Genomic DNA, 55942 nt, shown 5'->3' with positions numbered 1-55942 from the left:
GCGCCATCGGCAAGCGCCTGGGCGATCTCCCTTGGCGACAGGTCGCCCGTCAGATGAAGCAGACCGTCCTCGGCGAGCGAGACGATCAGGTTCTCGATGTCGCTCTGAAACGAGGTCGCGAATTCGATCATGATGTCCCGGCACTTCATGAAGGCCACTGCGTTCAGTTCGACTGTGTGCGGAGACACCTGCACGATACGGCGCGTGGTCCCGTAACGGATGTCCATGATCTCGCTGATGATGTCGACCGCGCTGCCGCCTCCCTGCCTCACCCGCTCTCCCGCCTCGAGGGCTGTGCGAATGTCCTGGGTGCTGCTGTGGCGGATCGATGCGCGAAACGCCTCTTCCTTATTCTTGAAGTGATAATAGAGCGCCCGGCGGGTAAATCCGCACACCTCGGCGAGATCGACCATTGTTAACTTGCTGTAGCCGTAATGAAAAAATGCATGCTTTACTCGCAACATCAATTCGTCGCTTGGAATCATCATTCGCTCACCAGCGCAAAAGGGCGCCCTGCTCGTACGAGATAGTGAATATAAACAGCATCGTGCCTTGGTCGTCGCATTTCTGTCAATCGACGATTTCAGCGTATGTGTTACGAATAGAGTGTCATAATGTTGCACTTCTCAAGCAATTAAGGGGTCGCTTACTGCTCTACCCCCTTTCGAATATGAACTCGAAAACCGAACGAGCCTGAAACTAGGCGATTGCGGTCTGATTGGGAACTTCAAATTACCACTGCCAAGCTGTTCGCACCATGGTTGCATCGTCTGGCGCATGGTGTTGAAAAACTTCGAGCGGATCTGCCGTTGCGTAAGATTGTGGTCAACCCGCGGAGGCGGGCACGCTTCGGCCGCTGAATCGTGCTACATGCGCCGCTCCATCGCCCGCGTAACCAACCCCGGACGACCTCATGACACTCTCAGCACAAGCGAAGGCCGTTTCAGCGGCGGTGCAGCCCTCCGACCTCGCCATTTCCGTGCGCGGCCTCGTGAAGCGCTTCGGTGAGGTCAAGGCCCTGAACGGGATCGACCTCGACGTGCCGCGCGGCATGATCTTCGCGATCCTCGGACCGAACGGCGCGGGCAAGACGACGCTCATGCGCACGCTCGCAACGCTCACGGTGCCCGACGAAGGCACCGCGACCGTCATGGGCAACGATCTTCTCGCCGCGCCCGACAAGGTGCGCGCCGCCATTGCCGTCACAGGCCAGTTCGCTTCGCTCGACGAGGACCTGACCGGGCGCGAGAACCTTCTGCTGCTCGCCCGCCTCTGGGGCTTCCGCGGCGCGGCGGCGAAGGCGCGGGCCGACCACCTTCTTGCAGCCTTCGACCTTGCCGAGGCCGCCAAGAAGCAGGTGAAATCCTATTCCGGCGGCATGCGGCGCCGGCTCGACATTGCAGCCTCGCTCGTCGTGACGCCCGGCGTGCTCTTCCTCGACGAGCCGACCACGGGGCTCGACCCGAGCGCCCGCCAAAGCGTGTGGCGGATGATCCGCGCGCTGGCGGACGCCGGCGTCACGGTCCTTCTCACGACCCAATATCTCGATGAGGCCGACCAGCTCGCGGCGCGCATCGCCGTGATCGATCACGGCCGCAAGATTGCGGAAGGCACGAGCCGCGAACTCAAAGCCGCGATCGGCTCCGGCGTCCTGCATCTCATCCTCGCCGACGCCGCGCGTCTCGCCGATGCCGAGGAGCTCCTGGAGCAGCATCTCGGCGGCCTGCCACAACGCAGCCCTGAGGGCGCGGAGCTGTCGATCAACACCGCAAGCGCCGCGCAGGCGCACGCCGCGCTGGCCCTGCTGATGGAGAACGGCATCGAGCTCGCAAGCTTCTCCATGGGGAGCCCGAGCCTCGAAGAGGTCTTCTTCGCGCTCACGGGGAAGATCATCGCAACCGACGCCGGAGAGAAGGCATGAGCGATATTGCGTCCATCGCCAGCGGAGCGGCCCATTTCGAGCCGGCAGAGAAGCCGCCCACGCCATCCGCCCTGTCGAACGCGCTCGTCTTCGGCTGGCGCGCCGTCCTGAAGTTCCGGCATGTGCCCGAGCAGCTGTTCGACCTGATCATGACGCCGATCATGTTCACGCTGCTCTTCACCTTCGTGTTCGGCGGCGCGCTCGCGGGCTCGCCGGGCGAGTACCTGCAATTCTTCCTGCCGGGCATTCTCGTGCAGACCGTGGTGTTCAACGCGGTCTATTCGGGCATGGGGCTCTCGACCGATCTCGGCAAGGGCCTCTTCGACCGCTTCCGCTCGCTGCCCATCTGGTCGCTCGCTCCGTTCGCCGGGCTCGTGGTGGGCGACGTCATCCGCCACGTCATCGCCGGGGCCATCATCCTCTCCATCGGCCTCATCCTCGGCTATCGGCCCGAGGCTGGCGTCCCCGGCGTTCTCGGCGCCTTCGCGCTGCTGGTCGCGGTCGGCTTCGGCATGGGCTGGATCTTCATCGTGCTCGGTCTCATCATCAGCACGCCGATGACGGTGATGACCATCGGCTTCACCTTCCTGTTCCCGCTCGTCTTCGCGTCCAACATCATGGTCGATCCCGCGACCATGCCGGGATGGCTGCGCGCCTTCGTCGAGGTGAACCCCGTCTCGCTCATGGCAACCGCCATCCGCGGCCTGATGAACGGCACCGCGACGGCGAGCGAGGTCGCGCTCGCGCTCATCGCGCCCGCGGTGCTCACCCTCGTGCTCGCGCCGGTCACGCTCTGGCTCTACCGGCGGAAATAGCCGGCCGCGCTCAAGGCGTGTCCCGGCACGAGCCCGGTCGCTCGATGGAGGATGGGGCCGCCCCGAAGAGAGGGACGGCCATTAGGCGGACGGCGGCAGGCGCGCGATGACCTTGATCTCAAAATCGAAGCCGGCCAGCCAGTTCACGCCCACGGCGGTCCAGTTCGGATAAGGCGGGTCACCGATCACGTTCGATCGAATGGCGGAAATTGCCTCCCACTGCGTCGCCGGATCGGTGTGGAAGGTGGTCACATCGACGACGTCGTCGAACGTGCAGCCGGCGGCCTTCAGCACGGCTGCGAGATTATCGAAGGCAAGCTGGACCTGCTTTTCGAACACCGGCTCGGGCAACCCGTCTTCGCGGCTGCCGACCTGGCCGGAGACGAAGAGAAAGTCGCCCGAGCGGATCGCCGCCGAATAGCGGTTGATCTCGTACAGCGCCTGGCGGCCGGCCGGAAAGACCGCATCGCGTTTGGCCATCGTTTCACTCCATTCAAAATTCGGCAGGCGAGACCCTCCGTCCGTTGCGGCACGGCCTCCCGGGAACAGTGGGAGACGTGCGCTCGGCTTCGGGATTTCAGGTCCCCTGCGCTCCGATGTTCGGGCGGTCGTTGATATACGCCCCGTATGTTTGTATATCCGAACATACGCCACGTATGTCAATACGCATACGCCGCGTATGTAATCTGGGGGATGACGGTGGTCGCGAAACGACGTGCGCAGATGGTGGAGGAAACCCGCGCCAAGCTTATTCAAGCTGCTCGGAAGGCGTTCGCTGCCAAAGGCTATGCGGGCGCGTCCATGGATGATCTGACCGCCGAAGCCGGCCTGACGCGCGGCGCGCTCTACCACAATTTCGGCGACAAGAAGGGCCTGCTGCAGGCGGTCATCGACCAGATCGACGGGGAAATGGTGGCGCGGCTGCGCGCTGAACAAGATCGGGCGAAGACCCGATGGCTCGGATTTCTCGCGGAGAGCATCGCCTATATCGAGATGGCCCTCGAGCCGGAGATCCAGCGCATCATGCTGCTGGATGGGCCGGCCGTGCTCGGCGATCCATCTCGATGGCCCAACCAGAATGCCTGCCTTCGCACGACGACGCAGACGATCCAGGCGCTCATCGATGAGGGAACGGTCCGGCCGGTGGACGCGGAAGCGGCCGCCCGGCTGCTCAATGGCGCCGCACTCAACGCCTCGCTCTGGATTGCGGCCGCCGATGATCCTCACGCCGTTCTTGCAAAGGCTGTCGAGGCTTTCCGGCATCTCACGGTCGGCCTGCTGCAGACCGATCTCGGGTGATGAGTGGTGGAGGCGATACGGGCAATCGGGTTCGTCGCCATCACTGCTATAGAGGACGCGAATGCCGGACATGTCCCGGCCGCGCAGGAGCAGATCATGGCCGAGCGATTTGAGCGGCACCGCCAACCCTGGACACATGAGGAGCTCGAGAAGCTGAAGCTGCTCGCCAAGAAGGGCATGTCACTGAAGGCGATTTCGAAAGCGATGACGCGCAGCGAAGAATCCATCAAAGACCGCGCCAAACTCGATGGCATCGGGATCGCCAAGCTCCGTTAGATCATGCTCACGGCACGCCCTTGAGCGCCAGAATGAGCGATGGCGCGCACGATCAGGAGGGCACTTACGAGCGGTCATCCTGACAGACGGCGTCCTGCGTCGCCCGGAGAAGGAAGGTTGAATCCTCCGGACCGCCGATCAGCCTGTCATTCAGGTCAGGGCCGGTCACATCATCGAAGATCTTCAGCTTGCCCGGGTTTGAGAGGCGTAGGTTGCCACCCTCCAACGTGACCAGAAGTTCGGAGGCACCGTCAGTGTCGGGCTGGCACCTCAATCCTGTACCGTTCGGTTCGCAGCGGCCCCCTGCGCGCCATTTCTGCTGCTGGCCACTGACCCAGAGATTCATGCCAAAGTCGATCTTTCCAGGATCGTAGCGGGACGCCTCGATGCGGATCCAGAGACGTTGAACCTGCTGGCTGCGATGGCTCTGCAAATGCGCAGTGTCATAGGTTCGGCTGAAGCAACCCAACGGCATCTCAGCGGCCACGGCTAGACTGGCAAATGATGCCGCCGCCGATACCAGAAGGGCGCTCGCGAACGCGGCCATAAGCTCGCTCCTGGCGTTGTAGCGCCGCTGGTCTGTCGGCATCCATGCAATCATGCTCAATGCAATTGCGCCAGTCCGGGCCGGCAGGCCACCGGGCGGTGCCTGGTCCGCCTTAGCTATGCTGGCGCTGAGAATGACCAGAGGGCGAGGCCCGCTTTCGCGATAAACACCGAACGTCTGAAACGGAGGCAAAACTAAAGACGCCGCCCGAAGGCGGCTTCTTTATAGATCACTGATTTGCCTGAGAGAAACTGGAGCGGGCGAAGGGATTCGAACCCTCGACCCCAACCTTGGCAAGGTTGTGCTCTACCCCTGAGCTACACCCGCATCCATCTGTCCGGCGCGGTGTCCCGCGCGGCAGGTGGGTGTCTATGCCAAAAGCCGGATGCGAATGCAACAGGCTTTTGTCCGGCATCGACAATCGGCGTGCAAACCCGGCCAATATAAAGGCTCTGCGCCCCCTCACGCCCTGTGGATGGGGTCGATCCACTTCACTTCGGTGGGCTTCTCCACCGGCTCGATGTCGAGATTGACCACCACCGGATCCTGGCCGGAGCGCATCAGCACGCATTCCAGCACCTCGTCCGCCGAGGCGTTGATCTCCTGGTGGGGCACATAAGGGGGAATGAAGATGAAATCGCCGGGCCCCGCCTCGGCGGTGAATTCCAAATGCTCGCCCCAGCGCATGCGGGCCTTGCCCTTCACCACATAGATCACGCTCTCCAGGTCGCCGTGATGGTGCGCCCCGGTCTTGGCGTCGGGATGGATGTGCACCGTTCCCGCCCAGATCTTCTCCGCCCCGGCGCGCGCCTTGTTGATGGCGGTGGCGCGGTTCATGCCGGGGGTCTGGGCGGTGTTGGGGTCGAGCTGGTCGCCGGGGATCACCTTCACGCCATGGTCGCGCCAGTCTAGGGTGTGGTCGTGGGCATGATCTTCGGCATGTTCGTGCGGATGGTCATGGTCGTGGCTCATGGGACGTATCTCCGCATGCGGGGCTTGCCACCCGCTTCTCACCCCAAGGTTAGGCCGGGAATGCGCAGAAGGGAATCGCTTCGCCCTTCCCTTCCAACCGCTGGCGCACTAGAACGGCGGCAACCCTCCCGCCTTCCTTTTCCGGAGCCGCCCGCCCCATGGCTGCCTATCAGTATGCCTTCCACATGCACGGCCTCACCAAGACCTATGCCGGTGGCAAGAAGGTGCTGGATAACGTGCACCTCTCCTTCTACCCCGACGCCAAGATCGGCGTGCTCGGCAATAACGGCGCCGGCAAGTCCACCCTGCTGCGCATCATGGCGGGCATGGACAAGGACTTCTCCGGCGAGGCGCGCCCCGCCGAGGGCGTGCGCGTGGGCTATCTCGCCCAGGAGCCGCAGCTCGACCCGAAGAAGAGTGTCCGCGAGAACGTGATGGACGGCGTCGCCAAGCAGAAGGCGATCCTCGACCGTTACAACGAACTCGCCATGAACTATTCCGAGGAGACGGCCGACGAGATGACCGAGCTCCAGGACCAGATCGAGGCGCAGGGCCTGTGGGACCTGGACAGCAAGGTCGATCAGGCCATGGACGCGCTGCGCTGCCCGTCCGACGATTCCGAGGTCGCCAAGCTCTCGGGCGGCGAGCGCCGCCGCGTGGCGCTCTGCCGGCTGCTGCTGGAGCAGCCCGAGCTGCTGCTGCTGGACGAGCCCACCAACCATCTCGATGCCGAGACCACGGCGTGGCTCGAAGGCCATCTGCGCACCTATCCCGGCGCGATCCTGATCGTCACCCATGACCGCTACTTCCTGGACAACGTCACCGGCTGGATCCTGGAGCTCGACCGCGGCAACGGCATTCCCTACGAGGGCAACTACTCGTCCTGGCTCGGCCAGAAGCAGAAGCGCCTCCAGCAGGAGGGCCGCGAGGACGAAGCCCGCCAGCGCGCGCTGGCCCGCGAGCAGGAATGGATGGGCACCTCGCCCCGCGCCCGCCAGGCCAAGAGCAAGGCGCGCATCCAGCGCTACGAGGACCTGCTGCAGAAGGCCTCCGAGCGCATGCCCTCGGCGACCCAGATCGTCATCCCCGTGGCCGAGCGCCTGGGGCAGAACGTCATCGCCTTCGAGGGCCTCAACAAGGCGTTCGGCGACCGGCTGCTGATCGACGACCTCTCCTTCAAGCTGCCGCCCGGCGGCATCGTCGGCGTCATCGGCCCGAACGGCGCGGGCAAGACCACCTTGTTCCGCATGATCACGGGGCAGGAGAAGCCCGACGCCGGCACCATCACCATCGGCGAGTCGGTGAAGCTCGGCTATGTGGACCAGAACCGCGACGCGCTGGACGACAAGAAGACCGTCTGGGAGGAAATCTCCGGCGGCAATGAAGTGATCTATGTGGGGAAGAAGGAAATTCCCTCGCGCGCCTATTGCGCCGCCTTCAACTTCAAGGGCGGCGACCAGCAGAAGAAGGTGGGCTCGCTCTCCGGCGGCGAGCGCAACCGCGTCCACCTCGCGCGCACGCTCCAGCGCGGCGGCAACGTGCTGCTGCTGGACGAGCCCACCAACGACCTCGACGTGGACACCCTGCGCGCCCTGGAAGAGGCGCTGGAGGATTATGCCGGCTGCGCCGTCATCATATCCCATGATCGCTTCTTCCTGGACCGCATCGCCACCCACATGCTGGCCTTCGAGGGCGACAGCCATGTGGAATGGTTCGAGGGCAACTTCCAGGATTATGAGGAAGACAAGAAGCGCCGGCTGGGCATCGATTCGGTGATCCCGAAGCGCATCCAGTACAAGAAGTTCGGCCGCTGATACGGGCGGCGCCCGAAAGGGCGCCTGCCCTTATGGCGGCGCAGAGCGCGCCCTGACATGTCGTTTCACTGGCTGGCGGACATCGTGAGACGCCGGAGTGTCGGCCCCGCCATATTCAGGGCCTCTTGCAGCCTAAGTTTCGAAACGAAGTAAAATAATTTACCGGAACATATCTTCGGATATCTTGTTCTCTCCTGGACTGTTCGGCTTACGGGATCCTCTCTCGAGCTGACTCACCAGGAGGATTACTTCCATGCTGAAGAAGCTTATCGTCGTCGCAGCCATTGTCGCTGTTCCCGGATTCGCCCTGGCCCAGAATGCGCCGGGCGCGCAGAGCGGTGCGGCGGCCGGCGCCACCACGGGCGTGGTCGGCGGGGCGCTGGTGGGTGGCCCTGTGGGTGCGGTTGTCGGCGGGGTGAGCGGTGCCGTGGTCGGCGCCATCATTGGCGACCAGACCCCGCGCTTCCAGACCTATGTGGTGGAACAGCGCCGCCCGTCCTACACCTACGCTGAGCCCGTCGTGGTCGGCGCGACCCTGCCGCGGCAGGGCGTCACCTACTATGAAGTGCCCGCCGAGTACGGCAAGACCGACTATCGCTACACCGTCGTGAACAACCGCACGGTTCTGGTCGACCCTGACACCGGCCGCATCATGCAGGTGATCCAGTAATTCGTCCGCGGATCATTCGGTTCTTTACGCGGCTGAGTTTTCAAGAAGCGCCCGCCCCGGAAACGGGGCGGGCGCTTTGCCGTTGTGGGCGGCTCCACTGACATGCAAGCTTCATCGGCGAAAGAGACCATGCCAGAACGGGTGGCAGCCCATAGTGCCTGCTTCCGGCAGGAGACCGCCTCATGCTCGAGACCACCGAAACCTCCGTCCCCATCGTCAGCCTCCCCGATGCGGAAGGCGCCGAGGTCAACGTCCTGGACGGCCGCACCCGCATCATGGTGCGCCCGGATCAGGTGAACGGGGCCTATGCCATCCTCGAACAGGTGATCCCGCCCGGCAAAGGCCCGCCGCTGCACGTCCACCGCCACGAGACCGAGGTGTTCTACATCGTCGAGGGCACGTTCGAGTTCCGGGTGGCGGGGGACACGCTGGTGGTCGGCCCCGGCGCCAATGTGCTCGGCCCGCGCGACATTCCCCACACCTTCCGCAACGTGGGCGAGACCCCCGGCCGGCTGGTGCTCACCATCATTCCCGGCCGCTTCGGCAATTATTTCATCGAGGTGGACGCGGTGAAGGACCACGACCGGGAGACCATCAAGGCGCTCACGGGCAAGTATGACGTGGAGATCCTGGAATAGCGCGCCGGTGCCCGGAACGCCTCCCCGCTTGCAGCAACACCACTGGCGGGGTTACATATTTCCGCCTTGCTGGCTTGGCACAGCAGGCAAGACGGTAGTTGCAGGCCCTCAGTGCCGCTTCGGCGCACGGGGCACAGGCAATGGGGGGTGTGGGCGGTCTTCACCCCGGACACGATATTTGCGGGAGATTTACGCGGCTTGCGCGCGAGTCTTCCGACCATGGTTTTTGCGCCCAAGCCTGGGGCAAGTTTGGTCAGGCAGAGAATTTCAGCGTCCGCTGCCGCGTGGAGCGGGCGCCTTCGACCAGAGGGCGGGACCGGAGGCGATAAGGCCGTCGGTCTCGTGATCCGATCGAAAAGTGGGGATCATGACCTATACGGCTTGGATCGACGACGAGCCTTCCTACGAGCACCCGATTGCCCCTCCGGCCAGGTCCTACCTGCGCTTGGCGGTTGCGGCCGTGGTCGGCCTCGCGGGCGTCGCGGCGGCCGCTGGGGTGCTGGCCTGGGCTTTCAGCGGCCCGGTGAGCGCCCCCGCCTTCGATGAAAAGACGATGGCGCAGCGGGCGGCCCAGCTCGCCGCGGACGCTGCCAGCGATGCCGAGATCGCAGCGGACGTCGAGCCCGTGCGCGCCACGACGGCGCTCTCCATCCTGCCGAGCTGGCTCTACGACCCTTCCCCGCTGGCCGGCCCCGCCCGGACAAAGGTCGCCTCCGCCCCTGTCCCTCTCCCCGAGGAACCGGAACGGAAGATCGAGATCCTGCGCAGCGTGCCGCTGCCGCTCGCCAATCCGCTGAGCGCCGCCGCGCGCCTGCAGCCGTCCGAGGAAAGCAGCACGCCCCTCGCGTTGCAGGATCCGAGCACCACCATTCCCATGCCGCGGCGGAACCCGCTCGCGGCCGTCGGCGAACAGCAGCAGATGCAGCTTGCCGCGCTGCCGCCGGCAGACAGCCCCGCCGTCCTCGAGCCGGCGCCCACCAAGCCCGCCGAGCCGCAGATCGCTTTGCCCGCGCCGGGCGACAAGTTCGCGCTCTATGACATCAAGGGGCAGAAGGTCTACATGCCGTCCGGCGAGAAGCTGGAAGCGCATTCCGGCTATGGCGAGGGCTTCGACGACATCACCCACGTCTCCGTGCGCATGCTCGGGCCGACCCCGCCGAACACCTACACTCTCAAGATGCGGGAAAAGCTGTTCCATGGCGTCGAAGCCCTGCGCATGACGCCGGCCGGCGACGGCAAGATGTACGGCCGCGACGGCTTCCTCACCCATTCCTACCTGATGGGTGCGCGCGGGGATTCCAACGGCTGCATCTCCTTCAAGGACTATGACAAGTTCCTGGCGGCCTATAAGCGTGGCGAAGTCAACCGCATCGTCGTCGTGGCGAGCCTGCCCAATGCCCCAGGCCCCGACAACCCGCTGCTCGCCTGGCTCGCCGGCAACGCCTCCCGCTGAGGCGGTTCCGGCTGAGGCTCTTTCCGGCTCCTCGCTGAGGGCGCGGCGCCCCCCGGCCTCATGCGATCTTCCATCGACCGTCATCCCCGGGCTTGACCCAGGGTTCTCTCTTTCGTGCCTCCCTCCGCCAGCACCATCGTCATGGCCGGGCTTGTCCCGGCCATCCACGGGGCTCCGCTGGGTGCGCACTTAGGGGAAAGGCGTGGATGCCCGGGTCAAGCCCGGGCATGACGGGGTCATCGGGAGGACAGGTTTCAAGAAAATAATCCTAGGGACTATATTCCTTTCCGTATGAACCCCTGCTATGGTCCCCTCACCTTGCACCAAGGAGGGGCGCGTCCGGAGCGGCCTGACGGGTGGTGCAGGGCAGCGGGTGTCCGACCCGGTGGGGAGTAACGCACTCCGCCGGGCGAGAAAGGAGGCCGAAGGGGTCTGCGCACCGATCCGGCGCTGGTCCGGCCGGTGGTGATGGGGAGGACTGATCACCCACGCGGCGCAGCCGACACGCCATAAATCCCCGCGCGGGAGCGGACGGAGCACCGGCTCCGACGTCACCTGTACTCCCAAGGCATGCCTGCCGGCGTGCCGGCCGCTCCCGCATCCCTCCACCCCGCCGGAAACGGCGGGGATAGGGGCGCTGGAGCGCTTCGGCCCCTACCCCCGCGCCCATTTGTTGAATGCCACCATCAGCGCGCCGCAGAGCGCCAGAACCACCAGGAAGCCGTAGCTGTCCACATACGAGCCCACATGATGGTGCAGCTCGGAAAAGATGACCGGCCCCACCACCACCCCGGTGAAGGTGAAGAACATGGAGGCGCCGGTCACCGCGCTCACCGCGCCATGGGGTGCCTGGCGCGCGACTTCGGAGAGATAGACCCCGTTCCAGCCCACCGCCGTGAGCCCCAGCACCATGAGGATGCCGGAGGTGAGGGGCAGCGGCCAGTGGGGCGAGGCGAACATCAGGGCCCCCGCCGCGGCCCCCATGGCGAGGGCGAGGCTCAGCAGCACGACGAGGCCGTCGCCCAGCATGTCGGCCGCCTGGCCCCACAGGACGCGGCCCACCGCCCCGCCCACCTGGACGGCGGCCAGCAGCGCGCCCGCCTCCACCAGGGAGAAGCCGAGATCCTCCACCAGCATCACCACCAGGAAGGTGATGGCGCAGAGTTGCATGGCCGAGAAGAAGAAGGAGGAGAGCGCGAGCCAGCGCAGGGCCGGCGTCGCCATCACGAGGCGCAGCGCGGTCAGCGAGAACAGGCTGAGCCCGCCCTTGCGTCGGTGCGCGTCGAGCCGCGCGCGGCCCAACTGCGAGAGCCCCGCGAGCACCAGCGCCACACCGCTCACGCTGAGAAGCGCCGCATGCCAGTCGAGGGCGAGCGCGATCTGCGGGCCCACCAGCCCCGCCACCATGCCGCCCAGCGGCACGCCGGTCTGCTTGAAGGAGAAGATCAGGTTGCGCCGCGCCGCTGGGGCATGGCGCATGAGGAGGTCGGACGCGGCCGGGTTGATGAGGCCGTATGCGAAGCCGCAGACGAGGCTGCCGGCCAGCACGGTCCAGATATTGGCGAGGCTCGCCAGCCCGCAGCCTGCCGCCGCCAGGACCATGGCCGCCTGCCCGGTGCGGCACGGGCCGAACCGCATCACCAGCGCACCGGCCAGGATGGAGGCCACCATGCCGGCGAAATAGACCAGCGAGATCTGGTAGCCCACCGCGCTGGTGGGCATGCCGAGGTCGGGGGCGATGAGCGGGGCGAGCGCGGGAATGATGAGGATGGAGGTGGTGCCGATCACCTGCACGAACAGCGTCTCGGCCAGGAGCCCCGTGAGGCCGACGCGCGGCTCGTGGGGCACGCCCTCCGGCGTTCCTCCGCTCACGGGGCGGCCCCGGCCGGGGCGTAGGCTGCGAACGGGCCGCGCGAAAGGGAATGGTGCGGCAATGGGGTCGGGCCTTTGGGAAAGGGCGAAAGGAGCCGCACGGATAAAACACACGTGTCGACAATAGGCTTTTGCCCGCGCAAGGCGCCGGAGGCAAATGCCGGAAACGCCGGTCTGCCCTGCGTCTCAGGAAAAGCCCGGCGGCTCCGTGTCCCGGATCGCCGGCCGCGCCTCCAGCTTGCGCAGTCGGGCGGCAAGGCGCGGGTGCGCCGGCTCCCAGTCGTGGGGATAGCGGAAGGCGGTGTAGCGCAGGGCGACGCCCAGCATGATGTCGCCGAGCGAGATGGCATCACCCGCGATCCAGGGCGTGTCCGGCAGGCTGCGCTCGATGAAGTCCAGCACCTCGGCGAAGCGCGCCTCTTCCCGGGCGACGCGGGCGGGCATCTGGAGGTTCTCCGGGCGCCGCAGCTCCAGCACCCGCGCCACCGCTGCATCGATCAGTGCCTGCGCCCGCGCATGCCACAGCAGCGCATCCCACCGCGCCTTGCCCGCGCCGGGAATGAGCGCGCCGGAGGGATCGCCGAGCGTGTCGAGATATTCGATGATGAGAAGGGATTCCACCAGGAGGCTGCCATCGTCCAGCTCCAGCACCGGCACCTTTCCGGCGGGGTTGAGGCCGATGAGCCGGGGGGAAACCTGCCAGGGATCCTCCACCACCATCTCGAAGGGCACGCCCCGCTCCATCGCGAAGGCGCGCACCTTGCGCACGAAGGGGGAGGTGAGAGAACCGTAGAGCTTCATGGCACAGCCTCATGTGCCACCCGCGGGCGGCGTTGCAAGGGGATGATGTCGGCGGGCGGCAGGCCGGCGCGGTCCTATCGATAGGCGCGCTGGGCGATGGTCTCCGCCGTCTGGCCGAACATCACCTTCTTCTCGGCGTCGGTCGGCAGCTTGCCGAAATCCGGGTTGATCTCCTTCGCCATCTCATAGGCGCGGACCACGGCGGGGCGCTGCCCTACGGCCTCGAACCAGCGCTTGAGCTGCGGGAAATCCGAGAGATTCTGGCCATGCCGGTCGTACTGGACGATCCAGGGATAGATCGCCATGTCGGCGATGGAATAGTCGCCCGCGACGAACTCGCGGTTCTTCAGGCGGCGGTCCAGCACGCCATAGAGCCGGTTCACCTCGTTCACGAACCGATCGATGGCGTAAGGGAGCTTCTCGGGCGCATAGACCCGGAAATGCGTCGTCTGGCCGGCCGTGGGGCCGAGCCCGGCCATCTGCCAGAACAGCCAGGTGAGCACCTCGGCGCGGCCGTGAATGTCCCTGGGAATGAACTGGCCGGACTTCTCGGCGAGGTAGAGCAGCATGGCGCCGGATTCGAACATGGCGAGCGGCGGCCCGCCGCCATCGGGCGCGTCATCCACCAGCGCCGGAATCCGGTTGTTGGGCGAAATGGCGAGGAAGTCCTCGTGGAATTGCTCGCCGATCCGCGTGTTGACCGTCTTGATCCGGTGCGGGACCCCGCTTTCCTCCATGAAGATCGTCATCTTCAGCCCATTGGGCGTGGTCCAGTAATAAAGATCGATCATGGTGGGTTACCTCTTGAAGGGGCAAAGCGGAGCGCATCACCCAAGCACGCTCCGTTCAGCGCGACCAGAGCTCCTGCGTCTCCGCCCGCTCGCGCGCGACCCGCTGGGCCATGGTGGCGGCATCCTCATAGATGGCCTTCATGCCCACCCTCAGGAGCCCTTCCTGCACGGTAGGCTCGGTGAGCACCTCCTTGATGGCCTTGTCCCAGATGGCGACGATGTCCGCCGGCAGGCCGGGCGGGCCGGAAAAGCCGATCCAATAGAGCGTCTCGACGGCAGGGAAGCCGACTTCCTTGGTGGTGGGGATGTCGGGCTGGTTGGGCCAGCGCTCCGGCCCGGCGGTGGCGAGCACGCGCAGCTTGCCGGCCTGGAGCGCGGCGGAAAGCGCGGCGTAGGAGCCGACCCCCATCTTCACGTGCCCGCCGGCGGTCATGGTCACCGCCTCCGATGCGCCCTTCAATTGGAGCGGGCGGGTCTTGGTGACGTCCACGCCGATGGCCTTGAAGAACTGCCGGAACGCCATGTCCGGCGCCCCCGCTCCGCCGAGCGACGTCCACACGAAGCTGGAGGGGTCGGCCTTCGCGGCCGCGGCGGCGTCCGCCAGCGTCTTGAGGGGCGAATCCGCCGGCACCAGCAGCATCATGGGCGTGTAGGCGGCGACCGCTATGAAGGTGCGGTCGGTGACCTTGAAGGGAAGGTTCTTCACCGCCGTGTCGAGCATGGAGCTCTGGGGCGGGCCGTCGGCCAGGATGGTGTAGCCGTCGGGCTTGGCGGTCATCACCTCGTTCACCGCCGGCACGGTGTTGCCGCCCGGCTTGTCGATGACGCGCACCGGCACGCCCCATTTGGCCTCCAGCGCCGGGGCGAGCACGCGCATGCCGAGATCGGTGGACGCGCCGGCCGCGAACGGCACGATGATCTCGATGGCGCGGCTCGGGAATTTCTCCTGCGCCACGGCGAAGGGCGCCGGCAGCACAAAGGCCGCCAGCGCCATCAGCAGAGAGAGCCTGACCCTCATCTCCTCGTTCCCCCTTTTTATGATTGCCGATCCTCAGACTTCGTTGGTGCTGTCTTCCACCAACTCCGCCATGACCTTGGACTTGCTCTTGAAGTAGGTCGTCGCCGCCACCACCAGCACGGCGGCAAGGCACAGGCTGAACGAGATGGGGCGGTCCATCATGAAGAGCGGGTTGCCGCCATTGAGCGCCAAGGACTGGCGCAGCGATTGCTCGAACATGGGGCCGAGCAGGAAGCCCAGCACCAGGGGCGCCACCGGCATGTGGTAGCGCCGCATGATGTAGCCCACCACGCCGAAGATGATGGCCACCCACACGTCGAACAGGGTGTTGCGCGGGGCATAGGCGCCCACCACGCACACGCCGAGCACGATGGGCCCGAGGATGGAATAGGGGATCTGGCTGATCTTCGCCCACATGCCCACCAGCGGCAGGTTCAGCACCAGCAGCATCATGTTGGCCAGCAGCATGGAGCCGATCACCGTCCACACCAGCATGGCCTGCTGCTCGAACAGCATGGGGCCGGGGGTGAGGCCGTTGATCATCAGCGTGCCGAGCATGATGGCCAGCGCGGGACTGGTGGGGATGCCCAGCGCCAGGAGCGGGATGAAGCCGGCCATGGCGGTGGCGTTGTTGGCCGCCTCGGGCGAGGCCACGCCCTCGATGGCGCCGTTGCCGAAGCGCTCCGGCGTGCGCGAGATACGCTTCTCCACGTCATAGGCGAGATAGGCGGTGAGTGCCGGCAGCATGCCGGGCAGGAGGCCCATGACGAAGCCGAGGCCGGTGCCGCGCATGGCGGCGGCCATGCCCGCTCTCAGCTCCTTGCCGCGCGGGATCATGGACCACCACGAGCCGAGCTTGCCGGAATAGACCTTCTGCGTGTCCATGGCCGCCGAGTGCAGCACCTCGGCGATGCCGAACAGGCCCACCAGGACAGGCACGATGTCGAAGCCCTTGGTGAATTCCAGCGAGCCGAAGGTGAGGCGCTGCGCCCCCGTCAAAGGGTCCGCGCCCACGGCGGCGATGGCCATGCCGAAGGCGGCGATGCCGAGGCCGAGGATGAGCGAATTGCCCGCAAACGAGATCAGCGCCGTCATGGAGAACAGGACGAGGCCGAAATATTCCGGCGGCCCGAACTTCAGCGCGAGATCGGCAATGGCGGGGCCGATGAGGGAGATGGCAATGGTGCCGAGGATGCCGGCGAGGAACGACCCGATTGCGGCGATGGCCAGCGCCTGCCCGGCGCGGCCCTGCTTGGTCATGGGGAAGCCGTCCTGCGCGGTGACGATGGACGACACCTCACCGGGAATGTTCATGAGGATGGCGGTGGTGGAGCCGCCATACATGGCGCCGTAATAGATGCCGGCCATGATGATGATGGCGCCGTCCGGCGGCAGATAGACCGCGACCGGCAGGAGGATGGCCATGGCGGAGGCCGGGCCGAGGCCGGGCAGCACCCCCACCAGCGTGCCCAGCAGGCACCCGATGAGGGCGAAGCCAATATTCATGAACGTCAGGGCGTTGAGGAGCCCTGCCAGGAGGCTCGGTTCCATCAGGCGCGCCCTTCTCCAGCGGGCGACTGCCCGGCGGTCTCGTCCGCATGCACCAGCTCGGTGATGGGCCGGTAGAGTCCCTCCACCACGCCCGCAACGTCGAGCGGCTTGTCGGGGGCGTTCGCGTCCACCACCTCGTAGCCGATGAGCGGGGTGTGCTTGTCGAGGCCCACGGAGCGCATCCATTTGACGCCCGGCCGGCGCGCCTCTACCTGAAGCTTTGCGGCGGCGGCCTCCTCAGCGCTTAGCCCCTCGAAGGAGACGAGGCGCAGCGCCTGGGCGTCATCGAGCACCGGGGAGCGCACATCGCCGGAGAGCGGCGCGAACAGGTCGCGGCTCCAGTCGATGATATAGGGCCGCCATTCGAAGAAGCCCCAGTCGTTCTTGTATTCGGGGGTCTCGAACGCCTCTTGGGATTCCAGGATCCAGAAAGCCACGTAGTTGCGTCCCGCGCCGGAGCTTTTGAAGAAGCGCTGCACGGAGAGGAAATAGGGCTTGTCCAGCATCTGCTTGAGCTTGGGCCCGCCGTACCACTCGTTCCAACTCTGCTCGAGATCCTCCCGGTTGAAGTTGCAGCGCACAATATAAGCGAGCGTCATCTCTTCCTCCGGCCGGATTTTGACAATTGTAGTCCGCGCATGGACGTCCCGGTCGGCAAGGCTCAATGCAACGAGCGGGCCAAAGTTCGCCAGCACAGGCACAATGGCTTTATTGTGCGGAGAGCGGAAGCGGTGTCGTCTTGGTAAACATCGAAAGTGTATTCTGCGCGGACAGGACTGTCCTCCGACGGATACTGTCCCAAGGGAATCAACGCCCCGCGCGGACACCTGCCGGATGGCATGCCGCTTGCGGGAGCGGACCGACACTGCGCCGCACGAACGGCGCGGGAGGTGGGAGCACGCGAGGATGGGACGCATCTGGGGATACATCTTCATCGCCTTTGGCGCGGTGTGGTGCTGGGACGGCTGGCGCCTGGAGACGACGCAGCGCGCCGATTCCATGTTCGACGAGCTGGGGCCCGACCGCTATCTGGTGGTGCTGGGCGTCATCATGCTGGCGGTCGGGGTCGCGCTGGCGCTCAAGCCGCCGCCCAGCCCGCTCAAGCTCGACATACCCGAGGGCGGCTCCAAGTGGTGGCCGCCGCGCCCGCCGGTGACGTTCACCCTCGCCATGATCGCCTATACGATCGCGATCCCGCCTCTGGGCTATGCCATCGCGACCTTCCTGTTCTTCCTTCTCATCTTCTATCTCGCCGGCAAGCGCTCGCTGGTCTCGAACTTCGCCTATGGCACGGCCTCGGCGGTGATCTTCTATTTCCTCTTCGATAAGTTCGCGGACATGCCGCTTCCGGTCGGTCCCTTGGGTTTCTGACACAACAAGAAAGGATGCGCAGATGGCGCAGGGAGACGGACGCCTTCACGGCAAGGTGGCGCTGATCACCGGCGGGGCCGGCGGGCAAGGGCGGGCGGAGGCGATCCTGTTCGCCCAGGAGGGCGCCGCCGTTGTGCTCACTGACGTGGACGTAAAGGGCGGGGAAGAGGCGGCCGCCGCGGTGCGCGCCGCGGGCGGCAAGGCGATCTTCCTGCGCCATGACGTGTGCGACCCCAAGGCGTGGCAGGATTGCGCGGATGCGGCCGTGTCGCAGTTCGGCGGGCTTCATGTCCTCATCAACAATGCCGGCACCATCAGCCGCCACGGCATCAAGACCATTCCCCTTTCGTCCTGGAACAAGACCCTGGAGGTCAATCTCACCGGCGTGATGCTGGGCATGCAGGTCTGCGCCCCCGCGATGCGGGATGCGGGCGGCGGCTCCATCATCAATGTCTCATCCATCGCCGGCATGAGCGCGCATTACGACGCGGCCTATTGCGCCAGCAAATGGGCGGTGCGCGGCCTTACCAAGACCGCCGCCATCGATCTCGTGGATTGGGGCATCCGGGCCAACTCCATCCATCCCGGCCAGATCATCGAGACCAGCTTCTTCCGCGACGGCGCGCCGGGCCATACGGAATCCGCCCGCCGCTCCATCCCCATGCAGCGCCAGGGCACGCCGCAGGAATGCGCCTATCTCGCGCTGTTCCTGGCGTCCGATGAATCGAGCTTCATCACCGGGGCGGAGATCGCCATCGACGGCGGCTTCACCGCCGGCGCCGCAATCTGGATGCGCTCGCGCATGCGGGACGAACTGGCGAAGGCGGAAGCGCAGGGGTGAGGCCCTTTTTCTTCCAGCCGTCCCGTTGACGCCGTCATGCCCGGGCTCGACCCGGGCATCTTTTTGAGAACCGCGCGCACCAGGACTCCCGGGAAATCCCCGGATCAAGTCCGGGGATGGCAGGTGACGGAAGGCAAAAAAAAGCCCTCCCCGTCAGGGCTGGGGAGGGCTCAGGAGGAAGCCCGGAGAGAGGTCTGGAGGGTCCGGGCCTCGAAGGTTGAACGCGGTCGGCTGCGAAGACGTTTCAGGCACTCCGCGCCATGGACGACTTGAAGCGCACCGGCACCGGCTGGATCTCGCCCCGGCGCGCCATTTCAACCAGGGAGCGCTTCAGGATCTTGCCGCTCGCCGTGAGCGGGAAGGCATCGACCCTCAGGAAATATTCCGGCATGTCGAACTTCGACAGGCCCAGCGCATCGAGATGCGCCAGCAGCGCGTCCGGCTCGATGGTGCCGATGATGGCGAGGCAGGCGCGCTCGCCGAGGCGATCATCGGCCATGGGGAAGCAGGCGGCCTTTTCCACCTGCTCATGGCGCAGGGCCAGGGCCTCGATCTGTGCGGGATAGATGTTGTGCCCGCCCCGGATGATGAGATCCTTCAGCCGCCCCTCGATGCGCAGATTGCCCACCGCGTCCAGCACGCCGAGGTCGCCGGAGAGGAACCAGCCGGCCTTGTTGAACGAGCCTTCGGTGGCCTTCTGGTTGTCGAAATAGCCGAGCATCAGCGCCCCGCCGCGCCCGCCAATATGGCCGACTTCGCCGGGGGGCAGTTCGCGGTCCTCGTCCAGCGGATCGAACACCTTCACCTCATAGGCCCGCCCGCCTCGGCCGCAGGTGGAGATGATGGTGTCGTGGTCGTCGGTGGGATGGGTGTACTGGTGCGAGGAATTCTCCGTCATGCCGTAGATGTTCTGCGGCTTGATCCCCTGCTGCACGAAGGCGTCGGCAACCGAGGGCGGGATGGGCGAGCCCGCCATGTAGAACAGCTCCACCGCGCCGAGGCGGGGAAGCCCGCGGGCCTTCTGCTCGGCAAGAATGTCCATGGCGTGGGTGGGCACCCCCATGATGTAGGTGGCCCCGGTCTCGATGATCCAGTCGAGCCGCGACATGCCCTGGGGCGGCATGTCGGTGACCAGCCGGCAGCCCGCCAGCAGCCATTGCGCCACCGCCACCCAGGCGATGTGATGGGAGAGCGGCGACAAAGTGAGCAGCACCGTGTCCGGCCCGTGGCCCCAGTCCCGCACCAGGTCGCGGGCATTGGCGAGCAGCGAATTGTCCGAATGCATCACGCATTTCGGCACGCCCGAGGTGCCCGAGGTGAAGGCGAGATAGACCACCTTGTCCGGATCGGACGAGGGCGGCGCCATATAGGGGCCGGCGCCCGGGAAGGTCTCGGGCGAATAGACCACCTTCAGGGAAGGAAGGGTCGAGAGCATGGTCTCGAAATCCACCCGGTCCCGATCCGCGCCCCAGCCCGGCTCGGTGACGAGGCAGCGGGAGGAGAGCCGCTCCAGCAGCCCCACCACCTCGCCGCACGTATAGGTGCGGTGGAGCGAGGGGTTGCAGGCGAAGCCTTCGCGGGAGCAGGCCAGAAACGTGATCACCGCCTCGATGCGGTTCGCCGCCCAGATGGAGACCCGGTCGCCGCCGGTGAGGCCGTAGGCCCGCAGCTCCGCCGCCATGCCGTCCACGCGGCGGCGCAGCTCCTCCCAGGTGAGCTTGCGCGTGCCGTCCTGGAGCGCGAAGGCGTTGGGACGCCCGGCCGCGTGGCGGGCGAGCAAATCGTAGAAGGTGTCCTTCTGCCAGACGCCCTCGGCATAATAGCGCTGGGCGGCGGCGGGGTGATGGAGGGTGAGGAAGGGGCGCACGCTCACCTCCCGAACTTGGAGGGGTCCGGCTTGCGCTTGCCCTTGAAGCTGTCGGAGAGCTCGTGGCTCTCTTCGCTCTCCAGGTAGGAACGCAGCAGGAGGTCATGGGCGACGCGGGCGAGGCCCGAGACGCCGCCGTGGCGGGCATTGAACGCCCCCTTGATGGAGGCCAGCGCAAAGGGTCCGCGGTCGGCGATCTCCAGCGCGTAGGCCCGCGTCTCTTCCTTCAGCTTGTCGTCCGGCACCACTTTGTTGATCAGCCCCATGGCGAGGGCTTCCTGGGAGGAGATGCGCGGGTTGCGATACCAGATGTCCTTCGCCCGCTTCTTGCCGACGAGATCCTCCAGATACCAGGTGCCGTAGCCGGCATCGAACGAGCCCATCATGGGCCCCACCTGGCGGAACACCGCGCTCTCCTTGGCGATGGTGAGGTCGCAGACCACCTGGAGCACGTTGCCCCCGCCCACCGCGAAACCGTTGACGCTCGCCACCACCGGCTTCTGGAGGCGGTCGATGGCCTCGTACATCTCCAGGGTCGGCAGGGTGCCGGCATAGAGCGTGGAATCCTCCATGCCGTCCTTCTGGCCGCCGATGCAGAAGAACTTGTCGCCCGCCCCGGTGATGACCAGCACCCGCGTGCGGGTCTCGCGCCGCACCGCTTCGATGCAGTCGCGGATTTCATGGCACATGGTCACGTTGAACATGTTGCCGTTGTCGGGCCGGTTCAACGTGATGGTGCCGATGGGGCCGTCTTCGGCGTAGAGAATGGTTTCGTAACCCAAGGGGGCGTCTCCTGGTGGCCGGCCGTTGTCCGGCCTGTTCGAGTGCCGCATGGCGGCATGGTCTGTGCAGCGTTGCAAGAGCCGGCGCACCCGCTCTGGGTTGGCACGCGCCGCCCCGGCGGGCTTCCCCGCATACAGAGCAATGTGCATGCCAGGGCCGGGACCCTGGCGCCTATCCGCTCCGGCGCGGGACAATTGTGACCGCGAAAGTCCGCGGTGCAACCAATGCTGTCTTTGATTGCAACACGCAGACGCGTAAAGTGTCGCCAACAAAGACATAAGACCTGGGAGTAACGCCTATGGATGCCGATAAGGGCGTCGTGGAGGGACTGGCTGTCCTCAAAGCCGATGGAACGCCGGTTTTCTCGACCGGCCTTGCCACCGACCAGCGGGTTCGCGCCCTGTTCGCGGACAAGGCCTGGATGGCGAGCGCGCGCCAGCACCGCCTGCAATCCTTCACCCTCGACCGCCGCTCCTATTCGGTGCTTGTGACCCCCATGAAGGACGCGGAGCTGGTTGTGTTCTCGCCCGTCTCCGGCCAGGCGGTGCTGGAGTTTCTCGGCTCCGTGGACTTCGCCTACGACATATTGGAGCACCTGCTCACCGACCCGTTCGATGCCATGACCGTGGTGGATGGCGAGGCGCGGGTGGCCTATCTCTCCCCCGTCCATGAGCGCTTCTTCGGCCTCTCGCGCGGCGAGGCCAATGGGCGCCCGGTGCGGGAGGTGATCGAGAACACCCGCCTCGACAAGATCGTCGCCACCGGCATTTCCGAAGTGGGCGAGATCCAGCACATGCGCGGCTCCGACCGAGTGGTCTCCCGCGTGCCCATCCGCCGCGACGGGCACATCGTCGGGGCCGTGGGGCGGGTGATGTTCAAGGGCCCCCAGCAGGTGGAGGCGCTCAACCGGCGCGTCAACGTGCTGGAGAACGAGGTGCGCTTCTACAAGCGCGAGGCGGCGGCGCTGCGCACCCGCTCCTACGGCCTCGACGAACTCATCGGCGACAGCCCCGCCATGCAGCGCCTGAGGGGCGAGCTCACAAAGATCGCCCCGCTCAGCATCCCGGTTCTCATCCATGGCGAGAGCGGCACCGGCAAGGAGCTGGTGGCCCATGCGCTCCACCGCCTCTCCCCGCGACGCGACGCCGCCCATGTGATGGTGAACGCGGCGGCGCTGCCGGCCACCTTGGTTGAGTCCGAGCTGTTCGGCTACGAGCCGGGCGCCTTCACCGGCGCCGACCGCAAGGGCCGCAAGGGCAAGTTCGAGCAGGCGGCGGGTGGCACCATCTTCCTCGACGAGATCGGCGACATGCCCATGGAGGTGCAGGCGAAACTCCTGCGCGTGCTCCAGGACCACATGGTGGAGCGCATCGGCGGCGACCGGCCCTATCAGGTGGATTTCCGCCTCGTCACGGCCACCAACCGCAACCTTCAGGAACTGGTGGGACAAGGCCAGTTCCGGCTCGACCTCTATTACCGCATCTCGCCCATCTCCATCGAGGTGCCGCCTTTGCGCCGGCGCATCGACGACATTCCGCAACTGGTGGAGCATTTCCTCAAAGAGGTCTCCTCGCGCCACGGCTATCCGACGCCCGAGGTGGAGGAGAGCGCCCTTGCCTACCTCATGGAGCAGGCGTGGCCCGGCAACATCCGCCAGCTCCGCCACGAGGTGGAGCGCGCCTTCGTGTTCGCCGAGAACGGGCGCATCACGGCGGACACCTTCGTCAGCCATGGGGATTCCCTCGCGCCCCCCGCCGTGCTGCCGGAGGAACGGGCGCTGCTGCGGCGCGGCGGGGATTCGCTGAAAGCCAATCTCGGCCGGGTGGAGGCGGAGCTGGTGCGCGAGGCCTTGGTGCGCCACAAGGGCAACAAGAAGCGCGTGGCCGAGGAGCTGGGGATCTCCCGCTCCTATCTCTACAAGCTGCTGGACGAGGGGGTGCGGGCTTAGCCTACTCCAGTCATGCCCGGGCTTGACCCGGGCATCCACGGCCGTCCATTAGCCACGCCCGGCGGAAGCCCGTGGATGGCCCGATCAAGTCCGGCCATGACGATTGCTTTGCTTCATCGAAGACGATCATTCCGGCATGGCACGCGCCTTGCTGCACCAAGCGACAAAACACCAGGGAGATGCCCCGTGAGCGCCTATGTCTACCTCGCCCATCTGTCGATCCCGAGCGAGATGGAGGGTGCGTTCAACAAGCTGTATGACGAAGGCTACGTGCCCAACCTGCTCCAGGTGCCGGGCGTGCGCTCGTGCCGCCGCTTCAAGCTGGAATGGGCGGACAGCGAGCAGCCCGAATATCTCGCCTTCTACGAGGTGGACAGCCCGGACGTTCCCAAGTCGCTGGAGTGGAAAGAGGCGTCCGTGAAGTGCGGCTGGGCGGACAAGATCCGCCCCCATCTGAAGGTCCGTCGCCACGGCATGTATCGCGAGCTGTCCGAAGTGGAGAGCGAGGCGGCCTCCCACATTCCGCCGGGGACCTGAGCCACATCCCATGCCGTCATGCCCGGGCTTGACCCGGGCATCCACGGGGCTCCGCAAATGCGCGGCCAACGGTCTGGCGTGGATCCCCGGATCAAGTCCGGGGATGACCCCTGCAATAGGGGTGGGGCTGTCCTAACCCCTCACCGCGCCTGCGCCACATGCTCCGCCGCGCGCAGGCCGAAGACGCCGGCTTTCGCGAGGCCGCCCATATAGACGCTGCGGTCCCCGCCCTCGATGCCGCCCGTAGAGGCGCCCGCCGCATAGAGGCCGGGAATGGCCGCCCCGTCCGCCTTCAGCACGCGGGCATCCGCATCGATGCGCAAGCCGCCCATGGTATAGGTGACGCCGGCGCAGAGCGGCATGGCATAGAACGGCCCCGTCTTCAGCGCCGCCGCGCCATAGGCGCCCACCGTGCGCCGCGTGTCGAGCGCGGCCTGCGCGGCGGTGCCGGCATCGGCGGCCGCATTGTAGGCCGCCACCGTCTCGGACAAAGTCTCCGCCGGCAATCCGGCCAAGGCGGCTACCGCCGCGACCGTGTCCGCGCGATGGATGGTGGCGCCCGCTTTCGCCAGCAGGGGATTGGGCGGAATGCGGGCGGCGCGTCCCGCCGTCTCCCACACCGCATGGTCGAAGATCAGCGTGGTGGAAAGCGGGTCCGGTCGGCGGGCGACGGCATTGGCGAGATAGACGCCCGCATTGCCCTCGTCCACGAAGCGCCGCCCGTCCGGTCCCACCAGGATGCCGGCCTGGCCGATGGCGTCCACCTCCGGATAGGGCCAGAGCTTGTCGTTGGTCAGGGCGTCCCGCGACAATAGGTGGCCATAGAACGGAGAGAGTTCGGAGACCGCCGCGCCGATTTCCACCGCCATGCGCATGCCGTCGCCCATTGCGGTGCCGGCGCCCCGCTGCTTCAGGCGCTCCGGCATGGCCGAGATGTGCTGGCGCACCGTGTCGAGATCCGCCTGGAAGCCACCGTCGCAGATGGCGGTGGCCTTCGCGGTGATTGTGACCTTTCCCTCCGGCCCTTCGGCCTCCACGCCGATCACCCGCCCATCCGCGACGCGAAGGCGCGTCACGCGGGTCTCCAGCAGCAGTGTGCCGCCGAGCTGGGCGAGCCGCTGGCCGAGGTCGCGCAGCAGGATGTCCGGCCCGCGCCCGAGATAGTCGATGCCGGCAGTGATGGCGCGGGGCGGGGCCAGCGTCCAGTTCTGCCAGGCGGGGCCGGGCCGCACGAAGCGGGCGCCATGGGCGCGCAGCCAGTCGATGAAGGGGCTGCATCCATCGCCGAGCGCATCGGCCAGAGCGGGATCCACATCCGGACGTCGCGCCTTCACGATGCCGGCAATGTCGATGCCGGGCGCCTTCACGTCGTTATAGGCGATGTGGATGATGCCGCCGGACATGCGGGTGTTGCAGGGATAGCGGTCGGTCGCGCCCTTCTCCAGCACGGCGACCTTAAGGCCCAGCTCGGCGCCGTGCACCGCCGCCACCAGCCCTGCCATGCCGCCGCCCACCACCACCAGATCGACGCTGCGTTCCATCCCGTTCGTCCTGTCTTGCCTTTGGCGGGCCATCCCGCGCAGCGCCGTGCTGCACCATCCATGCCAGCGCGGCGACGCGGCGCGCGGCGGACACGCCTGTCCTCACAGCGGCCAAAGGCTGGCGAAAAGTGTCCACGGCGAAGACAGGCGGCCGGTGCCAGCACCCCGGCGGCACGGGCGATGCCGGGGATGGCACAGGGCTTGCGATGTTTCGGCCAACAAAACCAAGGGCCGCGCTGCGGCAGGGAGAGACGCGGATGGATGCGGCAAACGCGGCGCGGAGCAAAACGGGCACGCGCCCCGCAGAGGGTGGGACCTTCGACGTGATCGTGGTGGGCGCGGGCGGCGCAGGTCTCGCTGCCGCCATTGAGGCGCGCAGCCTCGGCCGCTCCACGCTGCTGCTGGAGAAGGCGGAGAAGATCGGCGGCACCACCGGCCGCTCCGTGGGCTCCATTGCCGCCACCAACACCTCCCACCAGATCCGCAAGGGCATCAAGGATTGCCCTGAGGATCACCTGCGGGATCTCTACGCCTTCAACGAGAAGCTGAACCTGCCGGGCAACCCGGTCTTCGCCCGCATGCTGGTGGAGAACGTGCCGGAGACGTTCCGCTGGCTGGAATCCATGGGCCTCGAATTCTTCGGCCCCATGACCGAGCTGCCGCACAAGAAGCAGCGCATGCACAATGTGATCCCGGATTCGCGGGCCTATCCCTTCCATCTCGGCCGTCATGCCCGGAAGATCGGCGTCGATATCCGCACCTCCTCGCCCGTGGAGGAGCTGATCATAGAGAACGGCCGCGCCGTGGGCGTCATCGCCAGCATCGGCGGGAAGCCGACCGCCTTCCGGGCGCGCGGCGGCGTCGTGCTCTCGTGCGGCGACTACAGTGCCAACGGACAGCGCCGCGCCCGCCATCTCTCGCCGGCCATGGCGGGGGTGACGCCGGTGAACCCCTACAATACGGGTGACGGGCACCGCATGGTGGAGGCGCTGGGCGGGCGCATCATCAACGAGCACCTGCACCTGTCCGGCCTGCGCTTCCCGGCGCCGCCGCCCAAATGGTACAGCCGCATCCCGCCCTACAGGCCCGTGACGCGCTTCATGCGCTGGGCGCTGGAAAGCCTGCCGGGCGTGCTCACCAACAAACTCATCACCGGCTTCCTCACCACCGTTCTGGTGCCCTCCTACAAGATGTTCCACGAGGGGGCGATCCTGGTGAACGCCAAGGGCGAGCGCTTCACCGAGGAAACCAGGGATTCGGCGGCGGAAATGGGCGCCCAGCCGGACCAGAAGGCCTACATCCTGCTGGACGGCCCGCTGGCGCGGAAATTCTCCGGCTATCCCTATTACGTCTCCACCGCCTCCGGCTTCTCCTACGCCTCCATGGAGGATTACCGCCGCAACCGGCAGGACATCTTCCACGAGGCGCCGACGCTCGCCGCTTTGGCCGGCCAGATCGGCGTGCCGGCGAAGGCGCTGGAGGCCACCGTGGCGAAGCTCAACGCCGAGCGAGCGAAGACCCCGACACCCGGCCGGCCGGAGCTGAAGGACGGGCCCTATGTCGCCCTCGGCCCGGTGCGCTACTACATCAACTTCACCGATGGCGGCCTTGCCGTGGACGAAAACCTCCAGGTGCTGGGCGAAGGCGACACGCCGGTGCCGGGCCTCTACGCCGCCGGCCTCACGGGCATGGGTGGCGTGCTGCTGGAGGGCCACGGCCACCATCTCGGCTGGGTCTTCACCTCCGGCCGCATCGCCGCGCGCAACGCCGCATATCACGTCACCACCGAGGACCTGCCCGAAGCGGGTCCGGCCCGCTGACGCCCTTAGGCAAAGGACGCCTCCGATGATGGAGATACCTGAAATCCCGACCTATCCGGCGCTTGGCTTCCTGGTGAAGCACGGCAAATGGCTGGCTCTGCTCATCGCGGCTTTGCCCGTGCTGGGCGGCATCGCCGCCGTTGCCACCGGCGGCTCCGTGCTTCTGCTGGCGGCCGGCATCGTGGTTGCGCCGATCCTGCTGCTGTTCGTGCTGACCTATGTGGAGATGGCGCGGGTGATCTCTGACACGATGATCCCGCGCTGACTTTTGGCACCGTCATCCCCGAGGCTTGACCCGGGGATGACGCGAAGAAAAGCCCTCACTCCGGCTTCATGCCGGCAAGGTCGGCCACATCGCCCCACAGCTTGATCTCGCTCGAAAGATAGGTCGCGAACTCCTCGGGTGTGGAGGGGCGCGGCTCGAAGCCGAGGCCGAGCATGGTCTCGCGCACATTGGGCTTGGCGAGGATTTCCTTGATGTCTTGCTGGAGCTGGGCGATGCGCGCCGGCGGCGTCTTGGCCGGGGCGAGGATGCCGTACCAGAGCTCCACGTTGAAATCGGCGATCCCCTGCTCCTGCACGGTGGGGATGTTCGGCATGAAGGACGGCCGCTTCGCGCTGGAGATGGCGATGGCCCGCACCTTGCCGGTGGCGATGAAGGGCAGGCCCGAGGACGGCGCGCCGAAATACATGGGCACATTGCCCGACGCCACGTCCGCAATGGCGGGGGCGCCACCGCGATAGGGCACGTGGGAAAGCTTGATGCCGGCCTTGGCGTCCAGCAGCTCCATGGCGAGATGCGGCGCGGTGCCGATGCCGGAGGAGGCGTAGTCGATCTGCCCCGGCTTCTCCTTGGCGAGGGCGATCAGCTCCTGGAGGTTCTTTGCCGGGAATTCCGCGGCCACCGTCAACACCAACGGACCGGCACAGACCATGGTGACGGGTGCGAAATCCTTGACGATGTCGAAGGGCAGATCCTTCTTCACCTTGGGCAGGATGGCGTGGGCCGAGGTGGTGAGGAAGATGGTGTTGCCGTCCGGCTCCGCCCGCGCCGTGGCCAGCGTCGCGCTGATGCCGCCGCCGCCGGCCTGGTTGATCACCACCACCGGCTGGTTGAGCTTGGGCTGGAGCTCACCGGCCAGCAGGCGCGCGATCACATCGGTGCCGCTGCCCGCGGGAAAGGGAACGAGGATGCGCAGCGGCGCGCCGGCCTGTGCCAGCGCGCCGCTGGCGGTGACCGCAGAAAGCAGGAGGCCCGCCAATGCAGCGAACACTCCCTTGGCTGAGATGGGCATGTGGCGTTTCCTCTGTTCTTGTCGAATTCACTGTTGTCTTTGGTCGAACATGAAATAGGTGCGGTTGGTCTGGTAGCGCCGCATGCGCAGAATCCACGGGGTGAAGTTCGCCTTCGTCCAGGCGTCGATCGCGTAAATGCCCACGTCGGTCACGTGGTAGAGCGCCATGTAGCGGGGCGCCCCGCCGGTCATGCTACGCGCCTTGAAGCGGCGCGCGGCGATCATGCCCGGAACCTGCGAGAGCAGGGGGATGTGCTCGGTGGAGTACCACTCGTTGAACTCCTCCTCCACGGAGGGGTCTACATCCATGGAGGTGAGGATCAGCCCCTTCGCATCCTGCGGAGAAAGCCGGTCGCCGGGCACCAGTTGCACGAGATCCCAGGACAGCACAGGCGCGCCGGGCGCGGTCGGCACCGCATCGGCCGTCGTCTCGTCGAGCGTGATCCAGAAGGACGGCTCGGCCACCATGCCGCGGGTCTCGCGATTGGTTCGCCCGCCCTTCCAGACCTGCCTTTGCACCCCGGCGGCGGGGGAAACGGCCGGCGGGGTGGTGTCGTAGACGGCGAGGCAAAGGCCCAGGGCACTCATAAGCATCTCCTCCCGGCGGCCCTCAGGGAAGCACGCCGGCCTTCGTGAAATGGTTGAAATAGCGGATGAATTCATCCTGCGTGCGGACCGAGCCGGCGAAGCCGAACTGCCGCGCCTTGGTCATGTCCGACATCATGTCCCAGCCCGGCGTGAACACGAAATCCCCATAGGACCACAAGGCCATGCGCTCATACGGCGTCGCCTTCAGCCCGTATTTGCGCACGATCGCGTCCCACACCGGCGCCTTGTCCGCCATGGCGGTGGCGAGTTTCACCGTGCGGACCGGGCCGACCTCCATGCCGAAATGGCGCGCGAAGGCGGGCCACAGCCGCTCCCAGCGGATGTAGTCGCCATTGATGATGTTGAACGCTTCGTTGGCACAGGCCGGCGTCTCGGACATCCACAAGATCGCATCCACGAGATGGTCGGAAGACGTGCACTGATAGAGCGCCCGGTAATTCGCCTCGGTGCCGGGGAAGGAGAGCGGCAGGCCCATTTCCCGGCAGATGAGGGCATAGACCGCGATCACGAGAACAAGGTTGCGGGGGGCGTTCGGCACCGCATGGCAGATGCCGTGGGGGCGCGTCGCGCTCCAGGTCCAGGTCTTCCCGCGCTGGCGCTCGGCGATCCAGTCCTGCTGGGCATAATAGAACGTGGTGCGCGTGCTGCGCGGGTCGTCCTCGCATGCCGGATTGGGGAACGGGCCGAGGTCCGAGCCGTACCATTTCGTGCCGTGCACGAGATGCACATGGGCGAGGTTCCGCGCCTGCGCCTCCACCGGCTCCACCACGTTGCGGAGCATGGAGAGGTTCGTCTCCACCGGCTCGGGCTGGTTCGCCACATGGTCGAAGCGGCCAGCATAGAAAATGTGGGTGGCAGCGCCGAGGTCGGTCAGCTTCGCCCGGCAATCGTCCCCGTCGGTCAGGTCCACGGGGATGAAGCGTGCGCCCGGAACGTCCACCGGCTTGCGCGCCAGCGCCACCACATCCCAGTCGGGCCGCGCCGCCAGCGCGTCCGCCAGTCCCCGCCCGATCACGCCCGTCGCGCCGGCAATCACCGCGAGCTTCTTTGTCATCCGTGCAAATCCTCGTTTGGTGTTGGCGCCGCCGTCAGGCCGGCGACACGCGATAGAGCAGCCGCAGATAGGCCGGGCCTTCGAGCGGGGCAGGGCTGACGCCGGAGAGCGGCCCGCGGGCCAAGGCGGCAGAGACGGCAGCGCGCAACGGCTCCATATGGGTCGCCTCCACAAACAGCCCGAACTCCAGCCTCCGGTCGCCCTGGCGCACATGGCCGCCGGTGGATTTCGCCGCGAGGCTGTCGTCGCGCGCGATGATCCGTGCCGCGACGATGCCGGGGGTCTTGAGGAGGTCCGGCACCACCTCCTCCACAAGAGCGCGGGCCAGCGCCTCCTCCTCGCCCGGCCTCGGCGCGAGCGCGATGGCAGCAAGGCACGCGCCCTCCGCCTCGCCGAAATCCCGCACGATGCGGGCGATGGTGCGGATCACGTTCTTGAAGCGCAGGATGTAATGGCGGCTCGCCGGATCCGGCTCGCGCACCATGTCGAGATAGGCCGAGGACTGGAAAACGCCGATGTCCCACGCCTCGTAGAAAGCGAGATATTTCGGCCCCTCCGGTCCCGTATTCTCATAGCGCCGGCCGCGGATGAAGCCGGGCAGGCCGAGGATACGGTCGCGCATGTGCTCGCGATTGTACCAATCGTTGAAGCCCGCTTCCTCGTCCGGCGCGATGTCCGTCCAAGTGAAGAGCACCGCTTTTGCGGTGCGCTTTTCGTGTGCCATGGCCGTCCCCCCCGCGCTTACGGCCCCACCGCCCAGAGTGTCTCCACGGTCTTCTTCTCGTCCGCCACGAAGGTCCGGAACTTCGCGGCGTCGTGGACATACGGGACCATGCCGATATTGATGAGGGCCTGCTGGAACTTCGGGTCCTTGGAGATGGTGGCAATGCCTGCCGTCCAGGCCTTGATCACCTCCGGCGGCAGGTTCGGCGGGCCGGAGACGGCGAACCAGAACAGGATCTGCACGGACGGAAGGCCGAGATCAGCCATGGTCGGCGTGTCGGGCAAAGGCGGGAAGCGGCTGTCGGAGGCCACCGCCAGGACCCTCAGCTTGCCGCTCTGGAGCAGCGGGGAGACCGCGCTCCAGGAGCCGGCACCCAGCATCACATGGCCGCCCGCGGTCATGGTCACCGCCTCGGCTCCGCCCTTGGAGGCCACGGGCCGGGTGCGCTTGATGTCTACGTCCACCGCCTTGAAGAGCTGCCGGAAGGTGTAGTCCTGCGCACCGGCGCCGCCCAGCGAGGTCCAGGTGAAGGTGCCGGGATCGCTCTTCAGCCGGTCGATGGCCTCCTTCATGGTCTTGAACGGCGAATCCGCCGGCACCACGAAGATCATGGGCGTCTGCGCCACCATGCCCACGAAGCTGCGGTCCATCACCGGCATGGGCGGGTTCTTGACCACCACTTCGAGCATGGAGGAGGAGGCGGGGGAATCGGCCAGCAGCGTGTAGCCGTCGGGCGCGGAGCGCATCACCTCGTCCACGGCGGGCACCGTGTTGCCGCCGGGCTTCGCGACCACCCGCACCGGCACCTTCCACAATTCCTCCAGCGACTGCGCCACCGCCCGCGCCGTGAGGCTGGTGGACCCGCCGGGCGCGAACGGCACGATGAGGTCGATGGCCTTGCTGGGATAGGTCTGCGCGGACGCGGCGCCGGGCAAGAGCAAGGTGGCGAGCGCTAGGCTCGCGGCGAGACGCGTCAACCGCATGTTCCTCTCCATTTCCGCCGTCCTTCCCTGAGGTGGACGGCCTGTTATGCGACGCGCCACCGGGGCGCCGGCCTTCCGTTCCGCAAGGGTCGTGCCAGGAGGGAAGAGGCGGGCACGCCCCCTCTCCCGCTTGCGGGGGAGGGCTGGGGAGGGGGCCAGTGAAGCAGGGGAACGCTTGAAGCTCCAGGGCGACAGCCGCCCTGTTCCCCGCCCAGCCTTCCCCCTCCCTGGCCCTCCCCCGCAAGCGGGAGAGGGAAACCCGCATTAGAACCCCACTCGGCTGTCGCCGCCGCCGACACGCCTGTACTTGCCGCAGACACGATACGGGCGCCCCCACAGCACCTCTGCAGGGCGCGCATCCACGGCCGCGCTCCTTCCCCAAGGTCTGGCATGCGCCTTGCTGAGATGCCGGGGAACAGTGGTGAACGCATGAACTCCGTGGACCTCGCGATCGAACCGGCAACGGCCCCCTTCAAGATGCTCTCAGGCGTGAGGGTGGTGGACCTCACCACGTCCATCGCGGGACCCTACGCGACCATGCTCCTGTCCGACTTCGGCGCTGAAGTGGTGAAGGTGGAGCGGCCGGGCGGCGATGATGCGCGCCAGTGGGGACCGCCCTTCCTGCATGGCGAGTCGCTCTGGTTCCTGAGCGTCAACCGCAACAAGATGAGCGTTGAGCTGGACTACGCCTCGCCCGAGGGCCGGCGCGTGCTCTCCGACCTTCTCGACAAGGCGGACGTGGTGGTCACCAACCAGCTCGCCAATGTACAGCGCAAGCTCGGCCTCGACGCGCCGACCGTGCGGGCGCGCCGACCGCGCCTCATCCACGTCTCGCTCACCGGCTTCGGCCTCTCCGGCCCCAATTCCGGCCTGCCCTGCTACGACCTCATCGCCGAGGGCTATAGCGGCGTCATGGATCTCACCGGCACCATAGAGAGCGAGCCCCAGAAAGTGGGCTCCCCCGCCGCCGATATGCTGGCCGGTACCGATGCCGCCATGGCGGTGCTCGCCGCCCTCCACAAGCGCAACGCGACGGGCCAGGGCTGCGTGCTCGACATCTCGCTCACCGAGAGCATGATCCGCTTCATGTCGCCCCGCATCGTCACATACATGGGCTCGGGCGAGGTGCCGCGCCGCTCCGGCGGCAAGGACAGCGTCATCGCCATCTACCAGACCTTCGAGACCGCCGACTTGCCCATGACGCTGGGCATCGGCAACGATGCCATCTGGAAGCGCCTGTGGAGCGCGTTCGGCCGGCCGGAAGTGGCGGACGATCCGCGCTTCTCCAACAATGCCGAACGCCGGGCGCACCGGGAGGAGATCGTCGCCATGATCCAGGAGATCCTGAACACCCGGCCGCGCGCCGAATGGCTGGCGCTGTTCGGCGCGAACAAGGTGCCCGCCGGCCCCATCTACCGGGTGGACGAGGTGGTGAAGGACCCGCACTTCCATGCCCGCGCCACCTTCTACGAGATGGACCGCGACGGCGAGGCGCTGCCGCAGGTGGGGCTCGGCATCAAGGTGGACGGCGTCGCCCCGCGCGGCTCCGCCCCGCCGCCACGCCTCGGCGCGCACACGGAGGCGATCATGCGGGGCCTTTTGGCGTATGACGATGCGCGCATCGCCGAGCTGCGTGCATCGGGTGCCATCTGACCACAGCGCCATCCGACCGGGCGCCAACCGACCGCGGCGCTACGTGCGCCGGCAAGAGGACCTGATGATCGATTTGTCCCGCGAAGGCACCTGTGCCGTCATCACGCTCAATCGGCCCGAGGCGCTGAACGCGCTGTCGTTCGACATCATCCGCCAGCTCGGCGCGGCGCTGGACGAGGCCGCCTCCTGGGACATTCGCGCCTTGGTCTTCACCGGCGCGGGCGAGAAGGCGTTTTGCGCCGGCGCCGACATCAAGGAATTGATCGGCCGTACGCTGATAGAGGAGAAGGCCGGCGCGGAGTTGGGCCAAGCGACCTTCGCAAGGCTCGACAGCTTCAAGGTTCCGTCCATCGCCGCCATCAACGGTTTTGCCTTCGGCGGAGGACTGGAGCTAGCGCTGGCCTGCACCTTCCGCCTCGCCTCCCACAAGGCCAAAATGGGCCTGCCGGAGATCAAGCTCGGCCTGATCCCCGGCTATGGCGGCACCCAGCGCCTGCCGCGCCTGGTGGGGGAGGCACGCGCTCTGGATCTCATCCTCACCGGCCGCACGTTGGTCGCCGAGGAGGCGCTCGCCATCGGCCTCGTCAACCGGATGATCCACGGCGACGTCAAGGCCGCCGCGATCGGCTTCGCCGAAGAGTTCACCGGCTACGGCCTGCCCGCTCTTTCGCTGGCGCGCAGCGCGGTGAAGCGGGCGCTCGACACGCCGCTCCACGAGGGCCTGAAGATCGAGGCGGACCTGTCCACCCTCGCCTATCGGACGGAGGACGCGGCTGAGGGGCTCGCGGCCTTCGTCGAGAAGCGCAAGCCCGCCTTCAGGGACCGCTGAGATGGCGGCCTCCCGCAATATCCTCATCACCGGCGCAAGCCGGGGCATCGGCGCCGTGGTGGCGGCAGACCTTGCCGCGCGCGGCCATACCGTAGGCTGCCTCTCGCGCAAGGGGGAAGGGCCGCAGGGCCTCGACATTCCTGACGACGTGCGCGCCCGCATGGTGCTGCTGAAGGGCGACATCCTCGATGCCGCCTCCATGAAGGCCGCGTTCCAGGAATTCGAGGGGAAGGCGGGGCCGCTCAACGGCCTCGTGCAGAATGCCGGCATCCATCTGGAAGGCCCCGCCGACCGCCAGCCCCTTTCCGAGTTCGAGGAGGTGCTGCGCACCAACGCCACCGCCACCTTCGCCGTGTGCCAGCAGGCCTATCCCTTCCTGCTTGCGGCAGGCGGCGGGCTGATCGTCAATATGGGCTCGTTCTTCGACAAGATGGGCGTGCGCCGCAACGCCGCCTATTGCGCCTCCAAGGCGGCCGTGGCGGCCATCACGCGGTGCCTCGCGGTGGAATGGGCGGCGAAGAAGATCCGCGTGATGACCGTGGCGCCCGGCTATATCGAGACCGACCTCAACAAGGATTTCCTCGCCTCCGAGAAGACCCGCGCCTTCCTCGCCTCCCGGATCCCCGTGGGCGGGCCGGCGGGCGCGCAGGACGTGGCGCGCCTCATCGGCACGCTGTTCGCGGAGGATATCGGCTTCCTCACCGGCGAGACCATCTATCTCGACGGCGCCCAGGGCATGGCCCTCTAAGGTGGTGTGACATGACCCTTTTCCATCGCCTCGACGCCGCGCTCGACCTACCGGAAGACGAGGCCCTGCTGCTGGACAATGTGCGGGAGTTCGCCCGCAACGAGGTGGCCCCGCGCGCCGCCCATCACGACGAGACCAAGGAATTTCCCTGGGAGAACGTGAAGGGCATCAACGATCTCGGCCTCAACGCCATGTTCGTGCCGGAGGCCTATGGCGGGGCGGGCCTCAGCTACCTGTCCTATCTCGCCTGCGTGCGGGAAATCTCCGCCGCCTGCGCCTCCACCGGCATCATCTGGGCCACCAATTTCCACGCCATCAAGCCGCTCATCGATTTCGGCACCGAGGAGCAGAAGAAGCGCCTCCTGCCACGCATCGCGGACGGCGGGCTTGCCGCCCTCGTCATCACCGAGCCGGACGCCGGCTCGGACGCCACCGGCATGCGCACGAAGTACACGCCGGACGGCGACGACATCATCGTCTCCGGCTCCAAGACCTTCATCACCAATGGCGATGTGGCCGACCTCTATGTGATGTTCGGCAAATGGTCGGAGACCGAGGACCCCAAGGCCGCCATCTCCTGCCTCATCCTGGAGAAGGGCACGCCGGGCCTCTCGGTGGTGCGGCTGGAGGACAAGATGGGCCACCGCGCCTCCTCCACCGCCACCCTCTCCTTCGACAATTGCCGGGTGCCGCGCGCGAACCTGCTGAAGGGGCCGGGCGAGGGGCTGAAGCTGCTGCTCGCCTCCCTCAACAAGTCCCGCCCCTCCGTCGCCGCGCATGCGCTCGGCATCGCCCATGCGGCGTTCGACGACAGCATCGCCTACATCAATGGGCGCAAGCAGTCGGGCAAGAAGATCATCGAGTTCCAGGGCATCCAGTTCCTCCTCGCCGACCTCGCCTCGGAGATCGCACTCTGCGACACGTGGCTGGTGCATGTGGCGAAGCGGATCGAGAGCGGCGCCACCGATATCGGGGTTGAAGCCTCCATCTTGAAGATGCGCGCCAGCGACATCGCCATGCGCATGGCCACGGAAGCCGTGCAGCTCCATGGCGGCTACGGCTATGTGAAGGATTTCCGCGTCGAGCGCCTGATGCGCGACGCCAAGATCACGCAGATCTGGGAAGGCACGAACCAGATCCACCGCCAGCTCATCGGCCGCAGCTTCATCGAACGCTGAGGGAGTTTTTGGAGATGGGCAACTTTGTCGGAACGGCGCCGATCTCACCCTCCCCCCTTGCGGGGGAGGGCAGGGAGGGGGGTGAAAGCCTCTCCGCCCTTTCGACACCGGGCCACCAAGCCCCGCCCGTTTCACCCCCCTCCCCACCCCTCCCCCGCAAGGGGGGAGGGAGCCCCCGCTGGCGACGGGACGGGATAGATTTCGAGGACAGACAATGAGCGAAAAGCAACCCGTCGGCGTCGCCGGCTGCGGCACCATGGGGACGGGCATCGCCATCGTCGCCGCGCGCGGCGGCTTCCCCACCTTCCTGTTCGACCTTGACCCGAAGCGCGTGGAGGGCGCGCTGGCCGGCATGCATGCCTTCTTCGGCAAGTCGGTGCAGCGGGGCAAGCTCACGCAGGACCAGGTGGACGAGATCATGGGCCGGGTCACCGGCACCAGCGAGATCAAGGACCTCGCTGCCTGCGGGCTGGTCATCGAGGCCATCTTCGAGGAGCTGGAGGTGAAGGGGAAGCTCTTCGCCGCGCTCAACGAGGTGTGCCCGCCGCACACCCTCTTCGCGTCCAACACCTCCACCCTCTCCATCACCGAGATCGCCGCGAAATCCGGCCGCGACGACCGGTTCGTGGGCATGCATTTCTGCCTGCCGGCGCAGCTCATGAAGCTGGTGGAGATGTCGCCCGGCCTCAACACCTCGGAAGAGAGTTTTGCGGCCGCCTGGGCGCTGTGCGAGCAGATGGGCCAGCGGCCGGTGAAGACGCAGGACGCGCCCGGCTTCATCCTCAATTACTTCCTCGTGCCCTTCAACAACGACGCCATCCGCCTCGTGGAGGAGGGCGTCGCCGAGCCGGCCGAGATCGACAAGGCCATCAAGGGCGCGCTCGGCTATGCCATGGGGCCCATGGAGCTTCTGGACCTCGTGGGCCTCGACACCCAGGTGCTGCTCTGCGAGGCGCTCCACGGCGTCACCCACGAGCCGCGAGCCGCCTGCCCGCCGCTGCTGCGCCGCATGGTGGCCGCCGGGCGGCTGGGGCGGAAGACCAAGCGCGGCTTCCTGAATTACGACACCACCGCGATCTTCGGAGCCTGACCATGACGCACACCGTGATCGCGTCCGGCGAGAGCCGCTCCTTCCCCGACAGCCATGCGCTCATCTCGGCGGCGGAGGGCAAGGGCGACACGCTGCTGCTCATCGGCGAAGGCGCCGGGACGGCCTATGCCGATCTCGCGGACAAGGACGCTTACGCCCTGATCCTGATCGAGCTCGGCACCGAGTGCCTCGGCGTCCACACCGGCGAGAGCCGGGGCGATGAAGGCGGCACCGTTCTGGGCTTCGCCCGCTTCCGGCTCGGAAATGCGGCGCCCAGCGACCTCGTGGAGATCGTCCGCCAGCCCAACACGCCGGATGCGGCGGTGGCGGCGGCGCGGGCGCTGTTCGAGGCGCACGGGCTGAAGACCGCCGTGTGCGGCGACTTTCCCGGCCGCATCATCGACCGGCTGGTCCGCCCCTATTACAACGCGGCCCTCAGCCGGCTGGACGCCAAGCTCGCCACGGCGTCCGACATGGACCTCACCCTCAAGCTCGGCCTCGGCTATCCCGAAGGCCCCATCGAGCTTCTGGAGCGCACCGGGCTGGATGCCCATCACGACGTGACCCGCGCCCTTTACACGGCGCTGGGCGATCCCGCCTACTCCCCTGCCCGCCGCGCCCAAGTGGCAAAGGCGCGCGACAATGAAGGGGCGTGAACATGCAGCCGTTGGACGGTGTCCTGGTTCTTGACTTCTCCACCCTCCTGCCCGGCCCCCTGGCGAGCTTGATCCTCGCCGAGGCGGGCGCGCAGGTGGTGAAGGTGGAGCGCCCCGGCCGGGGCGACGAGATGCGCAGCTATGAGCCGCTCATCGGCGCCGACGGCGTGAACTTCCACATGCTGAACCGGGGCAAGCGCTCCATCGCGCTGGACCTGAAGGCGGCCGATGCCGTGGAGACGCTGAGGCCGCTCATCGCGAAGGCGGACATCCTCATCGAGCAGTTCCGCCCGGGCGTGATGGATCGCCTCGGCCTCGGCTATGAGGCGGTGAAAGCCATCAATCCCGGCATCGTTTATTGCTCCATCACCGGCTGGGGGCAGACCGGCCCCAAGGCGCCCGTGGCCGCCCACGATCTCAATTACATGGCCGAGAGCGGCGTGCTCGGCCTCTCGGCCGGAGCGGACGGCGCGCCCGTGCTCCCGCCCGTGCTGGCGGCGGATATTGCAGGCGGCACCTACCCCGCCATCATGAACATCCTCATGGCCCTGCGCGTGAAGGAGAAGACCGGCGAAGGCGCCCATCTCGACATCGCCATGGCCGACAACCTCTTCTCCTTCGTCTATTGGGGCCTCGGCAACGGCTTTGCCACGGGCGCGTGGCCCGCGGGCGGCCGCGAGCTGGTGACCGGCGGCTCGCCCCGCTACCAGATCTACCGCACCAAAGACGGCCGCCATCTCGCGGCGGCGCCTTTGGAGGACAAGTTCTGGGAGAATTTCTCCACCATCATCGGCCTCTCCGAACCGCTGCGCGATCCTGCGGCACCCGCCCATGAGGTGATTGCCGAAGTCGCCGCCCGCATCGCCGACAGGACCTCCGACGAATGGCGAGCCGCCTTCGCGGGCAAGGACGTGTGCTGCTCCATCGTCGCGACCTTGGAGGAGGCGGTGGCCGACCCGCATTTTACAACGCGCGGCGTGTTCGCCCATCGCCTGTCCCTGGATGGGCAAAGCCTGCCCGCCCTGCCCGTGCCGCTGGCGCCCACCTTCCGTTCCACCACCGAGATCGCCGCCCCCGCTTTGGGCGAGGCGAGCGATCCCGCGCAGCTTCTCTGAAAGGACCGCGCCATGCGCAGCTACCGCGTCTGGGAGCATGGCGCTCCCCACACCATGCGGATCGACGATCTGCCGGATCTGACCCCCGGCCCGGGCGAGATCGCCGTGGACGTGAAGGCCGCCGGCATCAATTTCCCCGACGTGCTGGTGATCGGCGGGCAATACCAGATCCTGCCCGAGCGCCCCTTCACGCCGGGCAAGGACTTTTCCGGCGTGGTGCGCGCGGTGGGCGAGGGCGTCACCGGCTTCAAGCCCGGCGACCGCATCATGTCCCAGGTGGAGAACGGCGCCTTCGCCGAGCAGGCCATCACCACCCCCTCGCAGAGCTTCAAGATCCCCGACGGGTTGAGCTTCCCCGCCGCCGCCGCCATGGGCCTCGTCTACCAGACCGCCTATTTCGCGCTGGTGGACCGGGGCCTCTACAAGAAAGGCGAGACCGTTCTGGTGGGCGGAGCGGCCGGCGGCGTCGGCCTCGCCGCGGTGCAGATCGCCAAGGGCCTCGGCGCCCGCGTGCTCGCCGCCGTGCGCTCGGAGGACGAAGCCAAGGTCGCCCGCGAGGGCGGGGCCGATGCCATCATCGACGTCTCCGTGCCGAACCTGCGCGATGAGCTGCGCGCCCAGGTCCACAAGGCCACCGACGGCCACGGCGCCGACGTGGTGCTGGACCCGCTGGGCGGCGACTTCTTCGCCGCCGCACTCAGGGGCATGGCCTGGTGCGGACGGCTCGTGGTGATCGGCTTCGCAGCGGGGGACATCCCGAGCGTGAAGGTGAACTACCTGCTGGTGAAGAACATCTCCGTCTCCGGCCTGCAATGGAGCGACTATCGCGACCGCACGCCGGAGCGGGTGCGCGCGGTGCAGGACGATTTGTTCCGCCTCTGGCACGAGGGCGCGGTGCGCCCGCGCGTCATGCGCGCCTTCCCCTTCGAGGAGGCGCCCGAGGCGCTCACCCTCGTCCACCAGGGCAAGGTGCAGGGCAAGGCCGTGATCTCCATGGAAAAGGCCGGCGCGTGAGCGCTCTGCCCTCCTCCTCCATCATCGGCGTGGTGGGCGCCGGGGCCATGGGCGCCGGCATCGCCCAGGTGGCCGCCCGCGCAGGCCACACCGTGCTCCTCTACGACACACGCCCCGACGCCGCCGAGAAGGGCCGCGCCGGCATCCTCTCGGACTTCGCGAAGCTGGTGGCCAAGGGCCGCCTCTCCGCCGAGGATGCGGAAGCAGCCGGCGGGCGCGTCCGGCCGGCGGCGGCGCTGGCCGACTTCGCGCAGGCGGGCCTCGTGATCGAGGCCATCGTGGAGGACCTCAGCGTCAAGCGCGGCCTGTTCCGCGACCTGGAGGCCATCGTCTCCGCGGACGCCATCCTCGCCACCAACACCTCCTCCCTCTCCATCACCGCCATCGCCGCCGGCTTGACGCGGCCGGAGCGGGTGGCGGGAATGCACTTCTTCAATCCCGCGCCCATCATGGCCCTGGTGGAGGTGATCTCCGGCATCGCCACGGCGCCGGGGGTGGCGGCGACGCTCGTGGACACCGCCCGCGCCTGGGGCAAGCAGCCGGTGCGGGCCAAGTCCACGCCCGGCTTCATCGTCAACCGCGTCGCCCGCCCCTTCTATGCGGAGGGCCTGCGGCTGCTGGAGGAAGGCGCCGGAGACGTCGCCACCCTGGACGCGGTGATGCGCGAGGCGGGTGGCTTCCGCATGGGGCCGTTCGAGCTCATGGACCTGATCGGCCATGACGTGAATTTCGCGGTCACCCGCTCGGTGTTCGACGCCTATTTCGGCGACCCGCGCTTCCGCCCCTCCCTCACCCAGCAGGAGCTGGTGGCGGCAGGCTGGCTGGGCCGCAAGACCAAGCGCGGCTTCTACGATTACGGGCCGGATGCGACGCCGCCGGCGCCCGCCGCCCTGCCGGTGGGCCCCGTTCCCCGCGCGCTGCGAATCGAAGGCGACCTGGGGCCTGCCGAGGCCTTGGTGAAGCCGTTCGGTGAAGCCGGCATTGCCATCGAACGCACTGATGGCACGGGTCTGATCCGCCTCGACGGCGCGACCCTCGCGCTGACGGACGGCCGCAGTGCCACCCGCCGCGCCGCCGAGGACGGCATCGCCGACCTCGTCCTGTTCGACCTCGCTTTGGATTATGGCGCCGCCACCCGCATCGCCCTCGCCAAGGCGGACCAGGCGTCGCCCGAAACTCTGGCGAAGGCCGCCAGCCTGTTCCAGGCGCTGGGCAAGACGGTGAGCGCGCTCGACGACGTGCCGGGCCTTCTCGTCATGCGCACCCTCGCCATGCTGGCGAACGAGGCGGCCGACACCGTGCTCCAGGGGGTCGCCTCCCCGCCGGACATCGACCGGGCCATGACCGCCGGCGTCAATTATCCCAAGGGGCCGCTCGCCTGGGCGGACCATGTGGGGCCGGCGCGCATCCTCGCCGTGCTGGAAGCCCTCCAGGCAAACTATGGCGACGATCGCTACCGCCCCTCTTCCCTCCTGCGCCGGCGCGTCGCCGCTGGGCGCGCGCTTTCATCCTGACGGGTTCGCCCTCCGCGGCGGGTTGTACCTGTTGTCGGGGCAAACGGCATAGTGGTTGTGCAGACAACATATGTATTCGTTGCGGACATTGCTGCGGCGCAACAATAACGTTTCTTCAAAGAGATCATCTGGCATGGCACTTGCCGTAACTGGAGGCAGCGGGTGACGGGCGCGACGACGCGGCCAGCCTTGCCCAAAACAAAGACGTGATCTTTGGAGGAACTGCCGTGACGTCCTTGAAAAGGTATCGCTCCTGGTGCGCCGCCGCTGCCGGCTTCGCCCTCATTGCCGGCGCCGCGCCGGCCTCCACCCAGGGCATGAGCGGCGACAAGGTCGCCATCGGCGCCATCGTCGACATGACCGGCGTCTATTCCCGCCATGGCGGGCCGGGCGTCATCACCGCGGTGCAGATGGCGGTGGAGGATTTCGGCTCCCAGGTGAACGGCAAGCCCATCACCGTTGTCTCAGCCGACTATCAGGCGAAGGTGGACGTGACCTCCGGCATCGCCCGGCGCTGGATGGACACGGAAGGGGTCGACATGATCGTCGAATCCACCGATTCGGCCTCCGCCCTCGCTCTGTTCCGCCTGGGGGCGGAGAAGAAGCGGGTGATCATCGGTGCGGGCTCCGCCACCACCGCCCTCACCAATGACGGCTGCATGCCCTACGGCATCCACTATGTCTACGACACCTACGCGCTGGCCACCGGCACCGGCGCCGCCATCGTGCAGGAAGGCGGCAAGAACTGGTACTTCATCACCGCCGATTATGCCTTCGGCCACGCGCTGGAAGCGGACACGAGCCGGGTCGTCGAATCCCTCGGCGGCAAGGTGCTGGGCCGCGCGCGGGCGCCGCTCGCCACCACCGACTTTTCCTCCTATCTGCTCCAGGCGCAGTCCTCAAAGGCGCAGGTGATCGGCCTTGCCAATGCGGGCCTCGACTTCGTCAATTCGGTAAAGCAGGCGTCCGAGTTCGGCATCACCCAAGGCGGGCAGAGCCTCGCCGCCATGCTGGTTTTCATCACCGACGTGAAGGCCCTCGGCCTGAAGGTGGCGCAGGGCCTGAAATTCACCACCGGCTATTATTGGGATCGTGACGATGCGAGCCGGGCCTTCGCGAAGAAATACTTCGCCAAGACCAATGCCCAGCCCTCCATGGTCCAGGCCGGCGCCTATTCCGCCACCATGCACTATCTCAACGCCATCAAGGCCACCGGCACCGACGATGCGGAGGCGGTGTCCAACTGGATGAAGGCGAACCCCATCAACGACTTCTTCGCCCAGAACGGCAAGATCCGCCCCGATGGGCGCATGGTGCACGACATGTATCTGGCCGAGGCCAAGAAGCCGGCGGAATCCAAGGGCGAATGGGACCTCATGAAGATCCTGCGCACCATTCCCGGCGACGAGGCCTACAAGCCCCTCGCCCAGTCCACCTGCCCGCATGTGAAGAAGAGCTGAGCCTAAGCGGCGTTTGCCGCCGGCCACAGCCGCACTATGCTGCTCCCGCGCCGGTCACCGGCGCGGGAGTGCGTATCATGACCGTCACCGCCGAGATGCTGGGCGCGTTCGCGCAGGACCCCCAGTCCCTCCCCGGCCTTCCCGCCGATTTCTGGACCCGCTTCGAAAGCCGCCGCGTGCCTGTGGGCGATGTGGCGCTCCACGCCATCGTCGGCGGGAAGGGGCCGCCTCTGCTCCTCATCAGCGGCTGGCCGCAGACCTGGTATGTCTGGCGCTTCCTGATGCCGGTTCTCGCCGAGCGCTACAGCCTCGTGGTGGCCGAGCCACGCGGCCTCGGCCTCTCGGACAAGCCCGCGACGGGCTACGACACGCGCATCCTCGCCAATGATTTCGTGGCGCTCATGGCGACGCTGGGGCATCAGCGCTTCGCCGTGGTCGGCCATGACATCGGCATGTGGGTGGGCTATGCGCTCGCCGCCGATCATCCCGAGCGAGTCGAGCGGCTGGCCGTGATGGACGCCAACGTTCCCGGCGTCCTGCCCTCCCCGCCTTTGTTCAGCGAAGCCGGCCTCAACAAAAGGCTCTGGCACTTCGCCTTCAACCGGCTCGACGACCTGAACGAGCGCATGGTGGAAGGCCGGGAAGAAATCTATTTCGGCGACCAGCTCGCCTCCAAGGGCGCGACGCGCGACGCCATCTCCCCGGAGACGGCGGCCATCTACATCGCCCCCATCAAGGCGAGCCGGGACGCGCTGCACGCCTGCTTCGAATTCTATCGCTGCATCGAGACCAACCTCGCGCTCAATGCGGAACGCAAGGCGCGGATGCTGGAGATGCCGGTGCTCGCCATCGGCGGCGCACTCGGCCTCGGCGACCGGGTGGGCGACCAGATGAAGCTGGTGGCGCAGGACGTGACGACGGTGACCATTCCCGGCTGCGGCCACTATGTGCCGGAGGAAGCGCCCGAGGCGACGCTGGAGGTGCTGCTGCCGTTTCTGGCGCCTTACGCCTGACGAACGTCATCCCCGGGCTTGACCCGGGGATCTCTATCCGACGTCCCGCTCACCGGCGGTGCGCGACGGATGAGGGGCCGCCCCCACAAGCCCCAGAAACGCCGAGAACAGCGCCTCCACCACGTCCCGCCCGAGCCCGCGCGTGATGAACACCAGCCGCGTGCGGCGGTCCTCGGTGGGCCAGAGCGTCAGCTCCTCCGGCTGGGCGGCGAGGTGCTGGACATAGTGCACCACCACCGGCCCGGCGCAGCCGGTGACGTTCACGAACCCCTTCACCCGCAGAAGATCGTCGCCGCGCAGCATGGTCAGCGCGTCCATCACCCGCGAGAAGACCGGCCAGTCGAACGGCGCATCGAAGGTAAGCGTGAAAGTCTCATATCCTGCGCTCGCGCCCGCCGGCCGGGGGGCGCAGAGAAAGGCGGAGCGCTCCCGCGTGGCGCCGCCGAATAGGAAGGCAGGGTCGCGCCGCACCTCGGCCGCGTGGGCCAAAGGCGCCTCGGGATTGAGCGCGGCGAGGCGGGCGGTCACCTCGGACGCAATTTCGGGGGAGACCATGTCGGTCTTGGACAGGACCAGCCGATCGGCCAGAACCACCTGCTCGGTCCAGGTCTCGGCGGTGTCCTGCGTCTGGGCCGCCAGCGCCGCGTCCACCACGGTCACCAGCCCTTCCAGGGCGTAATGGCTGGAGACGGTGCGGTCATTGGCGAAGCTCTGGAGGATCTGCCCCGGCTCCGAAACCCCCGACGTCTCCACCAGCACCCGCTCGAAGGGCGGCACCGCGCCGGTCTCCCGCTCGGCGGCGAGGTTGCGCAGCGCGCGGTGGAGGTCGTTCTTGGCGGCGCAGCAGATGCAGCCATTGCCGATCAGCGCCACCTGCTCGGTGGAGGTGCGCAGCAGCACATCATCGATGCCCGCTTCGCCGAACTCGTTGACGATGACCGCGGTGCGCGCCGCGCCGGGATGGGCCAGCGCCGCGCGAACCAAAGTGGTCTTGCCGGAGCCCAGGAACCCCGTGACCACCGTCACGGGGATCCGCCCGGCACCCGGCCGGCTGAGGCGCCGGCCGAACGGGCCGGCACCGAACAGCGTGGCCGGGTTGCGCATCATCCTCAGAAGTCCATTTCGAGGATGTAGAGGCCGCCCGTGTGGCGATCCACCGTGTAGACGATGCCGCGCTCGTCCACGAACACGTCGTTGATCTGCACCGCGCCCACGGGGGAAAGCTTCGGCGCCGGCGGCACGAAATGCCCGATCTCCACCGGCTGGTAGGGATTGGAGATGTCGTAGGCGCGCAGGCCGCCATTGAAGAAGGTGCCGATGATCACCTCTTCGGAATACCAGGAGGTGGGCAGCGGCACGTTCTCGTGCAGGTTATGGGCGCCCACGCGCCCGCCCCGGCCGGCATAGACGTCGCGCTGGAGCGGCGGGCAGGTGGCGATGGGAACGGGGTTCTTCTCGTCGCGCCCGTCGAGGATCCAGATGAGCTTCGGCCAGTCCTCGCCGCCGTCGATGACGGATTCGTCGGTGACCACATAGAGCTCGCGGTTGAACAGCGGCAGGATGGTGTGCGTGAAGCCCCAGTAAGGCGGGGAATTGTCCCAGCGCGACACCGGCTTCGGACGGCTCTTGTCGGAGATGTCCATGATGATCATCCCGGCGTCGAGATAGCCGAGATAGCAGCGGTCCGGGCGCTGGGGGTAGACGTTGGTGTTGTGGGCGCGGAAGCCGTAATCCTTGCCCGCCTCGTGGCGCACCGGCGGGGCGTCCGTGTCGCCCTCGCGGGTGCCGGGCAGCCACCAGCGCCCGACTTCCGTGGGCTTGGAGGGGTTCTTCACGTCGATGATGCGGTAGAACTGGTCGTCCTTAGGATTGCGCGCAGCGAAGTCCGGCGCGCCGGCGGCCATGTGGACATACTCGCCGTCGCAGAACCAGAGCTGGTGCACGCCGCGCGAGGTGGGGCCGGAACAGTCGAGGAAGGAGATGGAGCGGGGATTCTCGGGCACCGAGATATCGAACAGCTCCAGGCCCGCCGGCTGCTGGCCGGCCTTCTGGGTCTGGTAGGCCACCGCCATGATGTCGCCGGTCACTTCCAGCGAGTTGGAGCGCATGTGCGGCTGGGGCAGGTCGGTCTGCACCACCATCTTGGGGTTCTTGGGGTCGGTGACGTCGAGGCCGGTGAAGTTCTTGGGTGCGCTCTCGTGGGCCAGCCACAGGATGCGCCGGCCGTCCTTGGCGATCTGGATGGACATGCCCTCGCCCATGCCGCCGAAGCCGCCCATGTCGTGCTGGGTGATGAGCTTGAAGTTGCGGATGGTCCCCTGCTCGTCGGCGCGGTCCTTGGTCTCCAGCATGATCGATCCTCGCTGTTGGGACGGCCCTCATGGCCACCCGTAGAACTACCGTTACGTAAAAACAGCGGGTTGATCCCGCGCTCCGAGTGGAGTTCTCTCAAGTCGCGGGCGTTCTATCAAGATAGGTTTGTAAGAAATTTTTGACGTGCGCGACGAAACTCGTACATTTGCGGGTAATGTATCAATCAGCCCGTGCGTTTCCCCGCCCGGCATCTCGAACGGAGCCCCCATGGAGAAAGCGAAGGCGAAGGCTACCGGCACCCGCAAGGCGCCCGCTTCCGCCATGGTGCTCGTCGACACGCCCAAGGATGCGGACGTCAAGACCATCGGCGAGGGGGCCTATGCCAAGCTCCGCTCGGACCTGATCGCCGGGCGCATCGCACCGGGCACGCGCCTGCCCTTCCGCCAGCTCTCGGCACGCTACAAGGTGGGCATCGGCCCCCTGCGCGAAGCCCTGGTGCGCCTGTCTTCCGAGCATCTGGTGGCATTCGAGGGCCAGCGCGGCTTCATGGCCGCGCCCCTCTCCATGGACGATCTCAACGATCTCTGCGGCCTGCGCATCGACCTATCCTGCCGCGCCTTGCGCGATTCCATCGAGCGGGGCGGCGAGGACTGGGAGGACGAGATTCTCGTGGCGCTGCACCGCATGGAGCGCAGCCCCCTGCCCACCTCATTCGACGACGACGATTCCATCGACGAATGGGAGCGGCGCCACGACCGCTTCCACACCAGCCTCATCGCGGCCTGCGGGTCGCGCTGGCTGTTGCATTTCTGCGCCACGCTCTCGGACCAGTTCCAGCGCTATCGCCGCTTCACCGTGCTGCGCATGGCCCAGTCCTATTCGCTGTTCGATGCCGTGCGCAGCCAGCACCGCGCCATGGCCGAGGCCGCGCTGGAACGGCGCGCGGACGATGCGGTGGCCATGCTGAAGACCCATTACGAGGGGAGCCTGACCAACGTGACGGAGCAGATGGAAAGCTTCGTCAATCGTAGGCGTGCGTAGGAGCCGGTTCGGCTGGAAAAGCCGTCATGGCCGGGCTTGTCCCGGCCATCCACGGGGTTCCGCTGGGTACAGCTTAAGGGAGAGACGTGGATGCCCGGGACAAGCCCGGGCATGACGGTTTTCCTGGCTGGAGCCAGCCGCATCGGCCTTTGATGCTCACTTAATGATCAGTCGCTCACTTAGCAGTTGACAGCGGAAATTCAGAACGAGAAGATCATAGCCGAACGAACCGCAAAATTTCTAACATCCTAACCAAGCGCGAACGCCAGCGCGCCAAGACCCAAGATCGACGGACCGGCTGAAGCGGCGTCGCCTCCGGTCCGCCTAACGTTTCGACCGCCGATCCACGGCGGCGAAAAGCATAAGGGAGGACAATATGAGGGCGCTTCTCGGGCGGATGGCCCGCTTTGGTGTTATTGCTGCCGGCGTGGTCGCCGCGACCTCCGCCTTCGCCGCGGACCCGGTCAAGATCCGCATCGGCTGGTCCACCATGCCGGGGCACATGATCCCGGTGCTCTATGCAAATCCTTCGATCCTGAAGCATTACGGCAAGAGCTACACGGTCGAGCCGATCCTGTTCCGCGGCTCCACCCCGCAGATCACCGCCATGGCGGCGGGCGAGATCGACATGGCGGCTTTCTCGGCGACTGCCCTCGCGCTCGCCGTCACCAATGCCGGCCTCGACGTGAAGGTGGTGGCGGACATCATCCAGGACGGCGTGGACGACTGGCATTCCGACACCTTCCTGGTGCGCACCGACAGCGGCATCAACAAGCCCGAGGACCTGAAGGGCAAGCGCATCGCCACCAATGCCATCGGCTCGGCCTCCGACACCGGCATGCGGGTGCTGCTGCTCAATAAGGGCCTGATCGACAAGCGCGACTACACCTCCATCGAGGTGGCCTTCCCCAACATCCCGGCCATGATCGAGGAGGGCAAGGTGGACATGGGCATGGTGGTGCAGCCCATGTCGGACCAGCTGGTGAAGTCGGGCAAGTTCAAGGTGCTCTACACCATCAAGGATTCGGTCGGCCCGTCCGAGCTGGTCTTCCTCGCCGCCCGCGCCGACTTCCTCGCCAAGAACAAGCAGGCGCTCGCCGACTTCTTCGAGGACCACGTGACGGCCATGCGCTGGTTCATGGACCCCAAGAACAAGCAGGAAGCCAACGCGATCCTCTCGAAGTTCATGAAGCAGCCGCCGGAGAACTTCAATTACATGTTCACCAAGGCGGACTACTTCCGCGATCCGTATCTCGTCCCCAACGTGAAGAACATCCAGACCATGCTGGATGCCTCGGTGAAGGCGGGCGCGCTGCCGGCGCCGTTCACCGTGGCGCCGAAATATGTGGACCTGACCTTCATCGAAGACGCCAAGAAGCGCGTCCAGGCCAACGAGGGCAAGAGCCAATGAGCGGCGTTCACCAGCCGGCCGCCGGCGGCATCGGGATCGAAATCCGCGATGTCAGCCACCATTATGGCGGCCGCAATGGCCAGGGCGGCGTCACCGCCCTGGACCATATCAACCTCGATATCCGCCCCAACGAGTTCCACTGCCTCCTCGGCCCCTCGGGCTGCGGCAAGAGCACCCTGCTCTATCTCATCGGCGGCTTCATCCCCGTGCAGTCCGGCGTCATCGAGACGTCGCGCGGCAAGGTGACGGGGCCGAGCCCGGAGCGGGGGATCGTGTTCCAGAACTTCGCCCTCTTCCCCTGGAAGACGGTGCTCCAGAACACGCTCTACGGGCTGGAGAAACTGGGTCTTCCCAAGAAGGAGCGGGAGGAGAAGGCCAAGCACTTCATCGACCTCGTCCATCTCTCTGGCTTCGAGAACGCCTATCCCTCCCAGCTCTCCGGCGGCATGCAGCAGCGCGCCGCCATCGCCCGCACGCTGGCGGTGGATCCGGAGATCCTGCTCATGGACGAGCCCTTCGGCGCGCTGGACGCGCAGACGCGGCGCGTGATGCAGGAGGAATTGCGCTCCATCTTCGAGCGCACCCGCAAGACCGTGGTGTTCGTGACCCACGACGTGCAGGAGGCGGTGTTCCTCGCCGACCGCATCTCCATCATGAGCGCCCGCCCAGGCCGCATGCAGCATGTGCTGGACGTGTCCGTGGACCGCTCCGGCGGCGAAGAGGTGATGAAGCGGCCGGAATTCGTGGAGATCGGCGAGCACATCTGGGGCCTCGTGCGCGACCAGGCCATCGCCGCAACACGGGGGGCGCACTGATGGGCGCCACCCTCAACGTTCTCTGGCGCTATTCGCCGCTCCTCATCTGCCTTGTCCTGTGGGAAATCGTGGCAACGGCCGGCCCCTTCGCCAACCAGCTTTTACCCGATGTGAAGCAGGTGGCCGTGGCCTTCTGGGGCCTGATCCAGGATGGCGAGATCATCCAGCATGGCGCACGCTCGCTCTATCGCGCGGCGGTGGGCTTCGGCCTCGCCGTGGTGGTGGGGTCGGCGGCGGGCCTGCTCATGGCGAGCTTCCGCCCCGTGCGGCTCCTCGTGAACCCCATCGTCCAGATCTTCTACCCCATGCCGAAATCGGCGCTCATCCCAGTCATGATGATCTGGTTCGGCCTCGGCGACATGTCGAAGATCGTGCTGATCTTCATCGGCTGCCTGCTGCCGGTGATCATTTCCTCCTATAACGGCGCGCGGGGCGTGAACCCGTTCCTCCTCTGGTCAGCCCGGAGCCTCGGCGCCTCGGCGGCATCGACCCTTGTCCAGGTGACGCTGCCCGCGGCCATGCCGGAGATCCTGAACGGCATCCGCACGGCGCTCGCCTTCGCCTTCATCCTCATGGTCTCGTCCGAATTCGTGATCGCCAAGGATGGCTTCGGCTACCTCATCAGCCAGCTGGGCGACGGTGGGGCCTATGCCGCCATGTTCGCCGTCATCTTCGTGGTGGCTGCCGTGGGGTTCACCGCCGACCGCCTCTACGGCGCATTCGTCCGCCACCAGCTGCGCTGGAGAGAGCCATGAACCGCACCGCCTCTCCCACCATTCCCGCACCGCGCACGGCGGGGCGCGCCTCCCCCGGCCCCGGCTCGCCTTTGGCGGGCGCCTGGCGCGCGGTCTATCGCCGCCTCACCAGCGACACCGCGATCCAGTTCCTCGTCATCGCGGTGCTGCTGATCGCCTGGGAGACGGTGACGCGGCTCGGCCTCGTCCATCCGTTCCTGCTGCCGCGCTTCTCGGCCATCATCGAGCGCATCTTCAACAATGTGGTGGCCGGCAAGGTCTTCATGGACCTCGGCCTCACCCTCTACCGGGCGGCGACGGGCTTCTTCATCGGCGTCATCATCGCCATCCCGCTGGGCGTGCTCATGGCGCGCAACGCGACGGTGCGCTGGTTCTTCGACCCACTGATCTCCATCGGCTTTCCCATGCCGAAGATCTCGTTCCTGCCCATCTTCATCCTGTGGTTCGGCATCTTCGACACCTCGAAGATCGTGATGATCGCCTTCTCCTGCTTCTTCCCTGTCGTCACCGCCACCTATGCGGCGACGCTGGGGGTGGACAAATGGGTCATCTGGTCCGCCCGCTCCTTCGGCGCCACGGAGAACCAGGTGCTGCGGGAAGTGGTGTTGCCCATGGCGCTGCCGCAGATCATGACCGGCATCCAGATCGCCGTGCCCGTGGGCCTCATCACCACGGTGGTGACCGAGATGCTCATGGGCGGGCCGGGCATTGGCGGCAGCATGATGGCGGCGGGGCGCTTCGCGGATTCCGTGGGCGTGTTCGCCGGCATCGTGGAGATCGCGCTGCTGGGCGCCGTGGTGGTGAAGGGCGTCGAGCGGCTCCGGGCCTACCTGCTGCGCTGGCACACTGAGGCGCGGCACTGAGGGGCCATCCTCACGAGCCGTCATCCCCGGGCTCGACCCGGGGATCTCCCGCGGAAGAAGGCGGCACGAGATGGCCGGGTCAAGCCCGGCCATGACGCCTGACAGAGGCTCAAGCCGCCTTGCGGCCCTTCAGCTGCGCGATGGCATCGAGGATCACAGCGCTCACATGCGCGCGTTCCTCGCCTTCCAGCGGCAGGCGCGGGGCGCGGCACCATTCGGGCGCGCCATAGACGTGGTGCTCCGCCAGCTTGATGTACTGAACCAGCTTCACATGGGTATCGAGGTGGAAGGCCGGGGTCAGCAGCCGGTAGAGCGGGCGCGCCTCCTCGAAGCGGCCGGCGAAGCAGAGATTGAAGAGCTGCACGCATTCCGCCGGCCACGCATTGGTCATGCCTGATACCCAGCCGGTGACGCCGAGGGCCGCGCTCTCCAGGATCAGGTCATCCACGCCGCAGAAGACGGCGAAGCGGTCGCCGCAGGCATTGTAGATGTCGGTGACCCGGCGGATGTCGCCACTCTCCTCCTTGATGCAGACAATCTCCGGCGTATCCGCCAGCTGTTCCAGGATGTCCGGCGTCGCGTCCACCCCGTACGCGATGGGGTTGTTGTAGATCATGATGGGCAGGCCGGAGGCCGCCGCCAGATCCTTGTACCATTGGACGGTTTCGCGCTTGTCGCTCTTATAGGCGATGGACGGGAAGGCCATGAGCCCCTCGGCGCCCAGCTTCTCATAGGCCCGCGCAGAGTCCGCCGCCGCCTTGGACGAGACCTCAGCAAGTCCGCTCAGCATGGGAACGCGGCCGTTCACCGCTTCCTTCGCTGCGGTCAGCACCTGCGCACGCTCGTCCATGGAGAGGGAGGCGTTCTCGCCCAGCATGGGCAGCAGGATGACCCCGGACACGCCGTTGACGATCAGCCGGTCCACGCTGTGCTGAAGCGCGGGGAGGTCGAGCGACCCGTCCTGCTTCAGCTTCGTCGTCACCGCCGGAAATACGCCGCGCCAGATGGTCATGGGGCCTTGCCTCGGTTTAAAATTGAATACAATATTCGATCTAACATCGCACAGACGGAGCGACAAGGCTCCAAACTGCGCATTTTAACGCCAGGGAAGATCCAAAATCTGTGCTTGTAAGCCCGGCATCCGGCATGCACTGAATATCGTATTCAATTCTGGAGTATGCCGTGACGAAGGTGGGCAGACAGTCCCTCACCGACCAGATCGTGAGCCAAGTGCGCCAGCGGATCATTTCCGGCGAGCTCGCCGAAGGCACCCCGCTGCGCCAGGAGAAGCTGGCGGCCGAGCTGGGCGTCTCCCGCGTGCCGCTGCGCGAAGCCATCCGGCAGCTGGAGGCCGAGGGGCTGGTGGTCTCGGAGGTGCACAAGGGCACCGTGGTCTCTTCCCTCTCGCTCGCCGAGCTGGAGGAGATGTTCGAGATCCGCGTGCAGCTTGAGACCTGGCTGTTCGCCCTCGCCATCCCGAAGATGACCGAGGCGGATTTCGCTTTGGCGGACAGCATCATCACCGAGAGCGCCGCCAGCGATGTGGGCATGTGGGGCGAGTTCAACTGGCGCTTCCACTCGGCGCTCTACGCCGCGAGCGGCCGGACAATCGCGCTGAAGCTGCTGAAGACCGTCCACGACAACGCCAACCGCTACATCAACCTCCAGCTCGCCGTGGTGGCGGACGTGGAGCACGAGCTCGTGGACCACCGCAACCTCCTCGCCTTCGCCCGCCTGCGCGACGTGGAAGGCGGCGTGAAGCTGCTGCGCAAGCACATCGAGACCGTGGCCGAGAACCTCGTTGTGTCCATCGGCGAAAGCCGGAAATCACCCTCGAACGTGGCATGAGAAGAGGCGCGATGTGAGGACGCTGTTCAGGATCATAGACGGGATGAATCTCGTCCTGCGCCACGTGGTGGGGGCCATGCTGGGCGTGATGGTGATCACCGTCGCCATCCAGATCTGCGTCCGCTTCGTCCTCCCCCATCTCGGCATCATCGTCGCGGCCCCCTGGACCGAGGAGATGGCGCGCTATCTCATGGTGTGGGCCATCTTCCTCGGCGCCGCCGTGGCGACGCGCTCGGGCGCGCTCATCTGCATGGATTCAGTGCCGGACGCGCTCCCGGCGGGGCTCGGCCACGCCATCCGCACCCTCGCCCTTTTGATCACCATCGCCTTCTTCGGCCTGCTCATCTGGCTGGGCATCAAGTGGACGCAGTTCGGCCTCGCCGAGACCTCCACCGTCATGTCGCTCAAGATGGCCTGGGTCTATGCCTCCATGCCGCTGGGCGCGGCCTTCTCCATCATCAACCTCGTCGCGCTCCTCATCGAGCGCCGCCACGAGCGCCGCTCGGCGCAGGCGGCCCTCGCTGCGGAAGCCGCCGCCTCCATCGTCTGACCGGGGAACGAAGACATGGCCCTCCTCTTCGGCACCATGGCCCTCACCCTTGCTTTGTCGGTGCCGATCTTCGCCGTGATGGGAATCTCGGCGGTGGTGGCGCTCATGGAGCGCGGCATCAACCTTATCGCCGTGCCGCAGAACGTGTTCGAATCGCTGGATTCCTTCGCGCTCCTTGCCATCCCCTTCTATGTGCTCGCCGGCAACATCATGAAGGCGGGCGGCATCTCCAACCGGCTCATCGGGCTCGCCAGCGCGCTTCTGGGCTGGATCCGGGGCGGGGTGGGCGCGGCCGCCATCCTCACCTGCATGTTCTTCTCCACCATTTCCGGCTCCTCCTCCGCCACCACGGCGGCGGTAGGCTCCACCATGATCCCGGCCATGGTGCGCAAGGGCTATCCCAAGCGCTTCGCCGCCGCGACGGTGGCCGTGGGCGGGGAGCTTGGCGCCATCATCCCGCCCTCGCTGCCCATGGTGATCTACGGGCTCGTGGCGAACGTCTCCATCGGCGGCCTGTTCATCGCCGGCATCCTGCCGGGCATCTTCATCGGCCTCTCCCTCATCGCCACCATCTGCGTGGTGGCGAAGGTGCAGGATTTCGACAGCACCAAGCCGATCTCGCTGCGCGAGTGGGCGCGCGATGTCTGGGTGACGGGCAAAGAATCCCTGCTTGCTCTGCTCATGCCGGTGATCATTCTCGGCGGCATCTATACGGGCGCCTTCACCGCCACCGAGGCCTCCGTGGTGGCGGTGATCTACGGCTTCATCGTCGGGGTCTTCGTCTACCGGGAGATCACGCTCGGGGACATCGTCAAGATCCTCAACGACAGTGCTGTCATGACCGGCATGGTCATGCTCATCGTCGCCTTCGCGGCCCTGTTCGGCCACGCCATGACCATCAACCGCATCCCGCATTATTTCGGCGAGCTGGTGGCGCAGATCGCCAACGGACCGATCATGTTCATGCTGCTGGTGAACGTACTGCTGTTCGTTGTGGGCACCTTCATGGAGGCACTCGCCACCATCCTCATCCTCGGCCCCATCCTCGCGCCCATCGCGCTCAAGTATGGCATCGACCCCATACATTTCGGGTTGGTGATGATCGTCAACATCGCCATCGGCATGGTGACGCCGCCGGTGGCGGTGAACCTCAACATCGCCTCGGAAATCTCCGGCGTGACCATGGACGAGATGACGAAGCCCGTCCTCATCTTCCTCGCCGTCCTCACCATCGACGTCCTGATCATCAGCTACGTGCCGGCGCTCTCGCTGGCGCTGCTGTGACGGTCCGGACCGGAAGGAAAAGTTCAAATCCCCAATAAGAACCGACCAGAGAAGGAATGAACCTCATGTTGCGAAGCGCGCGAACCCTGATCTCCTCTGCCCTGCTGCTCGCCAGCACGGCCTTCGCCTCGGCCCAGACCATCGAACTGAATGCCGGCCACGTGCTCACCACCGCGAGCCACTATCACGCGGCGGCCGCCAAGCTCGCCGAGCTGGTGGCGGAGAAGTCCAAGGGCCAGATCAAGATCAACCTCTTCCCGGCCGCCCAGCTCGGCGGCGAGGTGAAGATGATCCAGTCCGTGCGCACGGGCACGCAGGACATCGTGGTCACCGGCGAGGCGCCGCTGGAGAATACGGTGAAGGACTACACCGTCTTCTCCTTCCCCTATCTGTTCTCGTCCGTGGACGACGCCAACAAGACCCTCCAGGGCCCCATCGGCAAGGAGATGCTGGAGCTGCTGCCGCAATACGGCATGGTGGGCCTCGGCTTCATCTCCGCGCTTGAGCGCAACGTGTTCACCAACGGCCGCGTCGTGAAGACCGCCGCCGACATGAAGGGCCTGAAGATCCGCGTCATCCCCGGCCCGGGTTACGTGACCGCCTATACGGCGCTGGGCGCGCAGCCCACCCCCATGGCCTATACCGAGCTTTACATGGCGCTCCAGAACGGCGCGGTGGATGCGGGCGAGAACTCGCCGGACCTGTTCCTGCAGGACCGCTTCATCGAAGTGTCGAAGACCTTCTCCTTCACCAAGATCATGTACATGCCGGCGCTGATCATCATCTCGAAGGCGAAGTTCGACTCGTTCACGCCAGAGCAGCAGAAGATCTTCCGCGAGGCGGCGGCGGAGGCCGTGAAGTTCGCCATCGACCATTACAAGAAGGATTATGCGGCGGCCATCGAGACCATGAAGGCGGGCGGCAAGGTGCAGATCATCGAGCCCGACCTCGCGAGCTTCCGCGCCACCGCGCCCGAGGTCT

The 55942-nt window shown here is 66.7% G+C and carries 55 protein-coding genes and 1 tRNA gene (2 of these 56 running past the window's edge); 34 read left to right on the top strand and 22 right to left on the bottom strand.

Features of this window, described 5'->3' with window-relative positions; genetic code table 11:
- Positions 1-464 carry the 5' portion of a TetR/AcrR family transcriptional regulator gene (locus ABLE91_RS11815; RefSeq protein WP_348931206.1) on the bottom strand. Its footprint begins 160 nt before the window's first position, so the window shows 464 of its 624 coding nt (coding positions 1-464); it begins with the start codon at positions 462-464; its stop codon lies beyond the left edge, outside the window.
- Positions 465-913: 449 nt separating this feature from the next.
- Between ABLE91_RS11815 and ABLE91_RS11810 the strand changes: the two genes are divergently transcribed.
- Both ABLE91_RS11810 and ABLE91_RS11805 read left to right on the top strand, forming a co-directional pair.
- Entirely contained in the window at positions 914-1921 is a 1008-nt protein-coding gene (locus ABLE91_RS11810; RefSeq protein ID WP_348931014.1) for an ATP-binding cassette domain-containing protein, read from the top strand.
- Positions 1918-2736: an ABC transporter permease gene (locus tag ABLE91_RS11805; RefSeq protein WP_348931013.1), complete on the top strand. Its 819-nt coding sequence runs from the start codon at positions 1918-1920 to the stop codon at positions 2734-2736. The genes ABLE91_RS11810 and ABLE91_RS11805 overlap by 4 nt, the downstream gene beginning before the upstream one ends.
- A gap of 81 nt (positions 2737-2817) precedes the next feature.
- On the opposite strand, the gene ABLE91_RS11800 is transcribed toward ABLE91_RS11805, so the two are convergent.
- On the bottom strand, positions 2818-3216 hold the full coding sequence (locus tag ABLE91_RS11800; protein WP_348931012.1) for a RidA family protein: 399 nt from the start codon (positions 3214-3216) through the stop codon (positions 2818-2820).
- A gap of 213 nt (positions 3217-3429) precedes the next feature.
- Between ABLE91_RS11800 and ABLE91_RS11795 the strand changes: the two genes are divergently transcribed.
- Both ABLE91_RS11795 and ABLE91_RS11790 read left to right on the top strand, forming a co-directional pair.
- Positions 3430-4035 carry a TetR/AcrR family transcriptional regulator gene (locus ABLE91_RS11795; protein ID WP_348931011.1) on the top strand — a complete coding sequence of 202 codons (606 nt, stop codon included), beginning with the start codon at positions 3430-3432 and terminating at the stop codon, positions 4033-4035.
- A 96-nt stretch (positions 4036-4131) separates the two neighbouring features.
- A complete protein-coding gene (locus tag ABLE91_RS11790) occupies positions 4132-4311 on the top strand; it encodes a Myb-like DNA-binding domain-containing protein (protein WP_348931010.1) in 180 nt (59 codons plus the stop codon).
- 64 nt (positions 4312-4375) lie between these two features.
- On the opposite strand, the gene ABLE91_RS11785 is transcribed toward ABLE91_RS11790, so the two are convergent.
- From ABLE91_RS11785 to ABLE91_RS11775, 3 genes are all read right to left on the bottom strand, one after another.
- Entirely contained in the window at positions 4376-4858 is a 483-nt protein-coding gene (locus ABLE91_RS11785) for a hypothetical protein (RefSeq protein WP_348931009.1), read from the bottom strand.
- A 252-nt stretch (positions 4859-5110) separates the two neighbouring features.
- A tRNA-Gly gene (locus tag ABLE91_RS11780) sits at positions 5111-5185 on the bottom strand.
- Between the two features lie 135 nt (positions 5186-5320).
- Positions 5321-5830 (bottom strand): cupin domain-containing protein, encoded by a 510-nt coding sequence (locus ABLE91_RS11775; RefSeq protein ID WP_348931008.1) that lies wholly within the window; start codon positions 5828-5830, stop codon positions 5321-5323.
- A gap of 158 nt (positions 5831-5988) precedes the next feature.
- On the opposite strand from ABLE91_RS11775, the gene ettA reads away from it, so the two are divergent.
- The 4 genes from ettA (at position 5989) to ABLE91_RS11755 (ending at position 10405) form a co-directional block, all read left to right on the top strand.
- A complete protein-coding gene (gene ettA, locus ABLE91_RS11770) occupies positions 5989-7644 on the top strand; it encodes an energy-dependent translational throttle protein EttA (protein WP_348931007.1) in 1656 nt (551 codons plus the stop codon).
- Between the two features lie 253 nt (positions 7645-7897).
- Positions 7898-8314 (top strand): DUF1236 domain-containing protein, encoded by a 417-nt coding sequence (locus ABLE91_RS11765; RefSeq protein ID WP_348931006.1) that lies wholly within the window; start codon positions 7898-7900, stop codon positions 8312-8314.
- A 182-nt stretch (positions 8315-8496) separates the two neighbouring features.
- Entirely contained in the window at positions 8497-8952 is a 456-nt protein-coding gene (locus ABLE91_RS11760) for a cupin domain-containing protein (protein ID WP_348931005.1), read from the top strand.
- A 367-nt stretch (positions 8953-9319) separates the two neighbouring features.
- The gene (locus tag ABLE91_RS11755; RefSeq protein WP_348931004.1) at positions 9320-10405 is read left to right on the top strand and encodes a tlde1 domain-containing protein; all 1086 of its coding nucleotides are present in this window, start codon (positions 9320-9322) and stop codon (positions 10403-10405) included.
- 654 nt (positions 10406-11059) lie between these two features.
- On the opposite strand, the gene ABLE91_RS11750 is transcribed toward ABLE91_RS11755, so the two are convergent.
- The 6 genes from ABLE91_RS11750 to ABLE91_RS11725 form a co-directional block, all read right to left on the bottom strand.
- Positions 11060-12277 carry an MFS transporter gene (locus ABLE91_RS11750; protein WP_348931003.1) on the bottom strand — a complete coding sequence of 406 codons (1218 nt, stop codon included), beginning with the start codon at positions 12275-12277 and terminating at the stop codon, positions 11060-11062.
- 186 nt (positions 12278-12463) lie between these two features.
- Positions 12464-13078, bottom strand: a complete 615-nt coding sequence (locus ABLE91_RS11745; RefSeq protein ID WP_348931002.1) for a glutathione S-transferase family protein — start codon at positions 13076-13078, stop codon at positions 12464-12466.
- A 74-nt stretch (positions 13079-13152) separates the two neighbouring features.
- Positions 13153-13869 (bottom strand): glutathione binding-like protein, encoded by a 717-nt coding sequence (locus ABLE91_RS11740; RefSeq protein ID WP_348931001.1) that lies wholly within the window; start codon positions 13867-13869, stop codon positions 13153-13155.
- A gap of 55 nt (positions 13870-13924) precedes the next feature.
- The gene (locus tag ABLE91_RS11735; RefSeq protein ID WP_348931000.1) at positions 13925-14887 is read right to left on the bottom strand and encodes a tripartite tricarboxylate transporter substrate binding protein; all 963 of its coding nucleotides are present in this window, start codon (positions 14885-14887) and stop codon (positions 13925-13927) included.
- A 33-nt stretch (positions 14888-14920) separates the two neighbouring features.
- Entirely contained in the window at positions 14921-16438 is a 1518-nt protein-coding gene (locus tag ABLE91_RS11730) for a tripartite tricarboxylate transporter permease (RefSeq protein WP_348930999.1), read from the bottom strand.
- Complete coding sequence (locus ABLE91_RS11725; protein WP_348930998.1) at positions 16438-17037, bottom strand: hypothetical protein; 600 nt, start codon at positions 17035-17037, stop codon at positions 16438-16440. The genes ABLE91_RS11730 and ABLE91_RS11725 overlap by 1 nt, the downstream gene beginning before the upstream one ends.
- A 307-nt stretch (positions 17038-17344) precedes the next feature.
- Between ABLE91_RS11725 and ABLE91_RS11720 the strand changes: the two genes are divergently transcribed.
- Complete coding sequence (locus ABLE91_RS11720) at positions 17345-17809, top strand: tripartite tricarboxylate transporter TctB family protein (RefSeq protein WP_348930997.1); 465 nt, start codon at positions 17345-17347, stop codon at positions 17807-17809.
- A gap of 22 nt (positions 17810-17831) precedes the next feature.
- A complete protein-coding gene (locus tag ABLE91_RS11715) occupies positions 17832-18650 on the top strand; it encodes an SDR family NAD(P)-dependent oxidoreductase (RefSeq protein ID WP_348930996.1) in 819 nt (272 codons plus the stop codon).
- 244 nt (positions 18651-18894) lie between these two features.
- Here the strand turns inward: ABLE91_RS11715 and ABLE91_RS11710 are convergent, their stop codons facing one another.
- Positions 18895-20517, bottom strand: coding sequence for a class I adenylate-forming enzyme family protein (locus ABLE91_RS11710; RefSeq protein ID WP_348930995.1), 1623 nt, complete (start codon positions 20515-20517; stop codon positions 18895-18897).
- Between the two features lie 2 nt (positions 20518-20519).
- On the bottom strand, positions 20520-21299 hold the full coding sequence (locus ABLE91_RS11705; RefSeq protein WP_348930994.1) for an enoyl-CoA hydratase-related protein: 780 nt from the start codon (positions 21297-21299) through the stop codon (positions 20520-20522).
- Between the two features lie 299 nt (positions 21300-21598).
- Between ABLE91_RS11705 and ABLE91_RS11700 the strand changes: the two genes are divergently transcribed.
- Both ABLE91_RS11700 and ABLE91_RS11695 read left to right on the top strand, forming a co-directional pair.
- The gene (locus ABLE91_RS11700; protein ID WP_348930993.1) at positions 21599-23248 is read left to right on the top strand and encodes a sigma-54 interaction domain-containing protein; all 1650 of its coding nucleotides are present in this window, start codon (positions 21599-21601) and stop codon (positions 23246-23248) included.
- 186 nt (positions 23249-23434) lie between these two features.
- The gene (locus tag ABLE91_RS11695; RefSeq protein ID WP_348930992.1) at positions 23435-23785 is read left to right on the top strand and encodes a hypothetical protein; all 351 of its coding nucleotides are present in this window, start codon (positions 23435-23437) and stop codon (positions 23783-23785) included.
- A gap of 140 nt (positions 23786-23925) precedes the next feature.
- Here ABLE91_RS11695 and ABLE91_RS11690 read toward each other — a convergent pair whose 3' ends face one another.
- A complete protein-coding gene (locus ABLE91_RS11690) occupies positions 23926-25326 on the bottom strand; it encodes an FAD-dependent oxidoreductase (protein ID WP_348930991.1) in 1401 nt (466 codons plus the stop codon).
- 257 nt (positions 25327-25583) lie between these two features.
- Between ABLE91_RS11690 and ABLE91_RS11685 the strand changes: the two genes are divergently transcribed.
- Together ABLE91_RS11685 and ABLE91_RS11680 are read left to right on the top strand one after the other, a co-directional pair.
- Positions 25584-27146, top strand: coding sequence for an FAD-dependent oxidoreductase (locus ABLE91_RS11685; protein ID WP_348930990.1), 1563 nt, complete (start codon positions 25584-25586; stop codon positions 27144-27146).
- Between the two features lie 25 nt (positions 27147-27171).
- On the top strand, positions 27172-27411 hold the full coding sequence (locus tag ABLE91_RS11680; protein WP_348930989.1) for a hypothetical protein: 240 nt from the start codon (positions 27172-27174) through the stop codon (positions 27409-27411).
- 55 nt (positions 27412-27466) lie between these two features.
- Here ABLE91_RS11680 and ABLE91_RS11675 read toward each other — a convergent pair whose 3' ends face one another.
- The 5 genes from ABLE91_RS11675 to ABLE91_RS11655 are packed head-to-tail and all read right to left on the bottom strand — an operon-like array spanning position 27467 to position 31811.
- On the bottom strand, positions 27467-28441 hold the full coding sequence (locus ABLE91_RS11675; RefSeq protein WP_348930988.1) for a Bug family tripartite tricarboxylate transporter substrate binding protein: 975 nt from the start codon (positions 28439-28441) through the stop codon (positions 27467-27469).
- Between the two features lie 27 nt (positions 28442-28468).
- Entirely contained in the window at positions 28469-29029 is a 561-nt protein-coding gene (locus tag ABLE91_RS11670; RefSeq protein ID WP_348930987.1) for a DUF4286 family protein, read from the bottom strand.
- Between the two features lie 22 nt (positions 29030-29051).
- Positions 29052-30104 (bottom strand): SDR family oxidoreductase, encoded by a 1053-nt coding sequence (locus ABLE91_RS11665; RefSeq protein WP_348930986.1) that lies wholly within the window; start codon positions 30102-30104, stop codon positions 29052-29054.
- 34 nt (positions 30105-30138) lie between these two features.
- Positions 30139-30828: a hypothetical protein gene (locus tag ABLE91_RS11660; RefSeq protein ID WP_348930985.1), complete on the bottom strand. Its 690-nt coding sequence runs from the start codon at positions 30826-30828 to the stop codon at positions 30139-30141.
- 17 nt (positions 30829-30845) lie between these two features.
- Positions 30846-31811 (bottom strand): tripartite tricarboxylate transporter substrate binding protein, encoded by a 966-nt coding sequence (locus ABLE91_RS11655; RefSeq protein ID WP_348930984.1) that lies wholly within the window; start codon positions 31809-31811, stop codon positions 30846-30848.
- Positions 31812-32240: 429 nt separating this feature from the next.
- On the opposite strand from ABLE91_RS11655, the gene ABLE91_RS11650 reads away from it, so the two are divergent.
- The 11 genes from ABLE91_RS11650 (at position 32241) to ABLE91_RS11600 (ending at position 44081) form a co-directional block, all read left to right on the top strand.
- The gene (locus ABLE91_RS11650) at positions 32241-33464 is read left to right on the top strand and encodes a CaiB/BaiF CoA transferase family protein (protein ID WP_348930983.1); all 1224 of its coding nucleotides are present in this window, start codon (positions 32241-32243) and stop codon (positions 33462-33464) included.
- A gap of 64 nt (positions 33465-33528) precedes the next feature.
- Positions 33529-34293 (top strand): enoyl-CoA hydratase/isomerase family protein, encoded by a 765-nt coding sequence (locus ABLE91_RS11645; protein WP_348930982.1) that lies wholly within the window; start codon positions 33529-33531, stop codon positions 34291-34293.
- Position 34294: 1 nt separating this feature from the next.
- Positions 34295-35041 (top strand): SDR family NAD(P)-dependent oxidoreductase, encoded by a 747-nt coding sequence (locus ABLE91_RS11640; protein ID WP_348930981.1) that lies wholly within the window; start codon positions 34295-34297, stop codon positions 35039-35041.
- Positions 35042-35052: 11 nt separating this feature from the next.
- On the top strand, positions 35053-36219 hold the full coding sequence (locus tag ABLE91_RS11635) for an acyl-CoA dehydrogenase family protein (protein WP_348930980.1): 1167 nt from the start codon (positions 35053-35055) through the stop codon (positions 36217-36219).
- Positions 36220-36433: 214 nt separating this feature from the next.
- The gene (locus tag ABLE91_RS11630; protein WP_348930979.1) at positions 36434-37309 is read left to right on the top strand and encodes a 3-hydroxyacyl-CoA dehydrogenase family protein; all 876 of its coding nucleotides are present in this window, start codon (positions 36434-36436) and stop codon (positions 37307-37309) included.
- Positions 37310-37311: 2 nt separating this feature from the next.
- Positions 37312-37965, top strand: a complete 654-nt coding sequence (locus ABLE91_RS11625) for a 3-hydroxyacyl-CoA dehydrogenase family protein (RefSeq protein WP_348930978.1) — start codon at positions 37312-37314, stop codon at positions 37963-37965.
- Positions 37966-37967: 2 nt separating this feature from the next.
- Positions 37968-39080: a CaiB/BaiF CoA transferase family protein gene (locus ABLE91_RS11620; protein ID WP_348930977.1), complete on the top strand. Its 1113-nt coding sequence runs from the start codon at positions 37968-37970 to the stop codon at positions 39078-39080.
- Between the two features lie 12 nt (positions 39081-39092).
- Entirely contained in the window at positions 39093-40094 is a 1002-nt protein-coding gene (locus tag ABLE91_RS11615) for an NADPH:quinone oxidoreductase family protein (protein ID WP_348930976.1), read from the top strand.
- Positions 40091-41608, top strand: a complete 1518-nt coding sequence (gene paaH / locus ABLE91_RS11610) for a 3-hydroxyacyl-CoA dehydrogenase PaaH (protein WP_348930975.1) — start codon at positions 40091-40093, stop codon at positions 41606-41608. Before ABLE91_RS11615 ends, paaH begins: the two co-directional genes overlap by 4 nt.
- 227 nt (positions 41609-41835) lie before the next feature.
- Entirely contained in the window at positions 41836-43068 is a 1233-nt protein-coding gene (locus ABLE91_RS11605) for an ABC transporter substrate-binding protein (protein WP_348930974.1), read from the top strand.
- Between the two features lie 77 nt (positions 43069-43145).
- A complete protein-coding gene (locus ABLE91_RS11600) occupies positions 43146-44081 on the top strand; it encodes an alpha/beta fold hydrolase (protein WP_348930973.1) in 936 nt (311 codons plus the stop codon).
- A gap of 33 nt (positions 44082-44114) precedes the next feature.
- On the opposite strand, the gene ABLE91_RS11595 is transcribed toward ABLE91_RS11600, so the two are convergent.
- Entirely contained in the window at positions 44115-45185 is a 1071-nt protein-coding gene (locus ABLE91_RS11595; RefSeq protein WP_348930972.1) for a CobW family GTP-binding protein, read from the bottom strand.
- Between the two features lie 5 nt (positions 45186-45190).
- On the bottom strand, positions 45191-46432 hold the full coding sequence (locus tag ABLE91_RS11590) for an LVIVD repeat-containing protein (protein ID WP_348930971.1): 1242 nt from the start codon (positions 46430-46432) through the stop codon (positions 45191-45193).
- A 229-nt stretch (positions 46433-46661) separates the two neighbouring features.
- Between ABLE91_RS11590 and ABLE91_RS11585 the strand changes: the two genes are divergently transcribed.
- The 5 genes from ABLE91_RS11585 (at position 46662) to ABLE91_RS11565 (ending at position 51279) form a co-directional block, all read left to right on the top strand.
- Complete coding sequence (locus ABLE91_RS11585) at positions 46662-47435, top strand: FCD domain-containing protein (protein ID WP_348930970.1); 774 nt, start codon at positions 46662-46664, stop codon at positions 47433-47435.
- Positions 47436-47811: 376 nt separating this feature from the next.
- The gene (locus ABLE91_RS11580; protein ID WP_348930969.1) at positions 47812-48846 is read left to right on the top strand and encodes an ABC transporter substrate-binding protein; all 1035 of its coding nucleotides are present in this window, start codon (positions 47812-47814) and stop codon (positions 48844-48846) included.
- Positions 48843-49661, top strand: a complete 819-nt coding sequence (locus ABLE91_RS11575; RefSeq protein ID WP_348930968.1) for an ABC transporter ATP-binding protein — start codon at positions 48843-48845, stop codon at positions 49659-49661. The genes ABLE91_RS11580 and ABLE91_RS11575 overlap by 4 nt, the downstream gene beginning before the upstream one ends.
- Positions 49661-50416 (top strand): ABC transporter permease, encoded by a 756-nt coding sequence (locus ABLE91_RS11570; protein WP_348930967.1) that lies wholly within the window; start codon positions 49661-49663, stop codon positions 50414-50416. The genes ABLE91_RS11575 and ABLE91_RS11570 overlap by 1 nt, the downstream gene beginning before the upstream one ends.
- The gene (locus tag ABLE91_RS11565) at positions 50413-51279 is read left to right on the top strand and encodes an ABC transporter permease (RefSeq protein ID WP_348930966.1); all 867 of its coding nucleotides are present in this window, start codon (positions 50413-50415) and stop codon (positions 51277-51279) included. The genes ABLE91_RS11570 and ABLE91_RS11565 overlap by 4 nt, the downstream gene beginning before the upstream one ends.
- Before the next feature lie 109 nt (positions 51280-51388).
- On the opposite strand, the gene ABLE91_RS11560 is transcribed toward ABLE91_RS11565, so the two are convergent.
- A complete protein-coding gene (locus tag ABLE91_RS11560; protein ID WP_348930965.1) occupies positions 51389-52291 on the bottom strand; it encodes a dihydrodipicolinate synthase family protein in 903 nt (300 codons plus the stop codon).
- Between the two features lie 170 nt (positions 52292-52461).
- On the opposite strand from ABLE91_RS11560, the gene ABLE91_RS11555 reads away from it, so the two are divergent.
- The 4 genes in view from ABLE91_RS11555 to ABLE91_RS11540 are tightly spaced (at most 56 nt apart) and all read left to right on the top strand, a layout consistent with a single transcriptional unit that may run on beyond the window.
- A complete protein-coding gene (locus tag ABLE91_RS11555; protein ID WP_348930964.1) occupies positions 52462-53127 on the top strand; it encodes a GntR family transcriptional regulator in 666 nt (221 codons plus the stop codon).
- A gap of 43 nt (positions 53128-53170) precedes the next feature.
- Positions 53171-53677 carry a TRAP transporter small permease gene (locus ABLE91_RS11550; RefSeq protein ID WP_348930963.1) on the top strand — a complete coding sequence of 169 codons (507 nt, stop codon included), beginning with the start codon at positions 53171-53173 and terminating at the stop codon, positions 53675-53677.
- Positions 53678-53692: 15 nt separating this feature from the next.
- Positions 53693-54961: a TRAP transporter large permease gene (locus tag ABLE91_RS11545; protein WP_348930962.1), complete on the top strand. Its 1269-nt coding sequence runs from the start codon at positions 53693-53695 to the stop codon at positions 54959-54961.
- Positions 54962-55017: 56 nt separating this feature from the next.
- Positions 55018-55942 carry the 5' portion of a TRAP transporter substrate-binding protein gene (locus ABLE91_RS11540; RefSeq protein WP_348930961.1) on the top strand. It continues 68 nt past the right edge of the window, so only the first 925 of its 993 coding nucleotides appear in the window; the start codon lies at positions 55018-55020; the stop codon falls past the right edge of the window.

Source organism: Aquabacter albus (genome assembly GCF_040049275.1).
Taxonomy (GTDB): domain Bacteria; phylum Pseudomonadota; class Alphaproteobacteria; order Rhizobiales; family Xanthobacteraceae; genus Aquabacter.
This window is presented reverse-complemented; position numbering and strand designations above follow the sequence as displayed.

Coding starts and splice junctions, on each gene's coding strand:
- ABLE91_RS11635 (WP_348930980.1), top strand. CDS start 35,053: ATGACCCTTTTCCATCGCCTCGACGCCGCGCTCGACCTACCGGAAGAC.
- ABLE91_RS11700 (WP_348930993.1), top strand. CDS start 21,599: ATGGATGCCGATAAGGGCGTCGTGGAGGGACTGGCTGTCCTCAAAGCC.
- ABLE91_RS11805 (WP_348931013.1), top strand. CDS start 1,918: ATGAGCGATATTGCGTCCATCGCCAGCGGAGCGGCCCATTTCGAGCCG.
- ABLE91_RS11565 (WP_348930966.1), top strand. CDS start 50,413: ATGAACCGCACCGCCTCTCCCACCATTCCCGCACCGCGCACGGCGGGG.
- ABLE91_RS11725 (WP_348930998.1), bottom strand. CDS start 17,037: ATGACGCTCGCTTATATTGTGCGCTGCAACTTCAACCGGGAGGATCTC.
- ABLE91_RS11720 (WP_348930997.1), top strand. CDS start 17,345: ATGGGACGCATCTGGGGATACATCTTCATCGCCTTTGGCGCGGTGTGG.
- ABLE91_RS11640 (WP_348930981.1), top strand. CDS start 34,295: ATGGCGGCCTCCCGCAATATCCTCATCACCGGCGCAAGCCGGGGCATC.
- ABLE91_RS11580 (WP_348930969.1), top strand. CDS start 47,812: ATGAGGGCGCTTCTCGGGCGGATGGCCCGCTTTGGTGTTATTGCTGCC.
- ABLE91_RS11730 (WP_348930999.1), bottom strand. CDS start 16,438: ATGGAACCGAGCCTCCTGGCAGGGCTCCTCAACGCCCTGACGTTCATG.
- ABLE91_RS11785 (WP_348931009.1), bottom strand. CDS start 4,858: ATGGCCGCGTTCGCGAGCGCCCTTCTGGTATCGGCGGCGGCATCATTT.
- ABLE91_RS11690 (WP_348930991.1), bottom strand. CDS start 25,326: ATGGAACGCAGCGTCGATCTGGTGGTGGTGGGCGGCGGCATGGCAGGG.
- ABLE91_RS11550 (WP_348930963.1), top strand. CDS start 53,171: ATGAATCTCGTCCTGCGCCACGTGGTGGGGGCCATGCTGGGCGTGATG.
- ABLE91_RS11585 (WP_348930970.1), top strand. CDS start 46,662: ATGGAGAAAGCGAAGGCGAAGGCTACCGGCACCCGCAAGGCGCCCGCT.
- ABLE91_RS11600 (WP_348930973.1), top strand. CDS start 43,146: ATGACCGTCACCGCCGAGATGCTGGGCGCGTTCGCGCAGGACCCCCAG.
- ABLE91_RS11595 (WP_348930972.1), bottom strand. CDS start 45,185: ATGCGCAACCCGGCCACGCTGTTCGGTGCCGGCCCGTTCGGCCGGCGC.
- ABLE91_RS11795 (WP_348931011.1), top strand. CDS start 3,430: ATGACGGTGGTCGCGAAACGACGTGCGCAGATGGTGGAGGAAACCCGC.
- ABLE91_RS11680 (WP_348930989.1), top strand. CDS start 27,172: ATGATGGAGATACCTGAAATCCCGACCTATCCGGCGCTTGGCTTCCTG.
- ABLE91_RS11715 (WP_348930996.1), top strand. CDS start 17,832: ATGGCGCAGGGAGACGGACGCCTTCACGGCAAGGTGGCGCTGATCACC.
- ABLE91_RS11665 (WP_348930986.1), bottom strand. CDS start 30,104: ATGACAAAGAAGCTCGCGGTGATTGCCGGCGCGACGGGCGTGATCGGG.
- ABLE91_RS11660 (WP_348930985.1), bottom strand. CDS start 30,828: ATGGCACACGAAAAGCGCACCGCAAAAGCGGTGCTCTTCACTTGGACG.
- ABLE91_RS11645 (WP_348930982.1), top strand. CDS start 33,529: ATGATCGATTTGTCCCGCGAAGGCACCTGTGCCGTCATCACGCTCAAT.
- ABLE91_RS11630 (WP_348930979.1), top strand. CDS start 36,434: ATGAGCGAAAAGCAACCCGTCGGCGTCGCCGGCTGCGGCACCATGGGG.
- ABLE91_RS11560 (WP_348930965.1), bottom strand. CDS start 52,291: ATGACCATCTGGCGCGGCGTATTTCCGGCGGTGACGACGAAGCTGAAG.
- ABLE91_RS11620 (WP_348930977.1), top strand. CDS start 37,968: ATGCAGCCGTTGGACGGTGTCCTGGTTCTTGACTTCTCCACCCTCCTG.
- ABLE91_RS11685 (WP_348930990.1), top strand. CDS start 25,584: ATGGATGCGGCAAACGCGGCGCGGAGCAAAACGGGCACGCGCCCCGCA.
- ABLE91_RS11810 (WP_348931014.1), top strand. CDS start 914: ATGACACTCTCAGCACAAGCGAAGGCCGTTTCAGCGGCGGTGCAGCCC.
- ABLE91_RS11740 (WP_348931001.1), bottom strand. CDS start 13,869: ATGATCGATCTTTATTACTGGACCACGCCCAATGGGCTGAAGATGACG.
- ABLE91_RS11760 (WP_348931005.1), top strand. CDS start 8,497: ATGCTCGAGACCACCGAAACCTCCGTCCCCATCGTCAGCCTCCCCGAT.
- ABLE91_RS11650 (WP_348930983.1), top strand. CDS start 32,241: ATGAACTCCGTGGACCTCGCGATCGAACCGGCAACGGCCCCCTTCAAG.
- ABLE91_RS11775 (WP_348931008.1), bottom strand. CDS start 5,830: ATGAGCCACGACCATGACCATCCGCACGAACATGCCGAAGATCATGCC.
- ettA (WP_348931007.1), top strand. CDS start 5,989: ATGGCTGCCTATCAGTATGCCTTCCACATGCACGGCCTCACCAAGACC.
- ABLE91_RS11745 (WP_348931002.1), bottom strand. CDS start 13,078: ATGAAGCTCTACGGTTCTCTCACCTCCCCCTTCGTGCGCAAGGTGCGC.
- ABLE91_RS11735 (WP_348931000.1), bottom strand. CDS start 14,887: ATGAGGGTCAGGCTCTCTCTGCTGATGGCGCTGGCGGCCTTTGTGCTG.
- ABLE91_RS11615 (WP_348930976.1), top strand. CDS start 39,093: ATGCGCAGCTACCGCGTCTGGGAGCATGGCGCTCCCCACACCATGCGG.
- ABLE91_RS11570 (WP_348930967.1), top strand. CDS start 49,661: ATGGGCGCCACCCTCAACGTTCTCTGGCGCTATTCGCCGCTCCTCATC.
- ABLE91_RS11765 (WP_348931006.1), top strand. CDS start 7,898: ATGCTGAAGAAGCTTATCGTCGTCGCAGCCATTGTCGCTGTTCCCGGA.
- ABLE91_RS11545 (WP_348930962.1), top strand. CDS start 53,693: ATGGCCCTCCTCTTCGGCACCATGGCCCTCACCCTTGCTTTGTCGGTG.
- ABLE91_RS11670 (WP_348930987.1), bottom strand. CDS start 29,029: ATGAGTGCCCTGGGCCTTTGCCTCGCCGTCTACGACACCACCCCGCCG.
- ABLE91_RS11755 (WP_348931004.1), top strand. CDS start 9,320: ATGACCTATACGGCTTGGATCGACGACGAGCCTTCCTACGAGCACCCG.
- ABLE91_RS11675 (WP_348930988.1), bottom strand. CDS start 28,441: ATGCCCATCTCAGCCAAGGGAGTGTTCGCTGCATTGGCGGGCCTCCTG.
- ABLE91_RS11575 (WP_348930968.1), top strand. CDS start 48,843: ATGAGCGGCGTTCACCAGCCGGCCGCCGGCGGCATCGGGATCGAAATC.
- ABLE91_RS11625 (WP_348930978.1), top strand. CDS start 37,312: ATGACGCACACCGTGATCGCGTCCGGCGAGAGCCGCTCCTTCCCCGAC.
- ABLE91_RS11800 (WP_348931012.1), bottom strand. CDS start 3,216: ATGGCCAAACGCGATGCGGTCTTTCCGGCCGGCCGCCAGGCGCTGTAC.
- ABLE91_RS11590 (WP_348930971.1), bottom strand. CDS start 46,432: ATGCTGGAGACCAAGGACCGCGCCGACGAGCAGGGGACCATCCGCAAC.
- ABLE91_RS11790 (WP_348931010.1), top strand. CDS start 4,132: ATGGCCGAGCGATTTGAGCGGCACCGCCAACCCTGGACACATGAGGAG.
- ABLE91_RS11655 (WP_348930984.1), bottom strand. CDS start 31,811: ATGCGGTTGACGCGTCTCGCCGCGAGCCTAGCGCTCGCCACCTTGCTC.